51 protein-coding genes (2 of these 51 running past the window's edge) are annotated in these 57,671 nt (G+C 51.2%); 31 read left to right on the forward strand and 20 right to left on the reverse strand.

The window, feature by feature from the left end:
* Nucleotides 1–26, forward strand: the end of a protein-coding gene (trpS, locus tag TH63_RS09615; RefSeq protein ID WP_048920761.1) for a tryptophan--tRNA ligase. 949 nt of this gene lie to the left of the window's left edge; 26 of the gene's 975 nt are visible here — the last part of the coding sequence; the start codon falls outside the window, past its left edge; it ends in the stop codon at nucleotides 24–26.
* 761 nt (nucleotides 27–787) lie between these two features.
* Here the strand turns inward: trpS and TH63_RS09620 are convergent.
* Entirely contained in the window at nucleotides 788–1,186 is a 399-nt protein-coding gene (locus tag TH63_RS09620; protein ID WP_048920762.1) for a hypothetical protein, read from the reverse strand.
* Nucleotides 1,187–1,345: 159 nt separating this feature from the next.
* On the opposite strand from TH63_RS09620, the gene hppD reads away from it, so the two are divergent.
* From hppD to TH63_RS09660, 8 genes are all read left to right on the forward strand, one after another.
* Nucleotides 1,346–2,446 carry a 4-hydroxyphenylpyruvate dioxygenase gene (gene hppD, locus TH63_RS09625; protein ID WP_048922720.1) on the forward strand — a complete coding sequence of 367 codons (1,101 nt, stop codon included), beginning with the start codon at nucleotides 1,346–1,348 and terminating at the stop codon, nucleotides 2,444–2,446.
* Between the two features lie 101 nt (nucleotides 2,447–2,547).
* Entirely contained in the window at nucleotides 2,548–4,296 is a 1,749-nt protein-coding gene (locus TH63_RS09630) for a phospho-sugar mutase (RefSeq protein WP_048920763.1), read from the forward strand.
* A 396-nt stretch (nucleotides 4,297–4,692) separates the two neighbouring features.
* On the forward strand, nucleotides 4,693–5,370 hold the full coding sequence (locus TH63_RS09635; RefSeq protein WP_048920764.1) for a hypothetical protein: 678 nt from the start codon (nucleotides 4,693–4,695) through the stop codon (nucleotides 5,368–5,370).
* A 102-nt stretch (nucleotides 5,371–5,472) separates the two neighbouring features.
* Complete coding sequence (locus TH63_RS09640) at nucleotides 5,473–5,874, forward strand: hypothetical protein (RefSeq protein WP_048920765.1); 402 nt, start codon at nucleotides 5,473–5,475, stop codon at nucleotides 5,872–5,874.
* Between the two features lie 209 nt (nucleotides 5,875–6,083).
* Complete coding sequence (locus TH63_RS09645; RefSeq protein WP_048920766.1) at nucleotides 6,084–6,716, forward strand: hypothetical protein; 633 nt, start codon at nucleotides 6,084–6,086, stop codon at nucleotides 6,714–6,716.
* Nucleotides 6,717–6,822: 106 nt separating this feature from the next.
* The gene (locus TH63_RS09650; RefSeq protein ID WP_048920767.1) at nucleotides 6,823–7,395 is read left to right on the forward strand and encodes a DUF4256 domain-containing protein; all 573 of its coding nucleotides are present in this window, start codon (nucleotides 6,823–6,825) and stop codon (nucleotides 7,393–7,395) included.
* 200 nt (nucleotides 7,396–7,595) lie between these two features.
* Entirely contained in the window at nucleotides 7,596–8,786 is a 1,191-nt protein-coding gene (locus TH63_RS09655) for an MFS transporter (protein WP_048920768.1), read from the forward strand.
* Nucleotides 8,787–8,986: 200 nt separating this feature from the next.
* Nucleotides 8,987–9,184: a YgaP family membrane protein gene (locus tag TH63_RS09660; RefSeq protein WP_316931966.1), complete on the forward strand. Its 198-nt coding sequence runs from the start codon at nucleotides 8,987–8,989 to the stop codon at nucleotides 9,182–9,184.
* 125 nt (nucleotides 9,185–9,309) lie between these two features.
* On the opposite strand, the gene TH63_RS20675 is transcribed toward TH63_RS09660, so the two are convergent.
* Genes TH63_RS20675 through TH63_RS20685 form a run of 3 tightly spaced genes read right to left on the reverse strand, consistent with a single transcriptional unit; the run spans nucleotide 9,310 to nucleotide 11,220 of the window.
* Nucleotides 9,310–9,444, reverse strand: a complete 135-nt coding sequence (locus tag TH63_RS20675; protein WP_231583587.1) for a hypothetical protein — start codon at nucleotides 9,442–9,444, stop codon at nucleotides 9,310–9,312.
* Nucleotides 9,383–10,252, reverse strand: coding sequence for a multicopper oxidase domain-containing protein (locus TH63_RS20680; RefSeq protein WP_053093773.1), 870 nt, complete (start codon nucleotides 10,250–10,252; stop codon nucleotides 9,383–9,385). Before TH63_RS20680 ends, TH63_RS20675 begins: the two co-directional genes overlap by 62 nt.
* Nucleotides 10,253–10,269: 17 nt before the next feature.
* Nucleotides 10,270–11,220, reverse strand: a complete 951-nt coding sequence (locus TH63_RS20685; protein WP_231583575.1) for a multicopper oxidase family protein — start codon at nucleotides 11,218–11,220, stop codon at nucleotides 10,270–10,272.
* A gap of 945 nt (nucleotides 11,221–12,165) precedes the next feature.
* On the opposite strand from TH63_RS20685, the gene TH63_RS09670 reads away from it, so the two are divergent.
* Entirely contained in the window at nucleotides 12,166–15,846 is a 3,681-nt protein-coding gene (locus TH63_RS09670) for an Ig-like domain-containing protein (protein ID WP_082161616.1), read from the forward strand.
* Between the two features lie 4 nt (nucleotides 15,847–15,850).
* The gene (locus TH63_RS09675) at nucleotides 15,851–16,858 is read left to right on the forward strand and encodes a PorP/SprF family type IX secretion system membrane protein (protein WP_048920771.1); all 1,008 of its coding nucleotides are present in this window, start codon (nucleotides 15,851–15,853) and stop codon (nucleotides 16,856–16,858) included.
* Between the two features lie 664 nt (nucleotides 16,859–17,522).
* Here the strand turns inward: TH63_RS09675 and TH63_RS09680 are convergent.
* Nucleotides 17,523–18,653, reverse strand: a complete 1,131-nt coding sequence (locus TH63_RS09680; RefSeq protein ID WP_048920772.1) for a glycoside hydrolase family 43 protein — start codon at nucleotides 18,651–18,653, stop codon at nucleotides 17,523–17,525.
* A gap of 310 nt (nucleotides 18,654–18,963) precedes the next feature.
* On the opposite strand from TH63_RS09680, the gene TH63_RS09685 reads away from it, so the two are divergent.
* Complete coding sequence (locus tag TH63_RS09685; RefSeq protein WP_076606455.1) at nucleotides 18,964–20,871, forward strand: sugar-binding domain-containing protein; 1,908 nt, start codon at nucleotides 18,964–18,966, stop codon at nucleotides 20,869–20,871.
* A gap of 178 nt (nucleotides 20,872–21,049) precedes the next feature.
* Nucleotides 21,050–21,808 (forward strand): MBL fold metallo-hydrolase, encoded by a 759-nt coding sequence (locus TH63_RS09690; RefSeq protein WP_048920773.1) that lies wholly within the window; start codon nucleotides 21,050–21,052, stop codon nucleotides 21,806–21,808.
* Between the two features lie 82 nt (nucleotides 21,809–21,890).
* Here the strand turns inward: TH63_RS09690 and TH63_RS09695 are convergent, their stop codons facing one another.
* Together TH63_RS09695 and TH63_RS20690 are read right to left on the reverse strand one after the other, a co-directional pair.
* A complete protein-coding gene (locus tag TH63_RS09695) occupies nucleotides 21,891–22,262 on the reverse strand; it encodes a hypothetical protein (protein WP_048920774.1) in 372 nt (123 codons plus the stop codon).
* A 149-nt stretch (nucleotides 22,263–22,411) separates the two neighbouring features.
* Entirely contained in the window at nucleotides 22,412–22,753 is a 342-nt protein-coding gene (locus TH63_RS20690) for a hypothetical protein (protein ID WP_048920775.1), read from the reverse strand.
* Between the two features lie 375 nt (nucleotides 22,754–23,128).
* Between TH63_RS20690 and TH63_RS09705 the strand changes: the two genes are divergently transcribed.
* Complete coding sequence (locus TH63_RS09705; RefSeq protein WP_048920776.1) at nucleotides 23,129–25,600, forward strand: alpha/beta hydrolase family protein; 2,472 nt, start codon at nucleotides 23,129–23,131, stop codon at nucleotides 25,598–25,600.
* Between the two features lie 175 nt (nucleotides 25,601–25,775).
* Here TH63_RS09705 and TH63_RS09710 read toward each other — a convergent pair whose 3' ends face one another.
* Entirely contained in the window at nucleotides 25,776–26,837 is a 1,062-nt protein-coding gene (locus TH63_RS09710) for a ferredoxin--NADP reductase (RefSeq protein ID WP_048920777.1), read from the reverse strand.
* Between the two features lie 235 nt (nucleotides 26,838–27,072).
* Here TH63_RS09710 and msrA point away from each other — a divergent pair, with 235 nt between their 5' ends.
* The gene (gene msrA, locus TH63_RS09715) at nucleotides 27,073–27,750 is read left to right on the forward strand and encodes a peptide-methionine (S)-S-oxide reductase MsrA (protein ID WP_053093775.1); all 678 of its coding nucleotides are present in this window, start codon (nucleotides 27,073–27,075) and stop codon (nucleotides 27,748–27,750) included.
* A gap of 793 nt (nucleotides 27,751–28,543) precedes the next feature.
* Here msrA and TH63_RS19965 read toward each other — a convergent pair.
* The 8 genes from TH63_RS19965 to dnaB form a co-directional block, all read right to left on the reverse strand.
* Nucleotides 28,544–28,876, reverse strand: a complete 333-nt coding sequence (locus TH63_RS19965) for a peptide-methionine (R)-S-oxide reductase (protein ID WP_316931967.1) — start codon at nucleotides 28,874–28,876, stop codon at nucleotides 28,544–28,546.
* On the reverse strand, nucleotides 28,848–29,327 hold the full coding sequence (locus TH63_RS09720; RefSeq protein ID WP_048920778.1) for an AAA family ATPase: 480 nt from the start codon (nucleotides 29,325–29,327) through the stop codon (nucleotides 28,848–28,850). The genes TH63_RS19965 and TH63_RS09720 overlap by 29 nt, the downstream gene beginning before the upstream one ends.
* 35 nt (nucleotides 29,328–29,362) lie before the next feature.
* On the reverse strand, nucleotides 29,363–29,752 hold the full coding sequence (locus TH63_RS09725) for a methionine-R-sulfoxide reductase (protein WP_048920779.1): 390 nt from the start codon (nucleotides 29,750–29,752) through the stop codon (nucleotides 29,363–29,365).
* A gap of 138 nt (nucleotides 29,753–29,890) precedes the next feature.
* Nucleotides 29,891–30,691 carry a phosphatase PAP2 family protein gene (locus TH63_RS09730; RefSeq protein WP_048920780.1) on the reverse strand — a complete coding sequence of 267 codons (801 nt, stop codon included), beginning with the start codon at nucleotides 30,689–30,691 and terminating at the stop codon, nucleotides 29,891–29,893.
* Between the two features lie 153 nt (nucleotides 30,692–30,844).
* Nucleotides 30,845–32,707, reverse strand: coding sequence for a S41 family peptidase (locus TH63_RS09735; protein ID WP_048920781.1), 1,863 nt, complete (start codon nucleotides 32,705–32,707; stop codon nucleotides 30,845–30,847).
* A 214-nt stretch (nucleotides 32,708–32,921) separates the two neighbouring features.
* Nucleotides 32,922–33,371 (reverse strand): hypothetical protein, encoded by a 450-nt coding sequence (locus tag TH63_RS09740; protein WP_048920782.1) that lies wholly within the window; start codon nucleotides 33,369–33,371, stop codon nucleotides 32,922–32,924.
* A gap of 232 nt (nucleotides 33,372–33,603) precedes the next feature.
* Nucleotides 33,604–34,593 (reverse strand): ABC transporter ATP-binding protein, encoded by a 990-nt coding sequence (locus TH63_RS09745; protein ID WP_048920783.1) that lies wholly within the window; start codon nucleotides 34,591–34,593, stop codon nucleotides 33,604–33,606.
* A 571-nt stretch (nucleotides 34,594–35,164) separates the two neighbouring features.
* A complete protein-coding gene (dnaB, locus tag TH63_RS09750; protein WP_053093863.1) occupies nucleotides 35,165–36,730 on the reverse strand; it encodes a replicative DNA helicase in 1,566 nt (521 codons plus the stop codon).
* 374 nt (nucleotides 36,731–37,104) lie between these two features.
* On the opposite strand from dnaB, the gene TH63_RS09755 reads away from it, so the two are divergent.
* Complete coding sequence (locus tag TH63_RS09755) at nucleotides 37,105–38,487, forward strand: UDP-N-acetylmuramate--L-alanine ligase (protein WP_048920785.1); 1,383 nt, start codon at nucleotides 37,105–37,107, stop codon at nucleotides 38,485–38,487.
* Between the two features lie 39 nt (nucleotides 38,488–38,526).
* Nucleotides 38,527–39,348: a 3'-5' exonuclease gene (locus TH63_RS09760; protein WP_048920786.1), complete on the forward strand. Its 822-nt coding sequence runs from the start codon at nucleotides 38,527–38,529 to the stop codon at nucleotides 39,346–39,348.
* A 211-nt stretch (nucleotides 39,349–39,559) separates the two neighbouring features.
* Here the strand turns inward: TH63_RS09760 and TH63_RS09770 are convergent, their stop codons facing one another.
* Complete coding sequence (locus TH63_RS09770) at nucleotides 39,560–40,354, reverse strand: M48 family metallopeptidase (protein ID WP_048920788.1); 795 nt, start codon at nucleotides 40,352–40,354, stop codon at nucleotides 39,560–39,562.
* Between the two features lie 238 nt (nucleotides 40,355–40,592).
* On the opposite strand from TH63_RS09770, the gene TH63_RS09775 reads away from it, so the two are divergent.
* The 12 genes from TH63_RS09775 to TH63_RS09835 all read left to right on the forward strand — a co-directional run bounded on the left by TH63_RS09775 (nucleotide 40,593) and on the right by TH63_RS09835 (nucleotide 53,395).
* Complete coding sequence (locus TH63_RS09775; RefSeq protein WP_048920789.1) at nucleotides 40,593–41,204, forward strand: fumarylacetoacetate hydrolase family protein; 612 nt, start codon at nucleotides 40,593–40,595, stop codon at nucleotides 41,202–41,204.
* The gene (locus tag TH63_RS09780) at nucleotides 41,191–43,110 is read left to right on the forward strand and encodes a M23 family metallopeptidase (RefSeq protein WP_231583576.1); all 1,920 of its coding nucleotides are present in this window, start codon (nucleotides 41,191–41,193) and stop codon (nucleotides 43,108–43,110) included. Before TH63_RS09775 ends, TH63_RS09780 begins: the two co-directional genes overlap by 14 nt.
* A 167-nt stretch (nucleotides 43,111–43,277) precedes the next feature.
* Nucleotides 43,278–43,724 carry a thioredoxin-dependent thiol peroxidase gene (gene bcp / locus TH63_RS09785; protein WP_048920790.1) on the forward strand — a complete coding sequence of 149 codons (447 nt, stop codon included), beginning with the start codon at nucleotides 43,278–43,280 and terminating at the stop codon, nucleotides 43,722–43,724.
* Between the two features lie 127 nt (nucleotides 43,725–43,851).
* The gene (locus TH63_RS09790) at nucleotides 43,852–44,709 is read left to right on the forward strand and encodes a transketolase (protein ID WP_048920791.1); all 858 of its coding nucleotides are present in this window, start codon (nucleotides 43,852–43,854) and stop codon (nucleotides 44,707–44,709) included.
* Nucleotides 44,710–44,814: 105 nt separating this feature from the next.
* The gene (locus tag TH63_RS09795; protein WP_231583577.1) at nucleotides 44,815–46,155 is read left to right on the forward strand and encodes a vWA domain-containing protein; all 1,341 of its coding nucleotides are present in this window, start codon (nucleotides 44,815–44,817) and stop codon (nucleotides 46,153–46,155) included.
* Nucleotide 46,156: 1 nt separating this feature from the next.
* Entirely contained in the window at nucleotides 46,157–47,113 is a 957-nt protein-coding gene (locus TH63_RS09800) for a transketolase family protein (RefSeq protein WP_048920793.1), read from the forward strand.
* A 672-nt stretch (nucleotides 47,114–47,785) separates the two neighbouring features.
* Nucleotides 47,786–48,325 (forward strand): RNA polymerase sigma factor, encoded by a 540-nt coding sequence (locus TH63_RS09810; protein ID WP_048920795.1) that lies wholly within the window; start codon nucleotides 47,786–47,788, stop codon nucleotides 48,323–48,325.
* Between the two features lie 38 nt (nucleotides 48,326–48,363).
* The gene (locus TH63_RS09815; RefSeq protein ID WP_048920796.1) at nucleotides 48,364–48,798 is read left to right on the forward strand and encodes a hypothetical protein; all 435 of its coding nucleotides are present in this window, start codon (nucleotides 48,364–48,366) and stop codon (nucleotides 48,796–48,798) included.
* A gap of 10 nt (nucleotides 48,799–48,808) precedes the next feature.
* Nucleotides 48,809–49,267 (forward strand): hypothetical protein, encoded by a 459-nt coding sequence (locus TH63_RS09820; RefSeq protein WP_156180513.1) that lies wholly within the window; start codon nucleotides 48,809–48,811, stop codon nucleotides 49,265–49,267.
* Between the two features lie 269 nt (nucleotides 49,268–49,536).
* The gene (locus TH63_RS09825; RefSeq protein WP_048920798.1) at nucleotides 49,537–50,730 is read left to right on the forward strand and encodes an aspartate aminotransferase family protein; all 1,194 of its coding nucleotides are present in this window, start codon (nucleotides 49,537–49,539) and stop codon (nucleotides 50,728–50,730) included.
* Nucleotides 50,731–50,891: 161 nt separating this feature from the next.
* Entirely contained in the window at nucleotides 50,892–52,649 is a 1,758-nt protein-coding gene (locus tag TH63_RS09830; protein ID WP_048920799.1) for an SLC13 family permease, read from the forward strand.
* A 98-nt stretch (nucleotides 52,650–52,747) separates the two neighbouring features.
* Nucleotides 52,748–53,395: a hypothetical protein gene (locus tag TH63_RS09835; protein ID WP_048920800.1), complete on the forward strand. Its 648-nt coding sequence runs from the start codon at nucleotides 52,748–52,750 to the stop codon at nucleotides 53,393–53,395.
* Here TH63_RS09835 and TH63_RS09840 read toward each other — a convergent pair.
* Nucleotides 53,392–53,820, reverse strand: coding sequence for a tellurite resistance TerB family protein (locus TH63_RS09840; protein WP_048922724.1), 429 nt, complete (start codon nucleotides 53,818–53,820; stop codon nucleotides 53,392–53,394). The genes TH63_RS09835 and TH63_RS09840 overlap by 4 nt on opposite strands.
* A gap of 304 nt (nucleotides 53,821–54,124) precedes the next feature.
* Between TH63_RS09840 and pfkA the strand changes: the two genes are divergently transcribed.
* Nucleotides 54,125–55,096 (forward strand): 6-phosphofructokinase, encoded by a 972-nt coding sequence (gene pfkA / locus TH63_RS09845; protein ID WP_048920801.1) that lies wholly within the window; start codon nucleotides 54,125–54,127, stop codon nucleotides 55,094–55,096.
* 84 nt (nucleotides 55,097–55,180) lie between these two features.
* On the opposite strand, the gene miaA is transcribed toward pfkA, so the two are convergent.
* Nucleotides 55,181–56,110 carry a tRNA (adenosine(37)-N6)-dimethylallyltransferase MiaA gene (gene miaA, locus TH63_RS09850; RefSeq protein WP_048920802.1) on the reverse strand — a complete coding sequence of 310 codons (930 nt, stop codon included), beginning with the start codon at nucleotides 56,108–56,110 and terminating at the stop codon, nucleotides 55,181–55,183.
* A 3-nt stretch (nucleotides 56,111–56,113) separates the two neighbouring features.
* Nucleotides 56,114–57,196 carry a glycosyltransferase gene (locus TH63_RS09855; protein ID WP_048920803.1) on the reverse strand — a complete coding sequence of 361 codons (1,083 nt, stop codon included), beginning with the start codon at nucleotides 57,194–57,196 and terminating at the stop codon, nucleotides 56,114–56,116.
* A gap of 161 nt (nucleotides 57,197–57,357) precedes the next feature.
* On the opposite strand from TH63_RS09855, the gene TH63_RS09860 reads away from it, so the two are divergent.
* On the forward strand, nucleotides 57,358–57,671 hold the beginning of the coding sequence (locus tag TH63_RS09860; protein WP_082161618.1) for a PAS domain S-box protein. 4,945 nt of this gene lie beyond the right edge of the window; only the first 314 of its 5,259 coding nucleotides appear in the window; its start codon is at nucleotides 57,358–57,360; its stop codon lies off the right edge, out of view.

The following is a 57,671-nucleotide window of genomic DNA, read 5'->3' on the forward strand; positions in this document are numbered from 1 at the left end:
GGGTACGGGAGAAGTTGGGATTTTAAGGGGGTAGCAAGTAGTGCGTAGCACGTAGCAAGATTCTATTTTGAAAAGGAAAAGCCGGGGCAGTACTGCTCCGGCTTTTCTGGTTTATTTGGTGGCCTGGAAACCTTAGGTTCCCTTTCTTTTTCTTGTAGGGACAGGGCTTGACCTGTCCGCTGCGGTTCTCACCGAAGCCAAGTATCTCTTTAGGTGTTCGTTTCAGGTTGCTGGCGTTTTGAGGCCGTTTTTGGAACAAGGGGGCTGGAAACGGAGTGGATCTGCAGGAGTGCGTCATCCCGGGCCTTCAAAGGGAACGAAGGAGAGGGCAATGCGTGCGGACAGGTCAAGCCCTGTCCCTACAGGGTAGGCGTGGGGAATTTGTTTTGCCCCTCCACCGCAGGAGACAAGGCACTGCCTGGTCTCTACAGAGGGAATGCATTGGGAATGGTAGAGACAATGGCACCGCCTTGGCTCCAACGGTATCAGGTGGCCATACCGCCCGCCCGTGGACCTCGCAGCGCCCGCAGGTCCAGCGGCATTCTGTGCCAACAGTTTCTCTAAGCGTACATCTGCTGGGTTAACACCCCTCTCCAGACCTGCGCTTGCTGCATCAAACTCTCGTTCGGGCAATCCTCAAGGGAGAGTCTGCGGTGAATAGGCAATGTTGCATTTTAAGCCTGTTTTCCCAAAAACTGTCCCAAAACAGAAAAGGCTCCTGCCCAGGAATTACCTGTGCAGGAGCCGATTAAATCTTTAAATTATAGTTACGGTTGCCCGCTAGAAGCTAGGCTTTCCAAACTTCCTCGCGTACGCCTTTGCCTACGCTCAGGATAATGCGGGTAGGGTTAGGAACCAGCACTAGGCGGGCTTCTTTATTGGGGAAAGCGTCTGCCTCTACCCACACACCTTCTTTGCCGGTCACGTCTACCTGGCCGTCGCCGTTCAGTTGTTCAGGAAGGTAGGCAGTCGGCAGGAGCACGTCGGTATCAGGGCATACTTTGTGGTGCACGTCACCTAAGACCTCCTCCAGGTATTCCCCAAAAGAATCATTGAACTCATCTTCCAGGTCATGCAGTTCTTCTTCCACCTCATCATAGCGGTCATCATTGTAGGAGAGTTTGCTCAACTCCTGCTTTTTCTGGATGATGGTCACTAAAGCGGTATTTATTTCTTGGATGTTCATGCGTTCTAAGTTTTCACAAATTTTATAACATCTTGCGCTATTTCCAAGTAGATGGGCCAAAACCATGCGCCAAATACTTATTTTCTTTCCAGCGCAATTCCCCTATTTTTACAGAAATTGCCCCTGGCAACAGACGTTTCACCTCAAAAGAAAGAATATATGGCAGAGCAAACAGACTTTCTTCCGCTCAAAGGCACAGATTATGTAGAGTTCTATGTGGGCAACGCCAAACAGAGCGCTTATTTCTACCAGACGGCCTTCGGGTTTGACCTGGTGGCCTACGCCGGCCCAGAAACCGGTATACGGGACCGCGCCTCTTATGTGTTGCAGCAGGGGAAAGTAAGATTTGTACTCACCACCTCTTTGTTGCCAGACTCCCCTATCTCTGAGCACGTGCGCCTGCACGGCGATGGCGTGAAAGTGATGGCCCTGTGGGTAGATGATGCATACAAATCCTATGAAGAAACCATAAAACGGGGCGCGAAATCGGCGGGCGAGCCGCAGACCTTAACCGATGAGTTTGGCGAGGTGAAAATAGCCTCCATCTATACCTACGGCGAGACCATCCATACCTTTGTGGAGCGCACCAATTACACCGGCGCCTTTATGCCCGGGTACAAAGCCAAAAAGAGTTCGGTGCCGGTAACGCCCGTGGGCCTGAAGCACGTAGACCATTGCGTAGGCAACGTGGGCTGGGGCGAGATGAACACCTGGGTTGATTTCTACGCCAAGGTAATGGGCTTTGAACTGTTGCTCACCTTTGATGACGAGGACATCTCCACGGAGTATTCGGCGCTTATGAGCAAGGTAATGAGCAACGGAAACGGCTACGTGAAATTCCCGATCAACGAGCCCGCCGAGGGCAAGAAGAAATCGCAGATTGAGGAGTACCTGGACTATTACCACAGCCCCGGCGTACAGCACATCGCCATCGCTACTGATGATATTGTGGCCACGGTGGGTGAGCTGCGGCGCCGAGGGGTGGAATTCCTGAGCGTGCCCGCCTCTTATTACGCCGACCTGCTACAGCGCGTGGGCAAGATAGACGAAGCCATCCAGCCCCTGCAGGACCTCAACATCCTGGTAGATCGCGACAACGAAGGCTACCTCCTGCAGATCTTCACCAAACCCGTGGAAGACCGCCCTACCGTGTTTTATGAAATTATACAGCGCAAGGGAGCCAAATCCTTCGGGAAAGGCAACTTTAAAGCCTTGTTTGAGTCTATAGAACGGGAACAAGCCTTGCGGGGAAATTTATAATGAATGAATGAATGAATGATTGAGAGATTGAGTGAATAGGAGCAGGATTAAAATATACTCTCAATCATTCAATCTCTCAATCTCTCCTTAACCCAAAGACTATGGAAAATAATTTAACCCTTGACCCAGCGGTACAAAGCAAAATAACCGCCTGGCTAGACGGTGGCTATGACGCCGAGACCAAAGCTGAATTGCAGAATCTGGTTAACAGCCAGGACCACGACGCGCTTACCGATTCTTTCTATAAAGACCTGGAGTTTGGCACCGGCGGCTTGCGCGGCATTATGGGCGTGGGCAGTAACCGCATGAACCGTTACACTGTGGGCATGGCTACCCAGGGCCTGAGCAATTACCTGTTAAAATCGTTCCCGGGGCAACCGATTAGCGTGGCCGTGGCGCACGACAGTCGCAATAATTCGCCGTTTTTTGCCAACGTAGTGGCCGACGTTTTCAGTGCCAATGGTATAAAGGTGTATTTCTTTAAAGAGCTTCGGCCTACGCCTGAGCTGTCTTTTGCCATCAGGCACCTGGGCTGCCAGAGCGGTGTGGTCTTGACTGCCTCGCATAACCCCAAGGAGTACAACGGGTACAAAGCCTATTGGAACGACGGTGGTCAGGTAACGGCCCCTCATGACAAGAACATCATTGCCGAGGTCAACAAGATCCACAGCATGGACCAGGTAAAGTTTGAGCGCAATCCGGCCAACATTGAATACATTCTGGAGGAAGTAGACCAGGCCTATCTGGATAAGGTAGCTACCCTGAGCGTAGACCCTGAGATGATCAAGCGCCAGCAGGACCTCAAGATTGTCTACACCCCTATTCACGGCACGGGCATTACGCTGGTTCCGCGCGCCCTGGAACGCTTCGGGTTCAAGAACGTGCACGTGCTGGAGGCCCAGTCTACCCCAGACGGCAACTTCCCTACGGTTGTTTACCCGAACCCCGAGGAAAAGGACGCCATGAACCTGGCCATGGAAAAAGCAAAAGAACTGGATGCCGAACTGGTGCTGGCCACCGACCCAGACGCTGACCGCGTGGGCATTGCCGTAAAAGACCTGAAAGGCCAATGGGTACTGCTTAACGGGAACCAGACCGCCGCTCTTCTGACCTATTATATTCTGCAGGCCTGGAAAAAAGCCGGCAAGCTTACGGGCAAAGAATATATAGTAAGCACCATTGTCACCACAGACCTGATCAACCGCATTGCCGAAGGCTTCGGGGTGGACTGCTACGAGACCCTGACCGGCTTCAAATACATTGCCACCATTATGCGCGAGAAAGAGGGCCAAGCGCAATACATTTGCGGCGGCGAGGAAAGCTACGGGTTTTTGGTAGGTGACTTTGTACGTGACAAAGACGCCGTTTCAGCCTGCGCTATGATTGCCGAGATGACGGCAGCGGCCAAAGACCAGGGCAAAAGCCTGTTTGAACTCATGCTGCAGATGTACCAGGAGTTTGGTTTCTACAAAGAAGACCTCATTTCCCTGACCAAGAAAGGCCACCGCGGGGCCCAGGAAATTCAGGAAATGATGCAGGAGCTACGTGAGAACCCACCACAAATCGTAGCCGGTTCTGCCGTAGTGGAACTGATTGACTACAAAACCGGCTTCCGGAGGAATCTGCAAACCGGTCAGGAAAGCGCCACCGGTTTAGAAAGCTCCAACGTACTCCAATTCTTAACCGAAGACGGTACTAAGATTTCGGCCCGCCCATCAGGCACCGAGCCCAAGATCAAATTCTATTTCAGCGTGCGCGAAGACTTGCCATCGGCTGATCAATTTGATAAGGTAAGCAAAATCTTGGATGAGAAAATTCAACGGATTATAGCCGATCTGAAATTGAAGTAAGCTATTCATCTTGTACACGAAAGCCCTTTCTGTAGATGCAGAAAGGGCTTTCTGTTTTAGGGCCGTTTTTGGGAAAACAGGCTTAAAACAGAAAGCCAGATGGATGAAGTTGTTATCCGTGTAGAACCGTGTATACCCGCGTAATATTCGGCTTCGTTGAATTTATTTTTGCTAAAAGCTCTTTTGCCTGCACCGGTTCAGGAAGCACAGGCCGGCCTGTTTATGTCTTTTTACTGCTTTTAAAGGTGTTTTTTGGAAAACATGCCAAAAATGCTATCTTGTTAGGAGAACTATAGTCTTGCAAAAGTAGGTAGGCAGGGGAAGAGAGACCTCCGCATATAGTGCATATAAGCGGAGGTTTAAGTTTAGCAGCTAGTTGGCGGTAACTTTAAATAAATGGAAGAGCAAATAGACATAACAAGTGAAGGGCCTATTACCTTGCTCGGAGATAAGTATGACTCCGTTCTTTACTTGAATGGTATTCCTATTCAGTTTACTTGGATAAGGGAAATCGGCTCGACTTGGAGATACCAAATAGCTAAAAGTATAGACGAGGCAGATATTATAGAGGATAGAAGCTTCGCAAACTTTGTTAAATTCGGATACCTGACGGACGAACCGCTTAGCAAGCAGTTCCATTATATCATCAGCAAACTAAATAAAGGAAAGTACTCCTTAAAAATAGATTACCTATCAAGCGAACTTGAGCTTGTTGAGCTAAATGAAGATTCTTCCAATTATGTATATTTCGACACTTATGCAGGGATAGAAGACATTATAGCTACCCAAGCAGTATTCGAGAAGGAAGTGGCAAATGAATATGAGACCATTATAAAAAAGGGAGCAGAACCGATATTGGTGGTCTTAACCTCATTGGGTTCAGTAAATAAATTCATAATGGACGGGCATCACAAATTTTTGGCTTATTCAAAATTAGATAAACCTATACGGACTTTACTCATCACAAAACTGGATAAAGAAACAGTGACAAGAGAAATAGGATTAAAAGTAATCAAATATAGCGGAAGCAAGAACCAAGAATATAGAACCAGGTTTCTGCAAAAGTTTAAATAAAAAAAAGCACTCGCCAACATTGTGTAACCGCCAGCTGCAGCCGACGGCCTTGCACGCCTCATGTACTATCCGTTAGGCATCATTCAAAAATAAATCTTGATAATGAGAAATGAGTATAAAGCTTTACTAATTGGCTTTTTAGCAGTTGTTGTTCTCGACACAGTTGGTTCTATTGCTTCCAATCAATTTGATTTCAATTACAACTTATTATGGCCAGGTTCATATTTGATATATGGAGCAGTATCATTCCAAGTGACGAAAAGATCTCAACTTAAAAAGGGAATTTTGTTTTCTGTAATAACGGGGTTATTTGATGCAACTATAGGTTTAACAATTTCAACTTATCTGCAAGCTAACATTGGCTTAGAGCATGAGATGACTACAGGCTATTGGGTTATTGCAGTATTGGTAAATTCTGTTTTTGTTGCAATTGTTGGCTTGATAGCAGGTAGAATTGCCATTTGGAAAAATAAAAATAGAATAAATGCCCAACAAGTTGCATAAGCATTTGACGGACAACGGCCTAGCAAGACTCATACATTTGACGTTCCAAACAATCACCAACTTCACTCATAACTTAAAATAATTTGTAATTAATAATTCGAACAAAGCTGCATAATAAAAAAATCACCTACCTCCTATTTATTATAATCCCCAAAATATATTCACCAGCAAATACCCTAAAAATCTATTATAAATTTCAATAACGTTATATGAAAAATCCCCTCCTCCTACTCGTCGCCTCTTTCTGTTTAATGAATTGCCAATCTCCTCAACAACAAACAGAAGAAAAAGCTGCTATACATGAGTCTGCAGAGCAAGCGGCAACTGTTGAATCAGGAAAAGTTACTGCTACTAATCACCAAACTACTGCCACGGAATACATTGACTGGAACAGCATTAAAATCAACAACCTGCTTCCTCTTGATGCAAATACCAAGGACCTGGAGAAGGTCTTAGGGAAAGCTGACAGCACTGTTACGCCAGATTACAAGAACATTTGTAATAATTGCCACTTTTGCACAGAACAAATACCCGCATTCAAATATGTTTATGTGAAAGGGGTACATTTTGAACAACTAAAGGACAGCCTCATTTTTTGGTCAGCAGACTTTACCTTAGATAAGTCTTTGTTTCTACAGAGCGGCAAGCTGCGGTTGGACCACCGGACTACGTTGCAGGAAGTAGAAAAACATTTTCCGGAGGCAGTGAAAGGACTAACCAAAGAAGAAACTACAGATTGGATAAGAATCTCGCCTTCCAAGCAACTAACAGACGGGAGCTTCCTTCTGGAATTTGGCAAAGATGGGCTATTAAGAAAGTTCTATTACCATTTCCCTTGTTAAAGCAAGCCTACTAACTTCGCCACAGGTGTTCTAATCTCTGTCATAGGTAGAAAGAAGAACACCAGGCGCAACTGAACAATGTCAAACCTTCTCCTTCAACTACCACATGTTGGCTACCAAAAACCAAAAGACGTTGTCGCTGGAACAACAGGAAGAACTGCTCCACACCTTAAAAACCCGGTTTGAAAAAAACATGGACCGGCACTTAGGCTTTCATTGGGCGGTCGTTCAAGCAAAGTTGGAAGCCAGTCCTGAGAAACTCTGGTCGCTGTATGAAATGGAAAGAACCGGCGGTGAGCCAGACGTGGTAGGCTTTGATGACACAGCCGGCCACTATCTCTTTTTTGACTGTGCTGCTGAAAGCCCCAAAGGCCGCAGAAGTATATGTTATGACCGCGAAGGGCTGGAGTCCAGGAAAGAACATGCCCCGGAAAACAACGCGCTGGACATGGCCGCGGCTATGGGCATTGACCTCTTAACCGAGCAGCAGTACCGCCAATTGCAGCAACTGGGCAACTTTGACCTGAAAACTTCCAGCTGGGTACAAACTCCTCATGGGATTAGGAAACTGGGGGGGGCACTCTTCTGTGACCGCCGGTATGACCATGTTTTTACCTACCATAACGGAGCACAATCTTATTATGCAGCCAGAGCCTTTAGGGGCCTGCTAAAGGTGTAGTCTTTTCATAAAAGCAATGGAAGGTTAACCATCTGGCAGCACAAATTTATTTCCAAAACAGTCAGTTAAATAAGGGGATCCTGAATGTGCCACCAGGTTGATACAAGGTGGGGCAAACGGCAAAAAAGGTAGTAATGCAGGCTGCTCAAGTTTGATTTTCTATTAAAGTATAGGTGCTTCCATAATAACCGCTGCCGCTCGTGAAATATATCACCAAGACCGTTTGGGTTCTGTCAATTGTGAGTCTGCTCACAGACACCGCCAGCGAAATGCTGTACCCCATCATGCCTATCTATTTGAAGACCATTGGTTTTTCTGTGGTTCTCATTGGGGTGCTGGAGGGCTTTGCCGAAGCGACCGCCGGGCTAAGCAAAGGGTATTTTGGGAAGCTATCAGATACCATGGGCCGGCGGGTGCCTTTTGTACAGTTGGGCTATGGCTTGAGCGCCCTGTCTAAGCCTATGATGGCCCTCTTTGTATTTCCCTTCTGGGTGTTTCTGGTCAGAACGCTGGATCGGTTCGGGAAAGGGATAAGGACGGGCGCCCGTGATGCCCTGCTTTCAGATGCGGCTACACCGTCCACCAAAGCCAAGGTCTTCGGTTTTCACCGGTCCATGGACACGCTGGGCGCGGTCTTGGGTCCCAGCTTTGCCTTGCTCTACCTTTACTATTACCCGGAAGACTACAAGACCCTTTTTTACATTGCGTTTATTCCTGGCTTGCTGGCCATTCTGGCTACTTTTTACCTAAAGGAAAGTACGGCGCCTGCAGCGAAGCCCAAAGCCTCTACCCCGTTTTTCTCCTTTCTTCATTACTGGAAAGATAGTCCAGCCCCGTACCGAAAAGTGGTAGCGGGCTTACTGGCGTTTACCTTGTTTAACAGCTCAGACGTTTTTCTTTTACTGAAAGCCAAACAAGCCGGGTTAGATGACACCATGGTCATAGCCATTTACATTTTTTACAACCTGGTGTACGCCCTGCTGTCTTTTCCGCTGGGTATCCTAGCTGATAAAATCGGCTTGAAACCCATCCTCCTGCTTGGGTTTGCCACCTTCGCTGCCGTATATGCGGGCATGGCCATGAATGCGAATGTGTACCTGTTCTTCGGGTTGTTTTTCCTGTATGGGTTTTACGCCGCAGCCACTGAGGGGATTTCCAAGGCCTGGATCTCCAATATCACCCTAAAAAAGGACACCGCCACCGCCATTGGCACCTATACCGGGCTGCAGAGCATCTGTACCATGCTGGCCAGTTCCCTGACCGGGTTTGTCTGGTTCCAGTTTGGGGCCACCGCCGCCTTTATCACTACTGCGGTAGCCACCTTGGTGGTACTGTTTTACTTCTTCACCGTTCCTGCCCCGCAACCCATTACCGAAGAAACTCCCACCTAAAATGACAACATTCTTCTGCTGGGCCAGTAAGAATTAGTAGCGTCCTTACTGCTTCTCTAAACCATGTCTATGTGGTCTTAGAATATAGGGCGATGCCTGCTTTTCAAGGAACGTGGTGCCTTAAGTTGATGGCCCTTGTCTCTTTTGTTGCTTCATCTTCCCCTCCCTCCTATTTTTTCTTATTACCAATGAAAACTAATATGGGAAACACTGATAGGGTGATCAGGGTGGTGATGGCCATCATCTTTGCCATCCTTTACTTTACCAATATCATTGGCGGTACCATGGGCATTGTATTATTGGTGCTTGCGGCCGTTTTGCTCCTCACCAGCCTGGTGGCATTTTGCCCCTTATATGCTTTGCTGGGGTTCTCCACCTGCCCTGCCAAAAGGATTTAGGAACTCTCAGGTAACGTGTTTTGCGTTTCGGGGCCGTTTTCCTAAAAACAGCCCTAAAACGCAAAAAGGGATGCCCGCCATAGCGGGGCATCCCTTTTTTAAACTCTTCTTTTACACTTTTCCGGTTACCGGGTCAAAATCAGTTTTTGCCGGTAGAACTGGTTGTTCACGGCCACCTCACAGACGTAGATTCCCGCGTCAAGGTCCTGTCCGTTCAAGGAGAGTTGGTGCGCTCCTTTCTCGTACTGTTGCCCGGGTATATGGTGCACCACCTGTCCGTTCAGGTTCCAGTAGTTTAACGCTTACCTCAGATGCCTCTTTCAGTTTCACCTGTACCGTAGCAGACCCTGAAAATGGATTAGGCACCACCTTAAACAATTGGCCTGCGTCTTCTTCCGCTTCGGCTGTCATCATGGAAGCAGGTAAAGGGCCTATGTACATTGGTCGCATCATGTCATGGTCTTCATGCGAGAGGACATGGCAATGCCAGGCGTAGAGCCCTTCTTTGTCAAAGGTTGCCACCAGCCGGGTCACCTCGCCGGGCGCCACCGGATAGGTATCTTTTCTGCCGGCCTGCCCCGGCTCTGGCAGCATGAGCGGTCCTTCCAGTTGCACATTAGACAAAGCTCCGGTTTCCTCATTCACCGTCCCGGAAAATTTCTGGTTGCTCAGTATCCTGAATGAGACCAGGTGGAGGTGAATTGGGTGCGCATCGGGGGTCAGGTTATAGATCTCCCAAATTTCAGTGCTGTTCAGGTCCGGATTCTCCGTGATAGGATCATGGAATTCCATAGCTCCCCCCTCCATAGTGCCCAGCATTGGCAAAAGCCTGCCGTATTCGTCTTCTCCTTCAAACAAGATAAGTTTTCTGGTTTTGGTGGCGGTGGGTACTTTTGCCAAAGGCTTGTTAAAACTTGGTGGCACCGGCGTTAAGGGGTAGGCAGGGTTAAGGTCGAGGTTCACAGCAAAGGCCATAATCTGCGCCTGGCTGTCATCTGCGTCTACCGGGTCACCGTTCGGGTAAGGGGTGCTGGCATCATTCGTGAAGATAATGGTTTCGTTTTTCAAGGCAGGATCAGAGAAATCTATGATGACTTCTTTCCGCTCGCCGGGGCGATCAGGAGTTGCTCCTGCAGGATTGGCTGGGGCAGCAACCCGTGGTCTGAGGCAATCTGCACCATTTTCACACCCTTGGTCAGCTTTAAGTTATAAAACCTGGAGTCTGACCCATTCAACAACCTAAAGCGGTACTGCCGGGGCTCTACCTGCAAAACGGGCCATGCCTTCCCATTCACTAAAATGATATCGCCAAAGAACTCTGGTAAGATGCTGGGTGCACCCACGCCTTCTTCCTCCGGTTCTGAAGGGTAGAACAACTGGCCCTCTGCGGTAAACAGACGGTCCTGGATAGCCAGCCCAATGTCATAAGGCGAAGCGGGCAAGCGGTTGCTTCGCCGGAGCCCTTCTTCAAACCCATCGGTGAGAAGATAGAAGCCAGCCAACCCGGCGTATACGTTCAGGCGGGTAATGCCCAGGGCGTGGTCATGGTACCAGATGGTGGCGGCATCCTGGTTGTTTTCATAGAAATAGGGAATTTCCTCCCCTTTTCTAAAGGTGGGGCCTTTGCTTTGCGCGTAGGGAGTATACCAGGCCTCGGGCAGCCCGTCACTGGCGGATTCTGTATGGCCGCCGTGCAGGTGGGTCACTGTAGGCACCCCCGGGGTAGCAGGATTGGCCCACCTGATGGACTGGTCTACCGGCAATAAATGCGATAACGGGTTCCCGTTGGCATCTACCAACCGGTTGAGCCATTTCACATACAAGGGTTTCCCTTTGGTGGCGAGAATGGTGGGGCCAGGGTATTGGCCGTTGTATCCCCAGACAGTAGTCAGGACGGGGTTCCCAAAGGCATCTTTCAAACCCAGGCCAAGATCCTGCTGAAATTGGGAAATGGTCATGGTGATGGCTTGCCTGCCAGAGGCAGAAGTGGCATTGATTACCGAGGGAATAGGCAGCGGATTTACAAACCTAGGCACTGCCTGAGGGTCTAAGAGTTCCTGCGCCTTAAGTGGCATCAGGGCGAGGAAACATCCAGCCAGGAAGAAGATAGCCCCCCTAACCGGGAATAAGTAAAAAGTCTTCATTGTTCACCATTGATTTAGTTCCGTGGGAAATTGCGGCAGACTTCAGGGGGGCTCCTCTTTTGTGCAGAGGACAAAGGGCATTACAAAGGAAAAACCTTTGTGTTATATTTAAAATGATTTAAATCATATAACTTTTTTACGGGATTTTTTTCAAATGAGCTAATTCTCTGGAAGATGGATTAATTAGACAGGTTCATACTCTTGCAGGTAAAAAAGTGCAAAAGGAAAACTACCCTGTGGCCAAATCTCGTACATCACAACCTATATTACCTGTTCCAGCAATAAAAGAAAGGCTGTTATTTGGGAGCTTAAGTAACTGAAATGAATGGTTGCCCGCCAGCCTATTTGTAACATTTGCGTTTATGGCCTGTTTTCTCAGACATAGGGTAAAACTAATTTTCAAATTGACAGTATGTGCCTGTTAGGGACAAGCCCAGCACCAGGCCTTCAGTAACTCTTTTAAAGGGTAAGACAGCCTAAAAACTGGAGCTTTTTACCGTTTTGTGCTTTTTGTTTTATTGGCTTATCTTTAGGTATGGTTTAATGGGCTAAACCGGCAAAAAGGAAAGGTTCTTTTGTACTCAGGATTAATACTTTTCCAAAGGATTAGTCTGGGAGTGGCATATAATATTTTCTGTTTTTTTCGGTTATAATTTCAGGAGCCTATTCACCTTAAGAAGAAAAAAGATTTGATATAACTAATACCTCACCTCTATCTCTTTGTTTCCTTATTGGATAGCCATCTCTTCTGGGTGGACAGACGGTTTAGTCATTCTCTGATTTCTTCTCTAAAAAGTTTACCCTACTAGGTATCATTTACTTTTTTTAAGAAACCGGATGCATTCCATTAAAAGTTGTCTGCTCATCTTTCTGCTGTTACTCTGTACCGTTACGCTGGTAGAGGCTGCTTGCAGTGTGAACATAACGCCCCTTAGCCCAACACCCGTCTGCCAGGGCACTAGTGTTCTTTTAACCGCAAACGCAACCTCCGATCCGGCAGGGGATACGTTTACTTACCAATGGGTCAAAGATGGGGTTGATATTCCTAACGCTACCCAATCAACGTTCAGCGCCACGGCTTCAGGCAATTACCTTGTAAGGGTATCCAGCAGCAGTAGCCCGCCATGTACGGTTTCTTCAGTTCCGGTTACGGTCACCGTTAATCCCATTCCTGCTACCCCAGATTTTATCACTAACCCCACCACAGCTCAGTGTTCTGGTTCACCCATACAGTTTACGGTCACTAATCCTTCTCTTAACACCTCCTATGTCTGGGACTTTGGTGACGGTTCTACCACTGTTGGCACATCCGTAAGCCATACCTATACCGCTATTGGGGCTGGATCAGTAAATTTCCCGGTAACCGTCTATGGTGTTAGTCAAGCAGGTTGTCGGTCGGCCAATAACTCCAGGTTTGTCACTATCAACAGAAAGCCAGGTTTTACCGCCCCCAAAGACAGCAGCAACTTCCAGGTGTGCGTGGAGGAAAAGGACACCATCAAGGTAAAGGCCTCGCTTCTGAACAATACGCCCGTTCCTAATGACATTACCCAGTATATTGTAGACTTTGGGGATGGCGCAGGACCTAAAGTATTTTTGCCAGATCAATTCACCAGTACCACCCCTATCCGGAATTCCGTTCCTTATGATACCACCGGTGCCTTCAAGATTACCATCAGGGCAATTGGCGCCAATGGCTGCGACTCTGTTTACACCAAAGACTTTAAGATTGACCGTAAACCCAAGGCAGATTTTGACGCCCGGTCTGGCAAGAAGCGACTTATAGATAATCAATGTACTCCGGTCATTATTGCTATTCAAGACACCTCCACCGGTGGTAATCTTACTTACCGGTATAGAGTGACCAACAGTCAGGGACAGCCACCCAGTGGCTTTTCTTACATTCAAGGGACAGATTCCACGTCCAGAGAACCCGTTCTTAGGTTTGACATTGAAGGCCGCTATACCATCAGGCTCATAGTATCCAACTCCTGTGGCCAAGACACGGCAACCCAAAGTGCCTTGATTGCTCGGCCGGAGGTCATGCTCTTTGCTGATTCTACCGTTTGCGGGCCCGCCACTATTTTATTCGATGCACAAAAAGTAGAGTATGATATAAATTTGGGGAAAGTTGAAAAAAGCTTCGCATGGTCTGTAAGCCCCAATACCGGGGTAACGTTCGTGAACGGCACCACTGCGGCCTCTAAATTTCCGGAGATCAGGTTTGGCTCCCCGGGCACGTTTAAGGTTACCGTGATCACAGAAAACGAATGCGGAAACTCCCGAGACTTTGAAATGTTCCCTGCAGAAGCCACCATTACCATTAACCCCTTACCTACGGCGGTACAGTTTACGGCCAACAGTGTCACTATCTGTAACGGAGATAGTACCACCATCAGGCCCAGTGGCCCGGGCACCAGTTTTGAGTTTTATACCCAGGAAACGGGCGGCACCAGCCTCTTCTCTGGCCGCGAACTTAAAACTACAGGCCTGTCCACTACCACGGTGTACTATGTGACGGCCAAGAATACCCAGGGCTGCGAAAGCCCTACCCGCACCCCATTCACGGTGAACGTGGTGCCTGCCATCGGTAACAATACCATTTCACTTACCAAAGCGCAGGAAGAGATTTGCGCCGGAAAACCTTTCCCTAGGTCTATCACGGGTACCACCCCTACCGGCGGGGGCGGCACGGCCTTTACCTATACCTGGCAAAGCAGCACTACTGGTCCTTCGGCTGGTTTCGGCCCTGCATCTGGTACCAGTACTCCGCCTAATTTCACTCCCAACGCCTTAACTGCTACCACTTGGTTCAGGAGGATTGTGGCCACCGGTTCCTGCTCGCCAGACACCAGCAACGTGGTCATGGTGAACGTAGTGCAACCTCCCGCCAGCAATACCATTTCTATTGCGGGCAAAGACAAAGCCACTATTTGCCAAGGCAATAACGCCCCCCAGATCACGGGTTCGCCCAGCGGTAATTTCACTGTGATCTGGCAAGGCAGTACCACCAGCACTACGGCAGGGTTCAGTGACATTGCCGCCTCACGGGGTATGACAGACTATTCACCGGGTGCCCTTACCGCTACCACCTGGTTCCGGCGCATACTAAGCACTACGGCCGGGGGCTGCTCAGATTCATCAGCGGTGGTGCAGGTAGTGGTTGTTCTGCCTATTGGCCCCAACACCATCCAAAGCGACCAAACCCTTTGCTCTACCACTTCGGCCCCAGCCCCGTTAATTGGCTCTACCATTACAGGCGGCGGAACGGCAGCTAACCGGACCATTACCTGGGAAAGCAGCCTGACAGGGAACGCCAATGACTTTACGCCTATTACCGGCGCCAATGCCCAGAATTACACGCCGCCTACCCTAATCCAGACCACCTATTTCAGGCGAACTATCCGGTTAGTGGAAGGTGATTGCGCCCCCAGCATCAGTAATGTAGTCGTGATCACGATAGTGCCGCCTATCACAGGCAACTCAATCTCGGCCACTCAAACCAATGTATGCCAGGGAGCCATGGTCATGCTGACCGGCACCACGGCGGCTGGCGGAAACGGGGAGTTGGAGTACCTCTGGGAAAGCAGTACCACCAGTGCCACCACGGGCTTCACGCCTGCCCCTAGCACGGCTACCAACCCTAACAACGGGCAGAACTACACGTCGCCTTTCATTTCACAAGATACCTGGTACCGAAGAACAGTCTTATCAAAAGGTACCGCATGTCCGCCAGACCTGTCTAATGTGATTGCCGTCACCGTGGAGAAAGCGCCTGCTACGCCTACGGCGGAAGCTCCCAATGTGCAAACCTGTCCGGGCGTTCCGGCTACCTTGCGGGTAAGCAACCCCGTGGCGGGCGTCACCTATGAGTGGTTTACCCAGCAGATTGGCGGCACCCCTGTCTTCTCAGGCCCCGAAGTGAAAACCGGTCCGTTGTCTTCAGATGCCACCTTCTATGTGCAGGCCGTGAGTAGTAACCAGTGCAAAAGCATTAACCGGGCCTCTGTGAAGGTGACCGTGGTGCCAATTGTGGCCAATGCAGGACGTGATACCACTATCATTCAGGGGCAAGCCGTACCGCTGCGGGCAACGGGCGGAACTACCTATGTTTGGACCCCAACTACCGGACTTAGTAACCCTAACATTGCTAACCCTATAGCTACGCCAACGGTGACCACCACCTATACCGTTACGGTTTCCTCTACGGCGGGCTGCGAAGCCACCGATGAGATCACTATTACCGTGCTGCCGCGCATTAAAATAGTAAACACATTCAGCCCGAACCGTGACGGCATTAACGAGGTCTGGGAAATTGAGAACATTGAAAACTTCCCAGAGGCCACGGTGGAGATCTTTAACCGCTACGGCGCCCAGGTGTACAAATCAACGGGCAATTACGTGCCCTGGGATGGTACCCACAACGGCAGTCCACTGCCCCTGGCTACTTACTACTACATTATCCGCTTGAACAAAGATGACAAACCTTTCACGGGCAGCGTCACCATTATCAGATAATCCCATGACGAAGAAGATAGGTGCCTTTTTGCTTTCGCTGCTCCTGACTGCTCCCGCCTGGGCACAACAGCGGCCACAGTACAGCCAGTACATGATCAACAGCTATTTGCTGAACCCGGCCATTACCGGCATGGAAGACTACACAGACGTGAAGATTGGAACCCGCCAGCAATGGGTGGGCCTGGAAGGCGCGCCAAAAACCTATTACGTAAGCGCCCACACCCCCTTGAATAAAGCCTTGAAAAGCGTGCGGGTACAGGGAAAGGGATTGAGCAGCACGCGGACCGTCAACCAGAACCGCTTTGTGCAGGCCTACCCGCACCACGGCGTGGGCATTCAGGCCATTAGAGATAAAACCGGTCCCTTGAGCCGTACCAGCGTCAACCTGACGTATGCGTACCACCTGCCCATCACTAGGACCGTAACGGTGGCTATGGGCGCCAGCGCGGGGCTTCTCCGGAACAGCTTTAATGCCAGCGAGGCTACGTTTACCAACCCCAATGACCCGGCCATTACCAGCGATTACATTAACCGCAATTACCTTGATTTTGGGCTAGGCACCTGGATTTACTCTAACCAGTTCTTTGTGGGCCTGGCCGGGGCGCAGCTCATTAAAAGCGACCGTGACTTAAATTCAGGGGAAGAAAAGATTACCAGTGCTGTGCTGCAGAGGCATTACGTGGGAACAGTGGGCTATAAGTTCTCCGTAAGGAATGACCTTACCTTAATCCCCTCAGTGCTGGTGAAAATCACCGACCCCAGCCCCGTTACCCTGGACTTTAACCTGCGGGCCGTCTACGCCGACCGCGTGTGGGTGGGAGGTTCTTACCGCAACAAAGACGCGTTTGCCATTATGACCGGCGTGAACATCAGCCACATCATGGATGCCAGCTACTCCTATGATTACAACACCTCACCCCTAAACATCGCCAATACCGGTTCCCATGAGATTGTGCTAGGGCTAAAACTCTTCAACAAAGGCAAAGTCATCTGTCCCCGCTGGATGCACTAATCTTAAGTTATTTTTATGGAAGCAAAACAAAAGCCTGTCTATCACGGACAGGCTTTTGTTTTGAAGGTGTTTTCCAGAAAACAGCCCCGAAATGCAACACTAATTAATCACTGAAGACTCCCCCCTTGAGGGGGGCGAATGGGGGTGTTTACTCATGAGAGCACTTAAGAGCAAATCACTTAAGGTATTTCTGCGCCAATGAAAAAAAGCTATTGGCACAGACACTCGTAGTAGTTGCGCACACTACGAGGTCTTTGGAGTTTCCAGCACTACCTCTTTTGCTCTCTGGCTCTTCCGGATTTGTAATCCCCGGCGGTGTACCCGGTCTTGGTTCCTGGCTCTCGGCAGGCGGATTGCAAATCCGCTTTTCCATCGTTCGGGATTTCAAATCCCGAACAGCACAGTTATAAATAATATAAAACGGAAGTAAATCCGCGCCATAGAATTGCTTAAAAAACCTTCTGCTTTTATAACTATTCCGCCCGCCGTTCTTGGTTTACTTAAGGGGTAATATCTAAAACAGCTTTCAGCCTTTTTACTTCCTTTTACCAGACTTACCTCCTGCATATGTTTTAAGCCCGTTTTCCTCAAAACAGGCTTAAAACACAAATCCCCGCTTCTTAATAAGAAGCGGGGATTTGAAAAAAGAATTACTGTCTCTTGCCTATTTCTTCAGGGCCGTGATGGTTTTAATGGTGCCATCGGGCTGGTAGGTCAATTCAGCTACTTTAATGTTACGCAGGTGCGTTTGGTTGGAGAGCTGGGTGTCATGGTAGAACAAGTACCACTTGCCTTTGAACTCTACAATAGAGTGGTGGTTAGTCCAGCCTTGCACGGGGTTCAGGAGCACGCCTTTGTAGGTGAAGGGGCCGGTAGGTGAATCACCAATAGCATAGGCAATGTTATGGGTGTCTCCGGTGGAATAAGAGAAGTAATATTTGCCATTGTACTTGTGCATCCAGGCGGCCTCAAAGAACCGTTTGTCATGGTTGGTAGCCTGGAACGGTTTGCCGTTCTCGTCCAGAATCTGCACGTCTTTCACCGGGCCTTCAAAGCCTAGCATATCAGCGCGCATTTTGGCCATTTTAGGAGCCAGGGCGTTGCCGGTGGCAGGTTCAGGGGTAGCGGTGGAGTCGTACTTGCCTTTGGCCCAGCGCTGCAACTGGCCGCCCCAGATTCCGCCAAAATACATGTAAGAGGTTCCGTCTGTGTCAGTGAAAACGGCGGGGTCAATGCTGTAGCTGCCGGCAATGGGCTTGGCTTCGGCTTTGAACGGACCGGTGGGCGAAGTGGAGGTGGCTACCCCAATTCTGAATACGTCCTGCTTGTCTTTCACCGGGAAATACAGGTAATACTTTCCGTTTTTGAAGGCCGCGTCTGGGGCCCAGAGTTGCCGCTTGGCCCACGGAATGTTTTTGATGTCCAGCGCCACGCCATGGTCGGTAACCTTGCCGCCTATGCTGTCCATGGAGAAGATATGGTAATCGCGCATGTCAAAGTGGTCGCCGTTGTCATTCTCCGGAGTGCCGGCCTCAATGTCATGCGAGGGGTAAATGTAGATCTTGTTGTTGAACACGTGGGCCGACGGGTCTGCGGTATAAATGTCGGTGACCAGGGGTTGGGACAGGTAGTTGGCCGTATCTGGCGCTGCAGCGGTGGTATCTGCCGTGGCGGTAGAGTCAGCGGACTCCGCGTCGGCGGTACCCAGGGGTCTCTTTTGTTCACAGGCAGAAGTCAGCACGGCAGCTGAAAGGGCCGCCATAACCAGGTAGCGGAAAGGTTGTGGTTGTACCATTGTTTGTTAGCGTTTAGGTGGTTGGAGGGGTGAAGATAGGCAAAAGGCCACGCAATTCGCAACCGATTTCAACTGGAATTGACAGGTTTTTTCAGGGGGCTTTAATTTTTGATTTGTTCGTTTCCTCTTGCTTATCTCTCGTTTATTTTATGTTTTAAGGCCCTTTTTGAGAAAACGGGCTAAAAACGGGTATCTTTAGTTGAATACGGACTTTTGGCCAATGCTTTCAACGTGTAGGCAACCTTGGGGGAAAAAAATTCCGTTTAAGACAAAAAACATAAATGACTCTGTTCCCACACAATTGCCAACTATGACAAATCCAAACCCGAATCTCAGCGCCACTGAAAGTATTGAGGAGTCTGAGATTACCAATAAATCTATTGGCTCTACTGAGATAGACAGTTTTGTAGAGCCTAACGTAGACAGAAGCTCCCAGAACGCCCTCCCTCGCACCGTACTTCGGCCCAACACCTACTCTTTGCTGGACGGCGAATGGAAATTCCAGCTGGATCAGGAAGACCGAGGCTTGCTGGAAGGCTGGTACCTGGGCCATAAATACCCGCATACTGCCCACTGGCCGGGCTCCGTGGAAGAGCACATGGCCAAAACCCGCGGCGAGGTGCAGGCTGCGCCCTGGCAAGACAAGATCATTGCCTGGTATGAGCGCGAATTTACCAGGCCCGAAAAAATTGAGAGCAATGGCAAGACCATGTACCAGCTCACCTTTGGGGCCTGCGGCTATGAAACGCGCGTATGGCTCAACGGTCGGCTCCTAACCGATATAGAAGGCGGAGACGTCCATTACGGGGAGTACACCTCTTTCTCCTTTGAGATAAACGAGGAACACTTGCTTCCTGTGAACTGGCTCACAGTGCGCATTTCGCACAGCATGGATGCTGAGGTACCCCGCGGCAAGCAGGAATCTCACGTGTACAAGCGCGGCGGTATCTGGTACCAGACCTTCTCCGGGGCGGTGCGCAGCGTTTGGCTGGAGACCATTGAACGGAATCGGCTACGGTCCAGGGTTGGCGTTTTCAGCTTGATCGAAGACTCTTTGGTGCGTTTTGGGTTTACTACCAGAATACATGACCCGGGCCAGTACACCCTCCGGTTGCATGTGTACGAACGGGAGGGCGAAAACAACCAACCGCTAGCTTCCTCAGATTTCCAGCTCAGGCTGGAGGCTGGGCAGAAGCAGCAACACGTGGTCATCCAGATCCCCAATGCTCAGATCTGGTGCCCCGAGAATCCACATTTGTACAGGTTTGAGGCCCAATTGATTGACCACAGCGGGTACGCCGCCGAGATTGGCGGGCACTTCGGGCTCAGGAAAATTGAGGCCCGGGGCCGGCATATCTACCTTAACAACTCAGAGATCTACATAGACGGTATTCTTTACCAACCGGGCACGGCCACCTATGAGGAAATGCGCCGCCATATGTACGCCATGAAAGAGCTGGGCTGTAACCTGGTGCGCGTGCACATTGCCGGAATAGACCCCCGTATCTATAACCTGGCCGATGAAATTGGTATGCTTTTGTGGGTAGAAGTGCCTAGCCCGCATACCTCCACCAAGCGTAGCCGCGAGAACCACTGGAAAGAACTGCTCCGGATGCTGGCCCTGATTGAGACCAACCCCGCGGTGATCATCTGGAGTTTGTACAACGAGGACTGGGGCGCCCAGGACATTGCCACCAACCCAGAGACCCGGCAGTACATCATGGACACATTCCATTACATGAAGATCAAATACCCGCAGTTTCTGGTGGTAGACAATGACGGCTGGCAGCATATTTCCTATGAAGGGAAACTGAAGTCTGATATTCTCACCTCGCACCTGTACACCCCAGACCTGCCTCGCTGGATAGAGCTTTTGGACCAATTAACCGCCGGGCAGATGGAAGGCGTAGCCGCTTTCCCGCTGGTGGTGGGCGACCAATATTTCTTCCGGGGCCAGGTGCCCCTGATTGTGAGCGAATGGGGCGGTTTTGGGTTCTCAGACTACGGCGGGCCTAATGACCTGAACGAGCGGGCAGAGCGCATAAAGCAGTTCAAGCAGGAACTAAGGAAACGGCCTATTGCCGGCGATGTGTACACGCAGGCCACCAACATTGAGGATGAACGCAACGGGCTTATTGACCCACATACCGGCGCGCTCTCGGTGCCGGCTGGACTGCTGAACTCGGGCCAGGATGACGGAAGCTGCAGGAGCAATTAGACCCTAATCTTTACTGACGGCAGGTGCCCTTTCTCTCAAGAGTGGGGCACTTGCTGTTTTAAGGCTGTTTTAGGAAAAACGGCCCGTAAATGAAAAGCCTTGCGCTAGCCAGAAGTAATTGAAACAATACCAACTTTCCTGAGTTAAGGAAGAGACAGCCACCTATAACCAAACGCGCATGAAGAGATTTTTTGCCTTACTCTGTTACCTGGTCACGCTTACCGCCCATGCCCAGAAACTAACCCCCGCCGACCGTATGAAAACAAACGGCGGAAAGCTGGTTATCCAGCCGGTCATGCACGCCTCACTGGTACTGCAGTGGAACGCAAAAACCATTTGGGTAGACCCCTCGGGCGGCGCGAACTTATACACCGGACTTAACAGTCCGCATATCATCCTTCTCACCGATATTCACGGCGACCATATGGACCTGAAAACCCTGGAGGCCCTCCCTATCCACAACGCAAAGATCATCGCGCCGCAGGCCGTCATTGACAAACTGCCCGCCAGAATGAAAGCCCAGGCCATGGCCTTGAACAACGGCGATAAAATGGAAGTGATGGATATACATATCAAGGCCCTGCCCATGTACAACCTGCCCGAAACCGCAGATTCCCGGCACCCCAAAGGAAGAGGCAATGGGTACGTTTTATCCATCGGCACCAAGAAAGTCTATATCTCCGGAGACACCGAGGACATACCGGAAATGCGCGACCTGGATGATATAGACGTGGCCTTTGTCTGCATGAATCTTCCCTTTACCATGGATGTGGACCAGGCCGCCGACGCGGTGCTGAATTTCAAGCCAAAGGTGGTCTACCCCTACCATTACCGGGGCCAGAAAGGCTTGAGTGACGTAAACGCTTTCAAAGCCAAAGTGGAAGCCAAGAACCGCAAGATTGAGGTGCGGCTAAGGAATTGGTATCCGGCGCTGTAGCAAAAAAATTTACCCACAAAAAAAGCCTTACAGAATTGGTTCTGTAAGGCTTTTTTTGTGGGCTGACGTTTTGGTGCCCTTCTTAGATACGGCTGCCGGTTTCATCACCGGGTTCTGTCTCTTTAGCGCCCAAGGGTTGCTCAGAAGACCTGATTCCATTGCCTCCCTCCCCAGAGACGCCCTGGTGGCTGCCTTCGCTGGCAAATCCGGGCCCCTGGTTGCTGGACTCGTTGCTGTCAGGGTTGTTGCTGCCGTAGCCGGTCACCTCATTGCCCTGTATGTGCAGGTTTTCCAGGCGGTCTTTCTGGTCATTGCGCTCGGTTTCCCCGCCCAGGCCTATGTTGCGTTTAGCCGATGGGTCTGGTTTGTTGCCCGGGGCATTGCGCTGGTGGTAATCATCATTCACGCTGTTGGGTCTCCCCGGTCTATCGTTTTCTTCGTCTGTAGTAGCCATGTCAAAAGTGGTTAGTTGTGGTATAGGTACGCAGAGGACCACAGGCAGGTTAGCCAAGCCTGCCTTTCGCGCAGACGAATAGCGGAACACCTAAACCAAAAAGGGACGCCTGCTCGTTGCAGGCGCCCCTTTCAGAAACTATAGATGGCTTAGTGCTTTTTGCCTTTTCCTTTGCTCTTTCCTTTACCGTTGCTTTTGGAATTGCTTTCAGAGGTGCGGTACACCACGTTTCCGGCTTTCTTCTGTTGCCCCGGGGCATAGGCTTTGGCCGACTGGTCACCGTATACTTTCTTGGCCTGGCCCGGAGGCATGCCTTGGGTAGACGTTCTACTGCCCGGGAACAAGATGCCTGGGATATCTGAAGTCCGCTGACTTCTGGTACCAGTGCCCGATGGGTACCGGGAGCTGCTGGTCTTTCTGGAGCTGGAACAGCTGGCGGCCGTGATCACTACCAAGACCAACACAAATAACTGTAATAATTGCTTTTTCATGGGTTCAGCATTAGGGGACAAAAAATCTCTTATCATGCGGCAGCAAGTATGAAGCCAGAAATGGAACTTTCTCTATATATTTCCTTCAGCAGGTGATTTATCTTTGGAAGATGATAAAACACCCTGCCATATTCAAAAAAAGAAAAAACTTCAATATGTCTTTTTACAGACGCTGGCTCTACATAAGCGGCGCAAGTTACATCATATTTTTTTGAAGCAGTCTGCCGGGCATCAAGGAATTTTTAAATTTTAGGCAGTTGCTTCAGCTTCCTGATTTAAGGCTAAAACGGGAAAAACACCCCATAAACGGAGAATAGCCAAAATCTTGGGAAAATGGTATATTAGCTGAACCAAGCTAAACAAACAATTCATCTTATGCAGATAAACGTTATTTCAAGGCGCTCCCGGGCGGCTGTCTTGTTCCTGGCACTGGGCCTGGGCACGCCGGCGGCCATGGGGCAAACGGGCAAAGACCTGAACGTGGCCTACCAGCGTCCCGCTGAATCTATTGCCAAACTGATTGAGGCACCGGCCACCCCATCGGTGAGTTTTGACTCCAAAGGCGAATGGATGCTGCTCATGGAGCGGCCCGGCTATCCTTCTATTGAGGAAGTAGCCGCCCCCGAGGCCCGCATTGGCGGCCTCAGGATCAACCCTGCGGTGAACGGTTCCAGCCGGGGCTCGTCTTTCACCAACCTCACCCTGAAGAAGGTTAACGGCGGCCAGGAAATGAAAATCCAGGGGCTGCCGCAGAACGCCAAAATCACAGACGTTACCTGGTCCCCAGACGAGAAACAGGTGGCCTTCCTGAACACGGTAGCCAACGGTATTGAGCTTTGGGTTTTGAATGTGCAGGACCGCTCCGCGCGCAAACTTACCACTGTCACCGTGAATGACGCCTACGGCAACGCCTTCACCTGGACCCCAGACAGCAAATCCCTGCTGGTGAAACTGGTGGACTCCAAACGGGGCGTGGCCCCCAAAACCAATAGCACGCCGGTTGGGCCGGTCATCCAGGAAAACCTGGGCCGCACCGCCCCCTCCCGCACCTACCAGGATCTTTTGCGCAACCGCCAGGACGAAGCGCTCTTTGACTACCTTCTTACAGGGCAACTGGTGCAGGTTTCTTTAGACGGAGCTACCCAGACCAACATAGGCGGGACCGGCATTTACCGTTCGTTCAGCTTCTCGCCAGACGGCCAGTATTTGTTGGTAGCCACCACCCAACGTCCTTACTCCTACCTGGTGCCCGCTAGCCTGTTCCCCTACACGGTGCAGGTCTGGGACCGCCAGGGCAAAATGGTGAAGCAGATTGCAGACATTCCACTGGGCGAAAACATTCCTACGGGCTTTAACGCCGTGGCCACTGGCCCCAGAAACGTGGCTTGGCGCGCAGACCAGCCCGCCAGCCTGTACTGGGTAGAGGCACAGGACGGCGGCGATGACAAGAAAGAGGTTCCGGTAAGGGACATAGTCTACACCCAGGTGGCGCCGTTCTCAGACAAACCCGTAGCCCTGGTAGGTACCAAGCTCCGCTATAGTGGCATTACTTGGGGGGCCAATGACATGGCACTGGTGACCGAGCGCTGGTGGAAAACCCGCCAGGAGCGCCGCTTACTGGTAAAGCCCAGCAAACCGGGCGCCACACCGGTCGTGCTGGTGGAGCGTTCGTATGAAGACCTGTACAATGACCCTGGCACGCCGGTCATGACCAAAAACCAATACGGCCGCCAGGTACTCATGACCGATAAGTCTGGCCAAAACCTGTATATGATCAGCCAAGGGGGCTCGCCGCAGGGGAACCGCCCGTTTCTGAGTAAGTTTAACCTGGTCACTAAAAAAGAAGACATTCTATGGCGTTCTGAGGCTCCGTACTATGAGCGGCCTATTGACGTGCTGGACCCGCAGAAAGGCATTTTCATCACCCTGCGTGAGTCAGAGAATGACCCGCCCAACTACTTCAAGCGGACCGTGGGTTCCAAGAAACTGACGGCCGTGACCAAGTTCCCGCATCCGGCCCCCGATCTGATTGGGGTAGACAAGCAGTTGCTTACCTACAAGCGCAATGATGGCGTAACCCTTACTGCCACTTTGTACACGCCCAAAGGCTACAAGAAAGAGCAAGGCCGCCTGCCTATGCTCATGTGGGCGTACCCCAGGGAGTTCAAAGACGCCGCCACGGCCGGCCAGGTAAAAACCTCGCCGTATGAGTTCACCCGCATCAACTACGGTTCGCCCTTGTTCTGGGTAACCCGCGGCTATGCCGTGCTGGACCGCACTGATATTCCGATTGTAGGCGAAGGCACCGCAGAACCCAATGACACCTACGTGGAGCAATTGGTGGCCAGCGCCAAAGCCGCCATAGACGAGGTAGCCAAGATGGGCATTGCCGACCCTAACCGCGTAGCCGTGGGTGGTCACTCTTATGGGGCCTTCATGACCGCCAACCTGCTGGCGCACTCTAACCTGTTTGCCGCGGGTATCGCGCGCAGCGGGGCATATAACCGTACCTTAACGCCGTTCGGGTTCCAGGCAGAGGAGCGTACCTTCTGGGAAGCCCCGGAAGTGTACGCCAAGATGTCGCCGTTCAATTATGCCAACAAGATAAAGACGCCTATTCTGTTGATCCATGGCGAGGCCGATAACAACTCCGGCACCTTCCCTATCCAGAGTGAGCGTTTCTATAATGCCTTGAAAGGCCACGGCGCCACCACCCGTTACGTGGTCTTGCCCGCTGAGAGCCATGGCTACGGGGCCAAGGAATCTGTTATGCACATGCTCTGGGAAATGGACCAGTGGCTGGAGAAATACGTGAAAAACAAACCACAGCCGCAGAGCATGCGCTAAGCGGCTGCCACCAAAAAAAGAGGGCTCCCCAACCAGGAGCCCTCTTTTTTTGTCTATTCTGGTTGGTATCCAGCTTATTCTTAAATCGCCGCGCACCTTCACCATCAACAATAGTTGTTCTGTTTTGGGCTTGTTTTCCGGAAAACAGGCTCAAAACAGTTTTTTCCCTGCCGCCTTATAACACCTGTAGCACCACATCACCCCCAACGGGGTATCCCACACAGGTGAGGGTTAATCCCCGGGCCACTTCCCTATCGGAGAGCACTTCATTGTAAGACATCCAGACTTTCCCTTGCAGGCATTGGGCCGCGCAACTTCCGCATTTGCCGGTCTCACAGCTGTAGGGCAAAAAGATCTTTGCTTTTCTGGCTGCCTGCAGAATAGTGTCCGGGAACTGCACTTGCAGCGGGTAGGCCTGCTTTTTGTATAACAGCGTGACTTGGTGCCGGCGCGTATCTGGCGGCTCTACCTTCAGGGTAACTTTGACGCTGTTAAAATTCTCCTGCCTGATATTTTCCAGCGGCACCTTCAATTCCCGAAGGCCATACACGCACAACCGCCGGTAACTTTCGGGCCCGCAGATATAACATAATATTTCAGATAAAAGCACCACTGCGTATTGGGAAACTAATTCCTCCAGCAGCGACTTGTGCAGCCGGGCCTGGTCAAGCCGGGGGTTGGTACTGAACAGGTAATGAATCACCAGGCGCTCGGGGAATCGCTCTGCCAGAGCATCTAGTTGCTGTTTAAAAATGGTATCCTGGGGGCTATGGTTACTGTACACCAGCACCGCTGCCATGGAAGGATAGCCGAAGAGCACGGTTTTCAGCAGAGAAAAAATGGGTGTGATGCCACTGCCTGCCGCCCAGAAAAACACTTGCCCAAACCGCTCTTCCGCCTCCGGCGGAAGGGTAAAAAATCCGCCCGCCCCAATGGTAAGCACCTCATCCCCTACCTTGGCGTGGTCTATCAGTTGCCGGGACAGCACCCCGTTGGCAATGCGCTTCACCCCTATGCTCAGGGGTTCCTGCAACACAGGCGAAGAAGTGATAGAATAGGACCTTCGCACCTCCTGCTCCCCTTTCAGGACCACCAGTGTGAGGTATTGCCCTGGCTGGTACACAATGCTTTCTGCCTCTTCTCCGCCAAAAACAAACGTCTTCACGCCAGGGACTTCCTCCTTGATCTGTGTGATGGTTAGGGTCTGAAACGAAGTACTCATGCCAATGAAATTCATTGCTTTGGTCTCTAAACGAAGGATCTGCGGTTAGAGATAACCCGCCTTGGTAGCTTTAGGTTTTTTTGGAGCTTATCCAGTGAAATTACATCCTGCGTTTAAAGCCTGTTTTCCAAAAAACGGGCCCAAAACCCAAGGCAAGCATAATAGGTAAACAAGGGCCTTTCACCTAACTTCACCTTGCCTTCACTAGTGTCATGTAAAGCAAAAGCGTCTATTGCCGTAAAAGGTTACCATGGACCATTTACCGGAAGAAAAACGGCCAGCGGTGGATCTGGCTACCTACTCCACCTTAGAAACTGCCACCCTGGCTATGGGCTGCTTCTGGAAACCCGAAGCGCTTTTTGGTGCCCAGCCTGGCGTGGTCCGCACCCGGGTAGGCTACGCCGGGGGCACCACGCCAGACCCCACCTACCGCCATTTGGCCGAACATATGGAAACCGTACAACTGGAGTTTGACCCTTCTCAAGTAACATTTCTGGAATTACTAAGGCTGTTTTTCGCGCACCACACCCCTACCAAAGAACCCTACAAACGGCAATACACCTCAGCTATATTTTATCACTCCCCGGAACAGGAAAAGGCAACTAAAACCGCTCTCCAGGAAGCCGAGAAGCGTTTAGAAGCACCTCTTTTTACGGAGGTGAATCCGTTCACTATTTTTTACCTGGCCGAGGAACGGCACCAGAAATGGAACCTCCGCCGCACCCCCGATCTTTTGCAAACCTATCAGGCTATCTACCCTAAATTTGAGGACTTCAACCATTCCACTGCCGTGGCCCGGGTAAACGGGTACCTGGGCGGTTTCGAAGAGGAGCACGTTCTGATGGAGGACCTGGGCGGCCTGGGGCTTCCGTATGAGGCCCAGAATATTTTGCTGGCGCATTATCTGGCGTTGGGTAAAAACCGGTAGTTGAAGAGTAGTTGTTGTGGTTTGGGGATGTTTTGCGAAAAACGGGCTGGAAACGGAACACTTCAAGGGTTTAAAAACCAACTGGCGCGAGTCTTCAGACGCGTGGCAAAGGATGGGGTGAGTCTCCAGACTCACAGGAAACAGAATCGGAATTGCTTTTAGTCAGGAATGAGTGGATTCGCTGCTTTGCAGCGAGGGTAGTCTGGAGACTACCCGTTATCCCAAGTCACGCGTCTGAAGACCCGCGCCAGTGGATTTTTTTCAAACGTGCTCTCCTGTGTAAACACCCCTCTGCGCTCCCTCAACGGGAGAGTCTGCGGTGAAGAGGTAGTATTACGTTTTGAGGCTGTTTTCAGGAAAACGTCCTTAAAACGCAAATCTTAAAACACGCATCTCCCGTGCTGTTCGGGATTTGCAATCCCGAATTTCTGAAAAGCGGATTTGCAATCCGCCGGGAACCAAGAACAAAATCGCTACCGCCGGGGATTACAAATCCCCCTTTCGGAACTTCCGGATTGCAAATCCAGAAGAGCTGATGACCCATAGCGGCCATTCCCCAGATTCCAGTCTTTACTCCGAGCGCCTCGCTTGTGGCCCTGCAACAGCTTTACCTAAGAGTAGAAGGAAATAGTAGGCCGCAAGGGCAGTGCGAGGGGGAAAGACGGGGCCCAGCGGCCGTGAGCGCTCAAAGGGCAACTATGAAACAATACAGCATAAGGACTCAGGCATAAGCAGAAACCACGTCAGCAAAAGCAAAACCTTTATCCCAAAATGCGTCACCCCAAAGCAGAACCTAAATCAACAGAAGAGTAATAGAATCAGCATTTATGCAGTAGCGTACTTGGCTGGGAGTTCTGGCGTCTGGGAAAAGATGACCTAAATGCTGACCACAATTCTGGCATAAAAGCTGAATTCTTTCTCGGCCATAGGTATGCAATGAATGGAATTGAACGTGCTCCTCCAGATGCGCCCAAAAACTGGGGAAGCTGGTTTTGGAGTCAAATTTATGGGAAGCCGAAAACAAGGCATGGCCGCAGTGGCTGCATTGGTAAATGCCCTCTCCTGAAGATTGGGCAGCCCAATCTATGGTTCGGTTCTTAAACATGGTTGATGGCCGGGGATGCATTTTCTCCTGGGGGTCTTTCCCATTCCTCCACTAGGAAGCGGTTGTGTAGTAGGCGAACCGTAAAGATCTGGTCAAAGCCTTCAGAGAAAGCGGGTGGGGTGAGTTTCTTCTGGCAGTCATAGAGGCCAACGTCTTTGATACGCTCTTTGCCTTCGCGCAGGCTGTTGCGGGCCAGGGCATCTGCCAAGGTAGTGTGGAAGTAATACGCCTGTACCTGATAGCGCCGCTCTTTGGCTAATTCTATGTAAGGCTGCCGGTCCTGCGGGGTGGGATTGGTTTTGTCTACCACAAATCGGGCGCTGGTATGCAGGCAGGTGTCCAGAAATCGGTTAAACCGGTTCCTGGTTTTGAGAAGATCCAGGCTCAAGCGCACGTGGGTATTGAAGAAAAACTGTTTGTAAAACGTTGACTTCCCCGAGGCCTGAATGCCAATGAAAATAACCGCCTGCACTGGTGTAAGTTGACTGCCGTTAACGGATCTGCCGCTTAGGCTTCTTCGTCTCTGGCGGGCACAAATTCCATGGAGATAGAATTGACGCAGTGCCGGGTATTTTTGGCCGTAAAGCGCTCCCCTTCAAACACGTGGCCTAAGTGCCCGCCGCAGGTGGCGCAGACAATTTCCGTGCGACGGCCGTCGGCATCGGTTACGCGGGTAATGGCCCCGGCAATTTCATCATCAAAGCTGGGCCAGCCGCAGTGCGATTCAAACTTGTCTTCTGAGCGGTAAAGCGGCGCGTTGCATTGGCGGCAGATATAGGTGCCAGATTCTTTGTTGGTGTATAGTTTGCCGGTGAAGGGGCGTTCCGTGCCTTTGTGCAGGATCACGTATTGTTCCTCGGGGGTAAGCTGGTTATATTTTTTCGGTTCGTTTTCCATGGGAATAGTAAGGTTTACGTCCTCGGTTTTACTTGATTTTAACCAGTCGCGTTGCTGATTGTTTCGGTTTGCCAGCCAAACCGGCCGGCTGAAAACTGTTTTAGGCGTGTTTTGGGAAAAGTAGCCGATAAACGGAAATCAGTCAATCTTTGCCATCCTGGTTGCTTTGCGCTGCTGCAGATAGGTAAATGTTTCCATCAGGCTCACGCCCATCAGAATCCACATGGCGCCCAGCAGGAACCCGGCCAGCACATCAGACAGGAAATGCACGCCCAGGTAAATCCGGCTGAAGCCGACCAATAGAATCAACAGCGCAGACACGATCAGCACCACCGTCCGTTCCTTCGTTTTTTTGGCGTGGCGGTACGCAAAATAAGCGAGCATGCCATACAAGGAGATAGCTGTGGTAGCGTGGCCACTGGGGAAAGAGAAGTTATGTTCGGGGTAAAAGGCCACTATTTCTTCGGGGCGGTCACGGCTAATAATTTTTTTGCCATACTGCACTGATAGGCCCACCCCCGCCATGGTCAGCCAGAAAACCAGCGCCGCCACATACCGCCGCCTGAACAGGAAGACCAGCGTCACCAGCCCCCCTAAAGCAAAAACCGCCTCGCGCGTGCCCAGCTGCGTGAGCGAATACAGCACCTGGCTCAGCCATTTGCTCCGGAGACTAAATAGAAAATCTGTAAACTGTTTATCCAGGGTGACCACGCCCTCAGAATCAATTACACTCTCGGTTAATTCTGATAGCAAGGATATGTTCACGTAGATCACCAACAGCAGCATGGTGAGCGGCAAACCAATAAAGGAAGAGGTGTCAAAGCGGCGCAGCACAAAATCAGTGCTTCTGGGAAACCGTTGCCGCAGCCGCTGCACCACCGGCAGCCGACAAAGCCAATTAAAAAACAGATTTATAAGGTGCGTAAGGAAGTTCTGCATAATTCAATAAAGGAATGATACGTATTCCTCTCCTGTTTGACCTGCTTTCTGCTTAAATTCTGCTGGTGGGACGGTGAATTTTGGTTTTGCGCCCAAAGCCAGGCAGTATCTTGGTTGGTTGGTTAAAGGCAGTTTTGCCTATGAAAACTTACTTTACTTCTTGGCCTCGGCCTTTTTGTCTTCTTCGTTGATCAACTCAATGGCCTTTTGCAAAAGCTCATCTTTCTTGCCAAGAACGCCTTTCAGGGTGGGCGCCAGGGTCTGGTCTATCTTTACGCCTTTGCGTTGCGTGACGGTTTGGTCTGGGTAAAAAACGGCGTTACCGGAGAAGGTGACCACGTAGTTGCCCGGCAGGGTTAGCCGCTTTATATCCCCATCGGCGCCCGCCGACCGGTCCCCTATGGTGACGCTATTGGGGAACAGGTGCTGGAGGTTCATGGTCAGCCACTCCCCTACGCCCTGGGTGGCGGCGTTCACCAGTATCACCACCTTGCCTTTGTACTCTACGCCCTTGGGGGTAACGGTTGAGGGAAAATAGACATCGGCTTGGGGCAGGTATTTGTAGGTGCCCAGCGCCTCATGGTTCATGAGGTAGTACCGCGCGAAGTAATTTCTTTCCTTGCCAAACTTCCGGAACAGGTCCAGATAGACAAAATCACTGTTGTCTGCCTCTGAGCGCATGTCAAAAATGAGCCCTTTTGCCTTGTTGGCTACGCTTAAAAGAGAGTCCATAATGACTATTTCCCGCGCTTCGGTGGCGTTTTCAATGAAGCGGTTGGTGTCATTGGCCTTGAACCGAATAATGCCTTTGGCCACCCGTTCCAGCCCCGGCGATTTCTTGGCGGGCGTCAGTTTCTTTTTAAAGTAGGTATCTACCAGCTTGGCCTTGGCCGGTTCAGAAGGGTTCATGAGTTGCAGCTTGGTGGTGATCTTGTCCTCGCCGCGGGTCAAAAGCACTTTCAGGTTGGTGTCTTCAGACCGGAACAGGAAGTTATCGCCGTACTCGCCCACGCGGTGCCAGAGGGCCTCCTGGTTAGAAACGGATAGGACAGTTCCCAGCGCCTTCACCCATTCGGCCACGGTAATGTCGTCCAGTTCCTCCAGCACATCACCGGTTTTAATGTTTGATTTCTTGCACAGCGCGGGGTCTATGAGATTGGTGACCAGAATCTTGCCTTCTACCACCTGGTAGTCAAACGGCGGGAAATAGAGGTTCCGGAAGATTTTCTCTTTGTAATACAGCTGCCGGAAAAAGGAATAGGCCTGGGTGTCATTTAATTTGGCGTTGAGCGTAATCAAAAGGCGCTCATAGTCTGCCCGGCTGTCACAGATGGTAAACAGGGGCACAAAGTGCGTGATGATGGCGTCCCAGTTTTCATCCATGAGGTATTTGTAGGGAAACAGGTACTCTATGCCGGCCTTGAACTTGGCCAGCGCCAGCATGCGCAGCGGGTACGGCAGGTTCTCAGCGGGCGGAAACTCATATTTGGCCTCATTGGGCAGCGTTCCGCCGAAGGGGTTGTTCTTGATGGTGGCGTACTGGTGCTTTTCGCCGGTAAAGCGACGCTGGAAAATGCTTTCCAGTTTCTTGCGGTTGTCTGAGTTCAGGAATTTTGCTTTGGTATACCAGCGGTCGTCCAGGTTCTGGAGCAGGAGCGTGCCCTGGGGTTCATCGCGGAGCTTGTCCAGCTTCTTGGTGTCAGGTACGCCTACTTCTTTGAGCAATGTCTGGAACACTTTGTTGACCGCTTTCTGGTTCTTGGCGGCGTCTACCTCAGGCAGGTAGCGCAGAAAAAGGGAATCTGCCGGAATCTGGCCAGTGGCCAAGGCCGGATGCTGGTATTTCAGAAACCCCCAGATGTGGTAAAAGTAGAGATGCTTTTCAGAGTCAAAAGAGTCTTGCGCAGTGGCTTTGCCGGGGTTTAGAGCTCCTACTAGCAGGAAAAGGAAAAAAGCCTTCAGGAGAAGCTGAATCGCCCCCGTCTTGAAAGCACGTGTATGTAGTGGTGTAATCATAGTGTAATGTAAATGCCCGCCTTTTCAGATAAACCCAACCTTCGTCCGTAAAAAAGAAGCCCTTCCTACCCACCTATTCCCTGTTCTTCATTCTACGACCAATTCTGGTAAAAAGCCCACCTTATTGGTTAGCGCTAGCCAGCGTAATCTGAGGCTCAGGCGTTTTAAGCCTGTTTTCAGGAAAATGGCCTTAAAACGGAAAGGACCTAAATCTCTACTCCGTGATGGGCACACCCCAGCCCGCCAGGGAATCGGCAAAATGGAGATCGTCCAGTTTATCAAATTCAAGGGTTCTTTTGCGGTTGTCTTTCAGGTGCAGCGTGATCAAAGGGGCGTCCTTGGTAGGCCGGAACACTTTCTGGGCCCGGCTTATCTGCTGCAGGGGTATCTTATTCAAGCCCGATGATTTCATGGCCAGCGCATAGCCCACCCACACCCAGAAAGCAATGGCCAGAAGGCTTCCGGCTAGAAACACAGCATGTACCGGTTTCTGGGTGATCCTATAATTGGCGTAGTGCAGGTAGCCCTGGAAAACAAAAAACAGACCCCAACAGATAGCGGCTACCCCGTACACCACCTTCAGAAACCTGGCCTTGTCCCCTTCAATAAGAATAGTATCATTTTCTATTCTCAACGTGCCTGTCTTCAGTTGAAAGGTTTTCATAGGTATTTAAACGCAAGTGGCTTCCCCGCCCATACGGAAAAGCGGTAGCAAATGATTAAAAGAAAGACAGGTTGCCCAGATAGCTTCAATTCCCTGGTCCGCCCCTATCTATAACTCAATTCTATCTTCTTCTATTGCGAAGTCTGGTATAGGCCCGTTTTCTCAAAAATAAGCCAAAAACGGAGAAGAAAGAAAAGGCTTATAAGTGTATAACCGATCATCTTCGGCTTGGTTACAACGCCCAGACCTTGTCAGGCTGCAGCGCTACCATGACCTTGTCTCCCTTAGCCCACGAATTTTCCTGAACCTTTACGGTAACTAACTCCTTCTGCACCACTACCTCCAGCTCATAGTAACTTCCCAGGAACACCACGCTGGTAACTTTCCCCGGTAGCCCCGGCCCGTTTTCTGCCGGGTGGAGCAGCATCTGCTCGGGGCGCACCAACAGCCTCTTGCCTTTAGGTATCGCCAGGTTCTGGGCTTGGGTAAAGGCAATAGTCAGGGACATGGACAACAGGTTATAACTCCCGAACAGTCCCGCGGTATACTCATTCACGGGTTGGTGATAAATCTGGGCGGGCGTTCCTTGTTGCTGAAACTGCCCCTCTTTGAGTACCAGAATGGAATCTGCCCAGGAAAGCGTGTCCAGGGGATCATGGGAAATAAGCATCAGGCTGATGTCCAGGGAATGGCTCAAATCCCGAACCACGGTTTTCAGTTGGCGTTTGTGGCCCAGGTCCAAGTTGGAGAACGGCTCATCCAGCAATAGTAACCGCGGCGAAGTCAGCAACAGCCTGGCCAGGGCAATACGTTGGCGCTCTCCGCCGGAGAGTTCATCGGTGCGCCGCTTTAGTAAATGGTCTATCTGACAAAGGGCGTACAACTCGTCGGCGTCTTCCTGTGCCAGGGTATTTGCGTATTTCAAGGCCTGCTCCACCCGCAGGAAAGCCGGAAGCTCAAACTGCTGTGACAGGTAGGCGATGCCCGGGTGACCCGCTACTAGCTTCTCTTCGGGGCCCAGCACCCGGTCTCCCTCAAGCATCACTTTACCAGCGTCTGGCTGCATCAGGCCCGCAATGATCTTGAGTAGCGTGCTTTTCCCGGAGCCGGTCTCGCCGGCCACGGCAATTTTCTGCCGCTCCCGCTGGCTAAAGCTGATCTGCTCCAGCACCTGCTCGCCCCTCACCTGTTTGCCTACCCCTGTTACTTCTAAAAACGCCATATACTGGAAAAGAAGCGTGCCGCCCCTTGGTCTGAAATCAAAACGATAAAAGCAGGTCAGCCTTTGGAATATGCCATCCCTAAAAAGCATAAACTTCCGCCGCCGCCCGCTAAACAAGCAAACTTAAGGAACGAATGGCGTAATCACGTCGCAAATCTTTTAAAATGTGTTTTATACAAGTAAATCCTACTTCTATAAGCCCATATGGCGCAAGCTCCGCTGGTGTCAGGGGACCTAGCTGATTATTGTCTTAAAAGCTGCTTATTATTATTTTCTGTCATCCTGAAAGTACCTTGTAGGCGGACGGCAGTAGCGAGTATCCATTGTCATTACCGTTCGCTACCAAGATCCTTTCAGGATGAAAAAAAGGAAGGAAAGGAATAGTGGGAAAAGGATTATTGGGAAAAGAACACCAAGGAGAAACCAGGATGCCTGCTGACACCAACAGAGGCTTGCGCCAAGAAGCATTCGCCTTAGGGCCGTTTTTAGCACGTTTTTCTGAAAACAGCCTTAAAACACCAAGGCCGCCCCTGGATTGGGAGCGGCCTTGGTGTTCTCAATTATGTAATGCTTAGAACGGCGGGGCATCATCAAAAGACGAGGCTGGAAGGCCGCTTCCGTCGTTCATCTTGCTGCCTAAGCGTATGGTATTGGGTCCACCGGAAGAAGGAGGTCCGTCAAAGTCTGAGGCAGGAAACCCAGCTGGGCCGTCAAAGCCTGCACCGCCACCAAAACCGTCTTCCAGGTTCCCGAACTTGGTGAACTTGCCAATGAACTTCAGGGCCACGCTGCCTACTTCCCCGTTCCGGTGCTTGGCAATGATAACCTCGCCCACGCCTTGGGTAGGGTTCCCCATTTCGTCTTCGGTAATACCGTAATATTCAGGGCGGTACAAGAAGATTACCATGTCGGCATCCTGCTCAATAGATCCAGATTCACGTAAATCTGAAAGCATTGGCTTCTTGTCGCCGCCGCGGGTTTCCACGGCGCGGCTTAGCTGTGACAGCGCAATTACCGGCACACTTAATTCCTTGGCCAACTGCTTAAGCGCCCTTGAGATAGAGGCAATCTCCTGCTCGCGGTTTCCGCCTCCTTTGCCGTCTGTGTTGCCGCTCATCAACTGCAAGTAGTCAATGATGATCATCTGGATATCATGCTGTGCTTTCAGACGGCGGCATTTGGTCCTGAGTTCCCTGATGGAAAGTCCCGGGGTATCGTCAATGAAAATGGGGGCCTGGCTCAGGCGGGAGATCTTGTGGTTCAGTTGCGCCCACTCGTAATCTGCCAGGTTTCCTTTTTTGATCTTCTCGCCTTCCAACTCAGCCTCCGCCGAGATCAAACGATTGACCAACTGAATAGAGGACATCTCCAGGGAGAAGATAGCCACGCCCTTTCCGAAGTCTACCGCCGCGTTCCGCATAGCGGAAACCACGAAGGCGGTCTTACCCATGGCGGGACGCGCGGCCAGAATCACTAAGTCAGACGGCTGCCAGCCGGAGGTTACACGGTCCAGGGCTGTGAAGCCGCTTGGTACCCCGGTCAAGCCCTCTTTCTGGCTCTTCTTGGCTTCCAGTTCCTTGAGGGCTTTGTGCATCAAGGACTGCATGTCATCAAAGTTCTTCCGGATGTTGCTCTCAGACACCTCAAACAGCTTGGCCTCCGTGCTGTCCAAAAGGTCGAACACGTCAGTGGTGTCTTCGTAGGCGCGGCCCAGCACCTCTGAGGAGATACTGATCAAGTCGCGCTTGATAGCCGCCTCGGTGATGATACGGGCGTGAAACTCAATGTTGGCCGCCGAGTTGATGCGGGTGGTGAGTTGGGTCACATAATAGGCGCCGCCCACAAACTCCAGTTCGCCCTGCTCGCGCAGTTCCTGGGTTACCGTTAAGATATCTATCGGCTCAGATTTGTCAAACAAACCTAGAATGGCCTTGAAAATGCGCTGGTGCGCGTCTTTGTAAAAACTTTGTGGTTTAAGTAAGTCAATTACGGCGGTGAGGGCATCTTTCTCCAACATGAGCGCACCCAACACTGCCTCCTCCAACTCCAGCGCCTGCGGCGGAAGTTTCCCAAGTCCCGGAGAGACAGTAGGTTTGGGGTTCCAGGCTGCCTTTCCTCTCGTCGCTTTCAATTTCATATCCTCCATGAGAGCAAATGTAAGCAGGTAAGGCTTTCAGGTAATCCACAAAATGCCCGACATATCCACAATTTCTTTTTATCGCGGGGCTTTCTCTCCTGTTTTTTGGGAACAGTTTTTCGCTTTATGAAATGGATTTTAAGACGCTCTTTTAGAAGAAAGAAATTCAAGGTGTTTTATGCCTGTTTTGCGGAAAACGGGCCTAAAACGGCTCTTGATTCCCGTATGCTCCACTCCCGCTCAGGGGCTTATTGCAGGGGCTGCCCAAAAAAGTAATCCACAAATTTCCTGGCACATATCCACAAATAGGTGAAGCGGGTAGCCATAGCGCATATTTTAAAATCATTACATTTGCTCTCTTTGAAAATAAATTCATGAGTACAGCGGCGTATCACCACATTCACCTTATTGCCATAGGCGGCAGTATCATGCACAACCTGGCGTTGGCATTGCACCGGAAAGGCCTGAAAGTAACAGGCTCTGACGATGAGATCTTTGAACCGGCCAAAAGCCGCCTGGCCGCCGACGGCATTCTGCCTGAGCAGGAAGGCTGGTTCCCGGAGAAACTCAACCCGCTCCCCGATGCCGTGATTGTGGGCATGCACGCCCGCCCTGATAACCCGGAGCTTCTCTACGCCCAGGAACACGGGGTGCCCATTTTCTCCTTCCCGGAGTTTATCTACGAGCAGTCTAAAAACAAGCAGCGCATTGTGATTGCCGGCAGCCACGGCAAGACTTCTATCACGTCTATCATACTGCACGTGTTAAAATACCACCACCGCCTGTTTGACTACGCGGTAGGTGCCCAGTTGGAAGGCTTTGATTTGATGGTGAAACTCACCGAGGAGGCTCCTATCATCATTATTGAAGGCGATGAGTACCTGTCCTCCCCTATCCAGCGCGTGCCCAAGTTCCACAAATACCACCATCACATTGGCGTGATGAGCGGCATCAGCTGGGACCACATCAACGTGTTCCCTACCGAGGAGAACTACCGCGAGCAGTTCCGTATTTTTGCCGAGATGACGCCCAAGGCCGGTACGCTCATTTATAACCAGGATGATGAGCAGGTACAGGAAGTGTGCGTACCCAACAACTCAGATGTGCAGTACATTGGCTACACCATACACGAGCACAAGATAAAGAAGAGCGGAAAGACGGTTCTAAAGACCAAGAAAGACGACGTAGAGATCCAGCTGTTTGGCGAGCACAACCTGCGCAACATCTCGGCGGCCAAAGAGGTCTGCAAGCAGATAGGCATTAAGGGTCAGGCGTTCTACGAGGCGCTGGCCACGTTCAAGGGAGCCGCCCGCCGTCTGGAAAAGATTGGAGAGAACGAGCACACGCTGGTGTACAAAGACTTCGCACACGCTCCCTCTAAACTGAAAGCCACGTCTGAGGCCCTGAAGAAACAGTACCCCGAGCGCCAGCTGGTGGCCTGCCTGGAGCTGCACACGTTCAGCAGCCTCAATAAAGATTTCCTGCCTCAGTACTACCACACGTTCCTGGCACCAGACGTAAAGATTGTGTACTTTAACCCCAAGACGTTAGAGCACAAGCGCATGCCCCCGCTGGATCCCAAAGATTTGAAGGCGGCCTTTGGCGATGACGAGATTATGGTGCTCACCGATAACCAGGCCCTGCAGGACTACCTGCTGAACACCAACTGGAAAGACAAAAACCTATTGATGATGACTTCGGGCACCTTCGGGAACCTGGATCTGCAGCAACTAGCCCATACCATTACTGCTTCTTAATCAGGTTTTCTCACTTGTCTGGCTTCTAACCCATCGCCTATGAAATTACATCTACGCAAGCCCATTGTCTTCTTTGACCTGGAAACCACCGGCGTGGACATCTGCAAAGACCGCATTGTAGAGATCAGCATGCTCAAGGTGATGCCCAACGGCGAGGAGATCATCAAGACCCGCAAGGTAAACCCCACCATTCCTATTCCCATTGAGAGTAGCATGATCCATAAGATCTATGACGATGACGTGGCCGACTGCCCCACCTTTGCACAACTGGCCCGCTCCCTGGATGATTTCCTGAAGGGCTGCGACCTTGGCGGTTTCAACCTCATCAAGTTTGACATACCCCTGCTGGCGGAGGAGTTTCTGCGCGTAGACATTGACTTCGACATTGAACACCGGGCCATTGTAGACGTGTGCCGCATCTTTCACCAGATGGAGCAGCGCACCCTTTCGGCAGCCTATAAGTTCTACTGTGACAAGACCCTGGAGAACGCCCACTCCGCGGAAGCCGATAACATTGCCACCTACGAGATCCTGAAATCGCAGCTTTCTTACTATGAGAACGTGCCCCTGCCCGGCGCCGAGGACCAAGCCAAGTTCCCGGTGCAGAATGACATGCAGCAACTGCACCATTTCACGTTCCAGAAGACCGCAGACCTGTGCGGCCGCATTGTCTACAACACCAGCGGCGTGGAGGTCTTCAACTTTGGTAAGCACAAGAACGTGCCCGTGGTAGACGTCTTCAAAAAAGAGCCCAGCTACTATGACTGGATGATGAAAGGTGATTTCCCCCTCTACACCAAGAAAGTCCTGACCCGCATTAAACTGCGCGGCGCTTTGCAGCAGACGGCCATGAAACAGTAGTTTCTTTTAGACACAAGACACAGGATATAAGACACATGATATTTAAAAAGGAAAGCCTTCTGAATGGTCAGAAGGCTTTCCTGTTCTACACAAGTCATATATCCTGTGTCTTGTGTCCTACCTCCAAAAGCTACTTCGCTTTATCAGATTTCAGCAGCAGGGCCATAAGCACCGCGCTGAACACCAGCCACTTGCTTTTTATTTTCATGGCTTAGCGGGCGTTGTAGTATTTCTTGGCCTCCGGCATGTTTTTCTGGATGTCAGAGATACGGGTTTCATTGCTAGGGTGCGTGCTCAGGAATTCTGGAGGCGACTGCCCATTGCTGGCGGCAGCCATCCGTTGCCAGAAAGACACGGCACCTTCTGGATTGTAGCCGGCCATGGCCATGAAGATCAACCCTAAGCGGTCGGCTTCAGACTCCTGGGTACGCCCGAATTTCATCAATCCTACCCCTGCACCAATACCGTAGGCAGTGTTTATGATCTGCGCAGAGGTTCCGCCCCCTAAAGCACCTAGAGAAGAACCTACCCCTTGCGCCGCCATTTGCTGGCTTATGCGCTCATTGGAGTGCTTGGCAATGGCGTGGGCAATCTCATGGCCCATAACCACCGCTAAACCGGTTTCATTCTGGGTGATAGGCAACAGACCTGTGTACACGGCGGTTTTACCACCGGCCATGGCAAAGGCATTCTGCTGGCTGGCATCATCAATTAGGTTAAACTCCCACTGGTAGCCGGCTAATTGCTCAGAGGCTCCTTGCTGGCGCATAAAGGACTCCACAGCCCCTTGTATACGCTGGCCCACGCGTTTCACCATGGCGGTTTGGGTGGCGTTGGAGGAAAGTTTGCTTTTCTTCATCAGGTCATCATAGGCCTGGAAAGACATGGTCATCACTTCCTGGTCACTTACCAAAGACAGTTGGCGTCTTCCCGTAATAGGAACGGTGCTACAGCCAGCCGCCACTAAGAGTGCCAGGGAGACAAATACGTTTCTAAACAATTTCATTTTTCATAATAGTTAAGTGGTACATGTTCTGGATTTGGCCCAGAGGCTCCTTTTTACCGGAACGTTCTGCTATACGTCTGAACCGCCACAAGGTAACGGCTCTGGGCGCAATCCGGGCGCAAATCTATTTTTTACTATATACAATTCCATGCCAATTTTTTATTTTAGGCAAACTCTCTGCGCTAAATGCTTGAGCGCGCAGCCCTAAATGCCTTATCTTTGAAGCTAAAACCCAGCCATGAAAATACTAGCCATAGGCCGTAATTACGCCGAACACATAGCCGAACTCCAAAACGAAGTGCCCGACGAGCCCGTGATCTTCTTTAAGCCAGACACGGCCGTTCTGCGCAACAATGAGCCTTTCTACTACCCAGACTACAGCACAGACATTCATTATGAGGTGGAACTGGTGCTGCGCATCAGTAAGGAAGGCAAGAACATTCAGCCCAAGTTTGCAGACAAGTATTTTGACGGCATAGGCATTGGCATAGACTTTACCGCCCGTGACCTGCAGACCAAAGCCAAAACCAAAGGCCTTCCCTGGACCCTGGCCAAGGGCTTTAACGGCTCTGCCCCCATCTCAGACTTTCTGCCGGTAGAGCAATTCCCGGCTCTGGACAACATCAACTTCTCGCTGAAGGTGAACGGCGAGTTAAAGCAGCAGGGCAACTCCAGCATGATGCTGCACAATTTTGGCGCAATTTTGGCGTATATGTCACGGTTCATCACCTTAAAAAAAGGGGATCTTATTTTCACCGGCACCCCGGCTGGCGTGGGTCCCGTAAAAATAGGAGACCGGTTGGAAGCGTTTATAGAAGATAAAAACCTTTTAAATTTTGAAGTTAAATAGATTCAAGGCGTTATTAGTAGCTTTTCTGCTGGGTGGCAGCGGTGCCGCCGTGGGCCAGCAGGCCCCTGCTACTACCGCCCCTTTTTCCGCTAGTCCGTTTTTGTTCCCGGTAAAGCCGGGCACGCAGAATTTCCTTTCGGGGAGCATGGGCGAGATCAGGCCCAACCACTTCCACGGGGGTATTGACATCAAGACCGATGGCAGGATAGGACTTCCTATTTATGCCGCCGCCGATGGGTACATTTCACGCGTGAAGGTTTCCAGCTACGGCTACGGTAATCTGATTTACGTGACCCACCCCGGAGGCCTGGTGACCACCTACGCCCACCTCAACCATTTCGTGCCGGCCCTTGCCGAGCACATGCTGCAGCTGCAGTACCAGAAAAAAGCCTTTGAGGTGGAGACCACGTTCACAGAAACCCAATTCCCGGTAAAGAAAGGCGATGTGATCGCTTACTCCGGCAACACCGGTGGCTCTGGCGGCCCGCACCTGCACTTTGAGGTACGTGACCAGAAAAATAACCTGCTAAACCCGCTGCGCTACGGGTTCTCTGAGATTGCAGACCAGGTGCCGCCTACCATCTACAATTTCGCGCTTACGCCCCAGAGCATAGACGCCCGGGTGAAAGGTGAATTTGTGCGCCGGGAGTTCACCCCGGTCAAGAAAGACGGCTTCTATATGCTGCCAGACACGCTGTCGGCGGCCGGTTTGCTGGGTATGGAGATCCAGGCCGTAGACCAGTATGACGGGGCCGCTAACAACAACGGGGTGCAGTCCATGGAACTGAAGGTAAACGGCCAGACCATTTACCGGCATACCATTGACGGCGTGCCTTTTGAGAAACAACGGCAGGTATCGGCGCACATCAATTACCCGGTTCTCAAGCTTAACAACCGGGCTTTCCAACGGCTTTACGTGGCAGACGGCAACTCCCTGCCTATCTATGAAATGGGGGTAAACCGCGGCCGCATGAAAATTGAGGAAGGCAAAGTATATGAAGTGGTGGCTGAACTGCAGGACTCCTACAAGAACGTCTCGCAGCTTAAGTTTTATATTAAGGGAGCACCAAGCTCGTTCCAGGTGCTGGGCACGCCCGCCAAGGTGGCAAAGCCCAAGATCACCTATGACGTGATGGAGAGCATTCTCAAGATCACGGCCGCAGATACCGCGCGGGAAAAACGCAACTTGGACCTGTTTATTGGCAATTACAAATATGCGCTGCTGCCTTCTTACACCAGCGCGGCTGGTTCTGTGTACCTCTACAACATGATTGGCGGCCTACCCGACTCCGTGGACCTGACCGGCACCAAGGTTCGGTTCCCGTTCAACCAATTGGTACCACCCGGCGCAGAGCTTTTTTACTCTAACCGGTTCATAGACATCACTTTCCCGGAACAGTCATTGTTTGATACGCTGTACCTGCAGACCAACCGTGACGCCAATGATGTGTTCTCCATTAACAACCCCTTAACCACGCTGTACCAGCCGGCCAAGATCACTATTAGGCCCGCCATGTTGCCGGCAGATAAATCAAAGGCGGCGGTGTACGCGCAGGGCTGGGGTAAATCGGCGGGCTTTCTGGGCGGAACCTGGAACGGCGACGCCATCACCTTCTATGCGAAGGACCTGGGCAAATTCAAGATCTTGAGTGACACGGTAGCCCCCACGGTAAAACTGGTGCAGAAATCGCCTAAGCAGATCAGTTTCCAGATAAGAGACAACCTTTCAGGCATCTCCTCCTGGCACTGTGAAGTGAATGGCCAGTGGCTTCTCCTGAAATGGGAACACAAAAACGCCACCCTAACCTCTGAGAGATTAGATAAAACAGTACCTTTGGCTGGAGAGGTGGTTTTACGCGTGAAAGATGCCATGGGCAACGAAGCGATGTATACCACTAAGATTTGATATTGTTGATTGCTGGTTGTTGATTGTTTCTTTGGGGATGTACCTTTATATATCTCTTTCAAAGTGAAACCTATTTTAAGGTTGTTTTTATAAAAACAATCATAAAACAGGAAAGCCAATGACCAATTACACAATCAACAATTAACAACCAAAAATTAAAACAAGGCATGCTACAAATTGGTGACCAAGCCCCTGATTTTGAGGTAAAAGACCAAAACGGCAACGTGGTGCGGATGAGTGATTTCAAGGGCAAGAAAGTAGTGCTGTATTTCTACCCCAAAGACGACACGCCCGGCTGCACCGCCCAGGCCTGCAACCTCAGAGACAACTATGACGCCCTGCTGGCGAAAGGGTTTGTGGTGCTGGGGGTGAGCGTGGATGATGAGAAATCCCACCAGAAGTTTGTGCAGAAATTTGACCTCCCCTTCCCGCTGCTCGCCGACACGGAGCATGAGATTGTAGAGAAATATGGTGTCTGGCAGGAGAAAAGCATGTACGGCCGCAAATACATGGGCACCATGCGCTACACTTTTGTAGTAAACGAAGAGGGCAAGATTGAAGACATCATCACCAAAGTAGACACCAAAAACCACACGGCGCAGCTGTTAAAATAAGAAAAGGGCTGCCTTTCCTTCGGGAGTGGGGCCCTTTCCTGTTTTAGGCCTGTTTTGCGAAAAACGGCCCTAAAACAAACGTACCTTTAGCAATCAACTTTCCATTTTTCACCTTCACCTCATCAGAATGAATCCATTCAAATACGAAACGGAACAACTGCTGGACGTAGCCCAACAAGTACGCCGTGACATCGTGCGTATGGTGCACGCGGTTAACTCTGGTCACCCAGGCGGCTCTTTGGGTTGCACAGAATTCCTGGTATCGCTGTATTTCCGGCAGATGACGCACAATCCCTCCTTTAAGATGGATGGCATTGGCGAAGACCTGTTCTTCCTTTCCAATGGCCACATCTCCCCGGTTTGGTACAGCGTGCTGGCCCGCGCCGGTTATTTTGACGTAGCCGAACTGGCCACGTTCCGTAAGCTCAATTCCCGCCTGCAAGGCCACCCGGCCACCGAGGAAAACCTTCCCGGCATCCGGATCGCGTCTGGCTCTTTAGGCCAGGGTCCTTCTGTGGCCATTGGCGCCGCCCAGGTGAAGAAACTGAACAATGATGACAAACTGGTGTATGTGCTAACCGGCGACGGGGAGTTGGAGGAAGGCCAGGTATGGGAAGCCGCCATGTATGCCGCCCACCACAAAGTTGACAACCTAATCTGGACGGTAGACTACAACGGCCAGCAGATTGACGGCCCCGTAGACGCCATCATGAGCCTGGGCAACCTGCGCCTTAAGTTTGAGTCGTTTGGCTGCAAGGTTATTCACTGCGAGAACGGCAATGACTTTGACCAACTGGTTCCGGTGCTGGAAGAAGCCAAAAGCCTGACCGGCCAGGGCAAGCCCGTAGTGCTTTTAATGAATACCCAAATGGGCTATGGCGTTGACTTTATGATGGGCTCGCACAAATGGCACGGCGTGGCGCCGAATGACGCCCAGCTTCAGGATGCCCTGGTACAGCTGAAAACCACTCTCAACGATTATTAATCTACCGGAAGCGGCGGGCGCAGGCCAGCCGCTTTCTTGTTTCTCTGCGGCATGAAACCTGGGCGCTCTGTATGTGTATGGCTGGTCTGTCTCTTTTTGGGGGTCATGACGGCTTTGCCGGCGGCGGCCCAGAACAAACAACCGCCCCCAAAAAAAACGCGTCTGCTGTTTCTGCTGGATGCCTCGGGCTCTATGCTGGCCAACTGGGAAACCAGTACCCGCTGGCAGGTGGCCAAAACCATGCTGGCCCGTATGGCAGACTCGCTTAACACCTATAGTAACCTTGAGATAGGCTTGCGGGTGTACGGCCACCAAAGCCCGGTGAACGTCAAGAACTGCAAAGACAGTAAGTTGGAGGTGGCCTTTGCGCCAAAGAATGCCGCGGCCATTAAGAAAAAGCTGCAGCTGATTACGCCCAAAGGCAATACCCCTCTCACCTATTCCCTGGGTCAGGCCGCCAATGATTTTCCCGAGGACCCCAATGGCCGTAACGTGGTGATTATCATCACAGACGGGCTAGAGAGCTGCGGCGGCGACCCTTGCGCGGTGTCTCTGGCGCTCCAGAAAAAGAGGGTATTTTTGAAGCCGTTCATCATTGGCCTGGGGGATGATCCCGGTTATGCGCAGCAGTTTGGGTGCATGGGCCAGTACTACAATGCCTCAGACATCAGAACCTTTCAGCAGGTGCTGGATAACGTGGTGAGCATCGCGCTCAAGAAAACCACCGTGTCTGTGGAACTGACAGATGAGGCGGGCCGGGCCGTGGAGACCAATGTGAACATGACCTTCCTCAACAATGTGACCGGCCAGCCGGAGTACAACTTTGTGCACTACCAGGCTTCGGAGGGCAAGCCCGACCAGATTGAGATTGACGCCTTGCTTAGTTATGACCTGCAAGTGAACACCTTGCCGTCCGTACAGGTGCGCAACCTGGACATTAAGCCCGGGCGCCATAATGTGATCAAGGTGAAGGCACCGCAGGGCTATCTGTATTTGCGCCAGGACGCCCCCACCGCCTACGGGTCTATGACGGCCATTGTGCGGCAGAAAGGCAACCCGGCCATTCTGCATACCCAGCGGTTCCCCAGCCAGCACAAGTACCTGGCCGGCACCTATGAGGTAGAGGTACTTACCCTGCCGCGCATTAGGCAGACCGTGACCATCAGGCAAGGCCAGGCCACGCCCATCACCTTTGCGCCGCCTGGTTCCTTGAACATTACCCAGGACCTGCAAGGGTACGGCAGTCTGTACCTGCTGCACAAAGACGGTACCCAGGAATGGCTCTGGAATCTGCCGGAGGGCAGTAGCAAAATAAGTTTACCTTTGCAGCCAGGGCGTTACCGCGTAGTGTACCGGTTAAAAACCGCCAGGGCCAGCAAATTCACAGACGTGAAGGATTTTTCCATTAATTCGAATTTGACGACTACGATAAAACTTTTCAATTAAGATGAAGGACTTCCCTTACTCAGAATCAAAAGATACCCGCTCCGGTTTCGGGGCCGGCCTGTTAGAGCTTGGCCGTACCAACCCCAATGTAGTGGCGCTCTGCGCCGATTTGATCGGTTCCCTGAAAATGGGCGATTTCCAGAAAGAGTTTCCTGAGCGTTTCTTTCAGGTAGGCATTGCTGAGGCCAACATGATTGGTCTGGCCGCCGGTATGACCATTGGGGGCAAGATCCCTTTCACGGGCACCTTCGCCAACTTCTCCACCGGCCGCGTGTATGACCAGATCCGTCAGTCAGTGGCGTATTCCGGTAAAAACGTGAAGATCTGCGCCTCGCACGCTGGGTTAACTCTGGGCGAAGACGGCGCCACGCACCAGATCCTGGAAGACGTGGGCATGATGAAAATGCTCCCGCACATGACCGTAATCAACCCCTGTGACTACAACCAGACCAAAGCCGCTACCTTAGCTATTGCAGAGCATGAAGGCCCAGTGTACCTGCGCTTCGGCCGCCCGGTGGTGCCTAACTTCACCCCCGCTGACCAGAAGTTTGAGATTGGCAAAGGCGTGATGCTCAATGAAGGCAAAGACGTGACCATTCTGGCCACTGGCCACTTGGTTTGGAAAGCCATTCTAGCCGGCAAGTTGCTGGCAGAACAAGGCATTGACGCCGAGATCATCAACATCCACACCATTAAGCCCTTAGACGCCCAGGCTATTCTGGCCTCAGCAGAAAAAACCGGCTGCGTGGTAACCGCCGAAGAACACCAGTTGAACGGTGGCTTAGGAGAGTCTGTGGCCCGCCTGTTGGCCCAACAGTTACCTCTGCCTTTAGAATTGGTGGGCGTAGATGACACCTTCGGTGAAAGCGGAACCCCAGAGCAATTGATGGAGAAATACGGCCTTAATGAGCAAAGCATTGTAGAAGCCGCCAAGCGCGCTATCTCCCGCAAAAAATAACTTCCGCACGTAAATTTTTAAACGGGGCCGGTCTTTCAATAAGGCCGGCCCCGTTTTTTTGTTTGTCTGATAGCAGTAACACAGAAAACCAATGATGCTTTTTCTAGCTTTATTTTTCGTATGGATACCAACTTTTGTAGTACCACCTACTCATAAATATCTAAGGAATAATACAGTATATATCTGTTGCATTATAGTAGCAATCTCAATTTTTGGTTGGTCTTTGGAAAATTATAGCCCAAATCTTCCTCAGATTGAAAAATCTCATATGCCATTATATATAAGCCCGCTAGTCTTTTTGATCTTATACAAACTCTTTGATAATATAATACAAAAAAGACTTGAAAGACATATGTATTTTAGAATGAAGTACATGAGTAACAAAGAATCCGAGGAACAAACCTGGTTTGAATGGTTACTTCAAATGGTACTCGGGTTCGTTCCTTTAATTTGCGGTGCCATCTGGCTTTTAATCTTTTGATTTTTTAAAACAATCAAAAAAAAAACTACTACTAACTAGGTGCATAAGCCATGGTACGGCCGTAGGTCTGGCACGCTCAAGCATTAGACGTTTTGAGCCTGTTTTCAGAAAAACGGGCAGAAAACAGACAGAATTGCTAAATTCAGCCGGCTAAACAACCCATCACAGATCACAAACGGCGCAGGTCCCCTTTGGAAGACAAAGAGATATTAGAGAAATTCCAGAATCCAGACTCCAGAAACCTGGCCTTCAATCAGTTGGTGCGCAAGTATCAGCAGAAGGTGTATTGGCACGTGCGCAAGATGGTCATTGACCATGATGACGCCGATGACCTGACCCAGGAGGTGTTTGTGAAAGTCTGGACCCACTTGGACGGCTTCCGGAAAGACTCCCAACTCTACACCTGGATCTACCGTATCGCCACCAATGAATGCCTCAATTTCCTAAGCGCCAAAAAAAAGCGGTTCTTTCTCCCCATTCATGATGTGGCCGCTGAGCTCGCCGAGAAACTGGACTCCACCGATTCCCTTTCCGGTGATGAGATCCAACTCAAACTGCAGAAGGCCCTTCTCAAGCTACCAGACAAGCAGCGTCTGGTCTTTAACATGAAATACTATGATGAGTTGAAGTATGAGGAAATCTCTGAGATTCTGGGTACTTCCGTGGGGGCGTTAAAGGCCTCTTATCATATTGCGGTAAAGAAAATTGAAGAATTTTTGAAAAAAGATTAAACCACCATAGATAAAACGCATCTAACTGGTTGATAAATATGAATAAAGAGTTTAAAATGGAAGAGTTACCAAGAGATCCGGGCTTTACCGTGCCGGACCGCTACTTTGAGGAGCTGCCCACGCGCATTATGCAGCGCACGGCCTATGCTTCTCCGCGGTCTGCCTCGCCGGTAGCCTGGTACTGGCAGTTTAAGACGGCCCTGGCGGGTGGCGCTTTAGGGTTGATATTTGCCTTGTCTTTTGTGGTATCTAACTATTTTGCACCGGAGCCTCAGGCCCAGGACGTAATGGCCAACCTGTCACAGAAAGACATTTACCAGTATCTGGTGAACCATACAGACCTTGAAACGGCAGACCTGGCAGAGGTACAGGCGGTGAAACCCCGCCAGACCCTGGAGTTCTTGGACGTTAGAACCAGCGACCTCAGTGAAGAAAACACCCGAGAACTAGTAGAGGAATATGAGTACCAATAACCCCATAGGCATGATGTTAGCCCGAGTTTTATTTTTGATCACCTTTCTTTTCTGCGGTACCCTGGGCATGGCCCAAACGCACAAGAAAGAAACCCCCGAAGAGCGTAAAGCCAGAATTGAGAAGATTGAGACCGCCAAGATAGCCTTCATCACTGATAAAGTTTCTTTGAGCGCAGAGCAGGCGCACCGTTTCTGGCCGCTGTACCAGGAATACCAGGACCGCAAAGACCAGATCAGGTCAAAAAGCCGTCATTTCAAAGAAGAGAACCTCAGTAAATTAACCGATGAGCAGATTCAGGAAGGCCTGGAAAGCCGGTTAAACTACCGCCAGGCGGAGCTCAACATTGAGAAGGAATACATGGACAAATACTTGCGGGTAATCAGTCCACGGCAATTGGCGCTGTTTTATCGCGCGGAGCGCGAGTTCACCAAGCTCTTGCTGGAGCGTCTGCAGACTGCCAGCAGGTAAAGATTAGGTTTAATTGTTTGTACAGGGAGGGAGGCATTAGCCTCCCTTTTTGTTTTAGGGCCGTTTTCAGGAAAACAGGCCTAAAACGGGCCTAAGTTTTTAGGGCAAATGAAAATCCAGCGGCCCAGGTTTGTGCCTTAGTGCGAGTACCATAAGCAACCTTATTCCTTCTGAAATCCCTGACCTCTCCCCTGTTTTCAGGCCGAAGCAAAAAGGTAGCAGGTGTGGGCTTTCTGCGTAACTTTACGGCCTAATCACCCTTTTCACCTATGCTATCGCCCCGCCAACTTTTCCTGCAGCACCAAGCCCAGACTACAGATTTCCCTCTGCTTTTGGAGGTGGAACGCGCCGAAGGAGTTTTCATGTACGGCCCCAACGGGGAACGCTACCTGGACCTTATCTCGGGAATTGGCGTGAGCAATGTGGGCCACCGGCACCCTAAGGTGTTGGAAGCCATCCAGGACCAGTTGGGCAAATACCTGCACTTGATGGTGTACGGTGAGATTGTGCAGGCCACCCCGGCCCGGCTGGCGCACGCACTGGCCCAGACCCTGCCGGCAAGCCTGGACAATGTATATTTCGTCTCCTCGGGTAGTGAGGCAATAGAAGGCGCCTGCAAGGTAGCTAAGCGGTTTTCGGGCCGCACAGAGTTGATTGCGTTTAACAATGCCTACCACGGCTCTACCCAGGGCGCCCTTTCCCTGAATGGCTCTGAGAGTTTCAAGCGGGCATTCCGGCCCTTGCTGCCAGACGTGCGCCATATCAAGCACAACCTTATGGAGGACCTGCAGCAAATCACTTCCCGCACCGCGGCCGTGATCTTAGAAACAGTGCAGGGCGAGGCCGGGGTACGGGTGCCGGACCAGGAGTATATGCAAGCCTTGCGCGCCCGCTGCACGGAAGTGGGGGCTTTACTGATCCTGGATGAGATCCAGAGCGGTTTCGGGCGGACCGGTACGTTCTGGGCCTTTGAGCAGTGTGGCATTGTGCCTGACATTCTCACCTGCGCCAAGGGCATGGGCGGTGGCATGCCCATCGGGGCGTTCATCTCCCGGCAGGAAATCATGCATTCGCTTAAGAACGACCCTATGCTGGGCCACATCACCACGTTTGGCGGGCACCCTGTTTCCTGCGCGGCCTCGCTGGCTACCCTGCAGGTAATCCTGGAGGAAGGGCTGCTGGCCCAGGTGCCGGCCAAGGCGGCAAGGTTCAAGGAGCGGTTGGTGCACCCGGCCATCAAAGAGATCAGAAACCTGGGCCTCATGATGGCTGTGGAATTCGAATCCTTTGATATTTTGAAAGCTATCATTGACAACGCTATTTTAAAGGGCGTGCTCACGGACTGGTTTCTATTCTGTGACAATTCCATGCGCATTGCCCCTCCCCTTACCATCACCTTTGAGGAGATTGACGAGGCCTGTGTGCTGGTTCTTAGGGCCATTGAAGAGGAAGTGCGTTTTTAGCCCGTTTTTTACAAAACTTATCCAAAAGACTTCTTAACAATATCCAACCTTTTACCCCCTGTTTCAGTAAAAAGGCCAATTGCTACCCGGCGTTGCCTGATTTCTGCTTTTCCATTCTTTCAGGAGAAAACGCTTCCCAATCTTAAACCTGCGCTTCCCCAATGGAGATTGCCCTTGTCTTGTTTTTACTGCTGGCTGCCATCGCCTTGTTTGCCTCAGAAAAACTTTCTGTGGATATCGTCACGCTCATACTGCTCATTGTCCTTACCAGCACGCAAATCATCTCCCCAGAGGAAGCGTTTGCCGGGTTCAGCAGTGACTTTATCATCATTCTGGCCTCCATCTTTGTGCTGAGCGCCGCCCTGGAAGATACCGGGGTGCTGGACTTTCTGGTGAACTGGCTCATGCGGCACACCGGGCATAAACCCCTCACGCTGCTCCTTTTCATTATGGTGATTCCGGGCCTGGTCTCTGCCTTCATGAACAACACCACCGTGACGGCCCTCTTTGTGACGCCTATTGTGGGCGTGGCCAAGAAAATGAAGACCAGCAGCTCTAAATACCTTATGCCGCTGGCCTACGCTTCTATTCTGGGGGGTACCTGTACGCTTATTGGTACGTCTACCAACGTGGCGGTGAGCGGGTACATGGCCAAGGCCGGGTATGAGCCCTTCGGGTTCTTTGAGTTCAGTGGCATTGGCCTCATTATTTTTGCGGTAGGCGTGCTGTATATGATGACCATTGGCCGGCGCATGCTGCCAGAGACTTCTTCCCAGGGCCTTACCACCAAATACAACATCAAAACCTACCTCACGGAGATCCTAGTGCAGGAAGATTCGCCCTTGATCGGGCAGATTGCCTTTACTTCAGACCTATCTAAAATGGGGTTCCGCATCCTGAACATCATTAGGAACAAGGAGAATTTTCTGCCAGATTACCGCACCCGCATCAGGACTAATGACGTGCTTCTGGTGGAAGGGGAAATGGACGACCTGATCAAGGTAAAGGAAACCAAGGGCATCAAGATTCTGGCCGACGTGATTGTGGAGGACGACCTGGTGGGTGGTGACATCCGTCTGGCGGAGATCCTCATTACGGGCAAGTCTGATCTACTCAAGCATACCATCAGGCAGGTGGAATTTCTGCGCCGCTTTGGCTTGGTGGTGTTGGCGGTATCCCGGCAGGGTGAAACCATCAGGACCAAGATTGGCGATGTGCAGCTGCAACTGGGAGACCTTCTGCTGGTGCAAGGATCTGGGGAACGGCTGGAGTACCTCAAAATGAACCAGCACCTGGCCGTATTGGATGAGTTCAAGCCTATTCTCTTCAAAGAGCGTAAAGGCTTGCTCACGCTGGGGTTCTTCATACTGGCCATTATCTTGGGCAGTGTGGGCATTTTACCTTTGTCTATCTGTTTCCTGGGGGCAGCCGTGCTAAGTGTTCTGTTCAAGTGTATCTCAACAGACCGGGCTTACCAGGTGATAGATTGGCGGTTATTGATTCTGATTGGGGGCATGACGGCCTTCGGCATGGCCATGGAGAATACCGGGGCAGACAAGTTCCTGGCCGACTTCATTGTGCACTTGCTGCAGCCTTTTGGCTTACTGGTGATTCTGGCGGGTTTTGTGATGCTCACGGTCTTCCTGACCCAGCCCATGTCTAACGCCGCCGCCGCGTTGGTGGTATTGCCGGTAGCGCTGCAAACCGCCATTCAGCTAGACGCCAACCCACGCACGTTTGCCATCGCTATTATGCTGTCGGCCTCCGTTTCGCTGATCACCCCGTTTGAGCCTTCCTGTATTCTGGTGTATGGCCCCGGCAAGTACACGTTCCGGGATTTCCTGAAGATAGGGTCTGGCCTTACGCTGCTGCTTATTGCCATCATCTTATTCCTTGTGCCAATGTTCTGGCCGCTGTAACCTGTTTTAGCCTTGGTTTAGGAAAAATGGCCCATAAACGGGTTTGACGCAGAACTGTGCCTCAGGCCCGACGTATTGCTTTACTAAACAGGCTCCCTATGAACAGAACATTTTTTTTACCGCTACTTGTATTGCTTGGGTGTGGCGCAGACAATGCCAAGGAGGAAGTAACGGCACTCCCCGCCAAAAATGATTCCGCATTGGCAGAGGTAGCAGATTCTGTGAACAATGCCCGCCAGGACGGCACAGACACCAACGCCGGCCTTCCGGTAGACAAAAAGCAGCAACTCCCCGCCGAGCTGGAAGTGTACCTGGACCGTACCCATGGCCTTTGGCAATTCCCGGCCCTCTCTGACCAGGATCTGGCCCGGGTTCCCAAAGAAGAGCAAGGCCCCTATTTTCTGCAAGCTGATTTCAACAGTGACCAAGGGCAGGATTACGCTATGCAAATAGTGGAAAAGGACACCGCCTATATCTATGCTTTCCTTAAAAACAAAACGGGCGATGATTTTGAGGTTCACCTGCTGGAGAAGAATGCTTTAATAACCCAGGAAGGCAAAAAGAGAAGCAACCGGTATTTAATGCTGGCCAAGAAATCTGGCAAGTATTATGACCAAGTCCTGAAAAAGGAAAGGGTCATACCGCAAGACGCGGTTTCTGTAGGAAAAGATGAATCCCTGGCGTATTATATTTGGGAGGACAGCAAATTCAGGAAAAATGAATCAGGGGCTAGGACCAGCCGTTAGAGTTCCAGAAAACTAATAGCTTCCTGCTTAATCTCCTCGCGGCTTAGACCGTCTTTTACCCCGGTGGTTATTTTCTTGATCAACACCCCCACCACGGCTTTCCGGAAACCCATTTTAGTGGCAAGGTCAATGCAGAAGTCCATCTCGCTGTCATCTACAATACCGTCTGCCAGCATCATCTCCACTAAATCATAGATCTGGTCAAAGCGGTCCAGGTCATTGTTGGGCATAGACAGCTTTATGTTCTCGGCGTCTGCCAGCAGAGACCTTACGTCCTGGGCGCGCATTCCTTTCCTTTCCCCAATAGAGATAATGTGCTCCATTTCAGCCGCATCTATGTGCCCGTCTATTTTGGCCAGGGCCCCCAGGTTCACGATGTGGCTTTTCAGCCTTTTTGTTTCCTCACTTTCAAAAATAGAAAACATAGGGTTTTTAAAATTGGTGGAATGAAAGAAATAGTGGGCCAAGGGCGCTCCTTCCTCAAAAAATCTTCACAGCGGGTTCAGACAACATAATTTACGAAATTCTGAGACAAACGCTGCATGAACCCTTGAAAAGCTTTGCTTTTTTTTACAATTAGCAGTGTAGGAGACCCTCTTGAGAAAATAGCCTGTAAAATGCTGTACCTCCTGGGTCAGCCAATGATATCTTTTTAAGGTCAACTTGATAGATATATGCTTGAGTTTTCTTAGGTAATGCCTTACTTTGCAACTCCGTATTTGTAACAACATGAAAAAAATAGCTGTTTTTACGTCCGGGGGAGATGCCCCGGGTATGAATGCTTGTATACGTGCCGTAGTACGTACAGCAGTTTACCACAAATTAGAAGTTTACGGCATTGGCCGTGGTTATAATGGCATGATTCAGGGAGAGATCTTCCGGTTATTCTCCCACTCCGTCAGCAATATCATCCAAAAAGGCGGTACCATCCTTAAATCGGCGCGTTGCCCTGAATTCCAGACCCCCGAAGGTAGAAAAAGAGCCTATGACCAGATTTCCAAGTTCGGGATTGACGGCATAGTGGCCATTGGCGGAAATGGGACCTTTACCGGTGCCCAGATCTTCCATGAGGAGTACGGCATACCCGTGATTGGCGCCCCCGGCACCATAGACAATGACCTCTACGGCACCGATTACACCATTGGCTATGACACCGCCGTGAACACCGCCCTGGACGCCATTGACAAGATCAGAGACACCGCCGATAGCCATGAGCGCGTGTTCTTTGTGGAAGTGATGGGCCGTGACTCTGGTTACATTGCCATGCCCTGCGCCATTGGCGGCGGGGCCGAAATGGTGATGATCCCGGAGACCATTACCTCTATGCCTGAGGTGATTGAAACTTTACAGCAAGGCTGGCGCCGTTCCAAAACCTCGTTCATTATCATTGTGGCCGAAGGCGATGACGAAGGCGGTGCCACCGAGATTGCCGCTAAAGTGAAGCAGGCCCTTCCGCAGATGGACGCCAAAGTAACCATTATTGGCCACGTGCAGCGGGGCGGAAGCCCTACCGCCGCCGACCGCCTGCTCAGCAGCCAGATGGGCATGGCCGCCGTGGAGGGTTTGATGGCCGGCCGCACCAATGAAATGGTGGGCGTGATCAACGGAGAGATTGTCTACACCCCTTTCCATGACACCATCACCAAAAAGAAACCTATCAGTGAAAGCTTCCTGAAGTTGGTGCAGATTCTAAGCAACTAGTTTCTAGCCACACTTTTAAAAAGCCGTTTTAGGGCTGTTTTCTCAAAAACAGCCCTAAAACGGCTTTTGCATTTGGGGCAGGTTTTACTCTTGCCCCTCTCCAGCTTGCATTTTCGCCTCAAGGTACGCGACCACCTCTTCATATTGGGATGGATGGAACCAGGTGATTTCAGGGTCCCGGGTAAACCAGGTGAGCTGGCGTTTGGCGTACCGGCGGCTGTTGCGTTTGAGTAATCTAACCGCCTCTTCATAAGAATACAGCCCGTCCAGGTAGTGAAACAGCTCTGTATACCCCACCGTCTGCAGCGCCTGGTGCTCCCGGTAAGGCAACACCCGTTTTACCTCGTCCAGCAACCCCTGGTCCAGCATTTGGTCCATGCGCTGGTTAATGCGCGCATACAGTTCCTCCCGGTCACGGTTCAGCCCAATCTTGATAAGGGTGTACTCCTGCTCACGCCCTTTGCTCCCGGCCCTAAAGGAGGAATACGGCAGTCCGGAGCTCAGGCAAACTTCCAATGCTCTAATGACGCGCTGCGGGTTTTGGGTATCTACCTGCGCGGCGTAGGTTGGGTCTAAAAGCTGCAATTGCGTAACCAGGCTTTCCAGCCCTACCTGCTCCAGACGCTGGGTCAGTTCTTCCCGTACACCGGGCAGAATTTCCGGCATTTCATCAAGGCCTTCACATAAGGCCCGCACATATAACCCAGAGCCGCCCGTGGCAATCACCACCTGGTGGGTTTTAAATAAAGTCTGGAGCAATCCTTTGGCGTCCGCCTCAAACTTCCCGGCATTGTATTCCTCTAAAATGGAATGGGAATCAATAAAATGGTGAGGCACTCCCCCCTGTTCCTCCGGCGTGGGCTTGGCCGTGCCAATGCTCAGTTCCTTGTATAACTGCCGGGAGTCCATGGATAGAATGTCGGTGGAAAAATGCCGGGCCAGCTGCACGCAGAAATCTGTTTTACCCACGGCCGTAGGTCCCACCACCACCACTAAATAACGCTTCTCCTTCATTTTCTATAGTTTATTATAAAGCTCTACCAACCGCTGGCCTTCCTTTTCCCAACACCACTCCTGCCGCGCCAAAAGGCAATTCTCCCGCAGGCGGCCATACAGTTCAGCATCCTGCAGCAACTTTAGCATAGCGTCCTGTACATCCTGTACCTGGGGCTGGGCCATCAGGGCCACCTCATATTGGGCGTTTAACAGCCGGTATTCCGGGAAAGGAACGCACACCTGAGGGATACCCGCCTGTACGTAGTCAAAAAATTTATTGGCCAGGGAGTAATAATAACTCAACCCCATTTTCTCCAGGAGCATGACACCGCCCAGGGCAGAAGCTGTGAGTTGGACCAGGGCCGCCGGGGCCAGATTGCCTTTAAAAAGTACCTTCTGTTCTAAGCCTAACCTATAGGTTAAATTTTGCAATTGGGCCTTTAGGGGGCCTTCGCCGCAAATCACCAGTTGGGCCGGTACGTGTTGCATAGCTTCAATAGTGCACTCCAGCCCCCGGCCCACGTTCAGGGAACCCTGATAAATAAAAAATGGAGGCGTCTTGGGTTTAGAATGGGCCGTCTGCCGCAGGGGCATGTTCCGGATTAGCGCCACTGGCCTTTGGTACTTTTGTTGGAAATACTCCTGCAGGGAGACACTCACGGTATAGGCCAGGGTGGCTCTTTTAAAGGCCAAATCCTCTACCCAGGCCCATAGCTTTCTTACCAGCGGCCGGTGGACTACCTCCGGCAACTCCTGGAAAAACTCATGCGCGTCATACACCAAAGGCTTGCGCCGCCACCAGGAGGTAAAGATGCCGGCCAGGGCCGTGTCTGCGTCAATGGCCCCGTACAGGTCAAACGGATGCCGCATAAACCAAAAGAGCAGTCGAAGGTTATACTCCAGATAGAAGCCAGGGCCTTTTAAAAAGAAGCAGGTAAACCGGTGCTGCTTGAAGGGTTGCTCCTCCAGGGGAGTTGATGCGGGCAGTTGCCTTCCCAGCAGGGTAACCTGGTAGCCGGCCGCAGCCAGGGTGCCCGCAATCCGGCGCATCCGCTGGTCGTGGTTCAGGTCTGTGGTCACCGTAAAGACAATGGATTTACCCATATTTTTAATTCCTCTCCAGAGGCAGTTCAGGCGGTTTCAATTGGCTATGATAAGGGTTTGAATAACCAATAATTCTTATAATTTTGCTAAATTAGATTATTTTCAGCCAAGTGCCTTTATTGAGGTGAAGGCACTCATAAGAAACAGCAGAAATACAGGGTATGATAACAAGGAATGCATCGCAGGAGCGAAAAGCAGAGATTGCGGCGGCCGAGCAGTTAATAGATTTAGCGGAACACGTAAGTGGAAGCCGTAAATACATGCTGGTATGTACCCCAGACGGCACTATTCTGGCCGTGAACAAGCAAACCCGTAAAGTTTTCTTTGAGGGGGAAAGCCCGGCTGAAGACTTGAATATCAAAGACCTGCTGGATGAAAAGCACCTCCCTGTTTTTGAGAAAACCCTAAGGCTGCTGCACAAACGCAAAAACATAAGTGGCTTTTTGCAGCCCAAGCAAAGCTTACCAGAAACCCA

The sequence above is a fragment of the Rufibacter radiotolerans genome, assembly GCF_001078055.1.
Taxonomy (GTDB): Bacteria; Bacteroidota; Bacteroidia; order Cytophagales; family Hymenobacteraceae; genus Nibribacter; species Nibribacter radiotolerans.

Excerpts from the sequence above, each read along its gene's own strand:
- TH63_RS09685 (WP_076606455.1), top strand. The coding sequence starts at position 18,964 with ATGACAAATCCAAACCCGAATCTCAGCGCCACTGAAAGTATTGAGGAG.
- dnaB (WP_053093863.1), bottom strand. The coding sequence starts at position 36,730 with ATGAAATTGAAAGCGACGAGAGGAAAGGCAGCCTGGAACCCCAAACCT.
- TH63_RS09730 (WP_048920780.1), bottom strand. The coding sequence starts at position 30,691 with ATGCAGAACTTCCTTACGCACCTTATAAATCTGTTTTTTAATTGGCTT.
- TH63_RS09710 (WP_048920777.1), bottom strand. The coding sequence starts at position 26,837 with ATGAATTTCATTGGCATGAGTACTTCGTTTCAGACCCTAACCATCACA.
- TH63_RS19965 (WP_316931967.1), bottom strand. The coding sequence starts at position 28,876 with ATGCATCCCCGGCCATCAACCATGTTTAAGAACCGAACCATAGATTGG.
- TH63_RS09635 (WP_048920764.1), top strand. The coding sequence starts at position 4,693 with ATGGAAGAGCAAATAGACATAACAAGTGAAGGGCCTATTACCTTGCTC.
- TH63_RS09745 (WP_048920783.1), bottom strand. The coding sequence starts at position 34,593 with ATGGCGTTTTTAGAAGTAACAGGGGTAGGCAAACAGGTGAGGGGCGAG.
- TH63_RS09705 (WP_048920776.1), top strand. The coding sequence starts at position 23,129 with ATGCAGATAAACGTTATTTCAAGGCGCTCCCGGGCGGCTGTCTTGTTC.
- TH63_RS09735 (WP_048920781.1), bottom strand. The coding sequence starts at position 32,707 with ATGATTACACCACTACATACACGTGCTTTCAAGACGGGGGCGATTCAG.
- TH63_RS09800 (WP_048920793.1), top strand. The coding sequence starts at position 46,157 with ATGAAGGACTTCCCTTACTCAGAATCAAAAGATACCCGCTCCGGTTTC.
- TH63_RS09660 (WP_316931966.1), top strand. The coding sequence starts at position 8,987 with ATGGGAAACACTGATAGGGTGATCAGGGTGGTGATGGCCATCATCTTT.
- TH63_RS09640 (WP_048920765.1), top strand. The coding sequence starts at position 5,473 with ATGAGAAATGAGTATAAAGCTTTACTAATTGGCTTTTTAGCAGTTGTT.
- TH63_RS09825 (WP_048920798.1), top strand. The coding sequence starts at position 49,537 with ATGCTATCGCCCCGCCAACTTTTCCTGCAGCACCAAGCCCAGACTACA.
- TH63_RS09680 (WP_048920772.1), bottom strand. The coding sequence starts at position 18,653 with ATGGTACAACCACAACCTTTCCGCTACCTGGTTATGGCGGCCCTTTCA.
- TH63_RS09795 (WP_231583577.1), top strand. The coding sequence starts at position 44,815 with ATGACGGCTTTGCCGGCGGCGGCCCAGAACAAACAACCGCCCCCAAAA.
- miaA (WP_048920802.1), bottom strand. The coding sequence starts at position 56,110 with ATGAAGGAGAAGCGTTATTTAGTGGTGGTGGTGGGACCTACGGCCGTG.
- TH63_RS09675 (WP_048920771.1), top strand. The coding sequence starts at position 15,851 with ATGACGAAGAAGATAGGTGCCTTTTTGCTTTCGCTGCTCCTGACTGCT.
- TH63_RS09835 (WP_048920800.1), top strand. The coding sequence starts at position 52,748 with ATGAACAGAACATTTTTTTTACCGCTACTTGTATTGCTTGGGTGTGGC.
- TH63_RS09820 (WP_156180513.1), top strand. The coding sequence starts at position 48,809 with ATGATGTTAGCCCGAGTTTTATTTTTGATCACCTTTCTTTTCTGCGGT.
- TH63_RS09690 (WP_048920773.1), top strand. The coding sequence starts at position 21,050 with ATGAAGAGATTTTTTGCCTTACTCTGTTACCTGGTCACGCTTACCGCC.
- TH63_RS20690 (WP_048920775.1), bottom strand. The coding sequence starts at position 22,753 with ATGAAAAAGCAATTATTACAGTTATTTGTGTTGGTCTTGGTAGTGATC.
- TH63_RS09670 (WP_082161616.1), top strand. The coding sequence starts at position 12,166 with ATGCATTCCATTAAAAGTTGTCTGCTCATCTTTCTGCTGTTACTCTGT.
- hppD (WP_048922720.1), top strand. The coding sequence starts at position 1,346 with ATGGCAGAGCAAACAGACTTTCTTCCGCTCAAAGGCACAGATTATGTA.
- TH63_RS09645 (WP_048920766.1), top strand. The coding sequence starts at position 6,084 with ATGAAAAATCCCCTCCTCCTACTCGTCGCCTCTTTCTGTTTAATGAAT.
- TH63_RS09770 (WP_048920788.1), bottom strand. The coding sequence starts at position 40,354 with ATGAAATTGTTTAGAAACGTATTTGTCTCCCTGGCACTCTTAGTGGCG.
- TH63_RS09650 (WP_048920767.1), top strand. The coding sequence starts at position 6,823 with ATGTTGGCTACCAAAAACCAAAAGACGTTGTCGCTGGAACAACAGGAA.
- bcp (WP_048920790.1), top strand. The coding sequence starts at position 43,278 with ATGCTACAAATTGGTGACCAAGCCCCTGATTTTGAGGTAAAAGACCAA.
- TH63_RS09760 (WP_048920786.1), top strand. The coding sequence starts at position 38,527 with ATGAAATTACATCTACGCAAGCCCATTGTCTTCTTTGACCTGGAAACC.
- TH63_RS09630 (WP_048920763.1), top strand. The coding sequence starts at position 2,548 with ATGGAAAATAATTTAACCCTTGACCCAGCGGTACAAAGCAAAATAACC.
- TH63_RS09695 (WP_048920774.1), bottom strand. The coding sequence starts at position 22,262 with ATGGCTACTACAGACGAAGAAAACGATAGACCGGGGAGACCCAACAGC.
- TH63_RS09620 (WP_048920762.1), bottom strand. The coding sequence starts at position 1,186 with ATGAACATCCAAGAAATAAATACCGCTTTAGTGACCATCATCCAGAAA.
- TH63_RS09830 (WP_048920799.1), top strand. The coding sequence starts at position 50,892 with ATGGAGATTGCCCTTGTCTTGTTTTTACTGCTGGCTGCCATCGCCTTG.
- TH63_RS09815 (WP_048920796.1), top strand. The coding sequence starts at position 48,364 with ATGAATAAAGAGTTTAAAATGGAAGAGTTACCAAGAGATCCGGGCTTT.
- TH63_RS09740 (WP_048920782.1), bottom strand. The coding sequence starts at position 33,371 with ATGAAAACCTTTCAACTGAAGACAGGCACGTTGAGAATAGAAAATGAT.
- pfkA (WP_048920801.1), top strand. The coding sequence starts at position 54,125 with ATGAAAAAAATAGCTGTTTTTACGTCCGGGGGAGATGCCCCGGGTATG.
- TH63_RS09840 (WP_048922724.1), bottom strand. The coding sequence starts at position 53,820 with ATGTTTTCTATTTTTGAAAGTGAGGAAACAAAAAGGCTGAAAAGCCAC.
- TH63_RS09855 (WP_048920803.1), bottom strand. The coding sequence starts at position 57,196 with ATGGGTAAATCCATTGTCTTTACGGTGACCACAGACCTGAACCACGAC.
- TH63_RS09790 (WP_048920791.1), top strand. The coding sequence starts at position 43,852 with ATGAATCCATTCAAATACGAAACGGAACAACTGCTGGACGTAGCCCAA.
- msrA (WP_053093775.1), top strand. The coding sequence starts at position 27,073 with ATGGACCATTTACCGGAAGAAAAACGGCCAGCGGTGGATCTGGCTACC.
- TH63_RS09725 (WP_048920779.1), bottom strand. The coding sequence starts at position 29,752 with ATGGAAAACGAACCGAAAAAATATAACCAGCTTACCCCCGAGGAACAA.
- TH63_RS09775 (WP_048920789.1), top strand. The coding sequence starts at position 40,593 with ATGAAAATACTAGCCATAGGCCGTAATTACGCCGAACACATAGCCGAA.
- TH63_RS09755 (WP_048920785.1), top strand. The coding sequence starts at position 37,105 with ATGAGTACAGCGGCGTATCACCACATTCACCTTATTGCCATAGGCGGC.